This window comes from Nocardiopsis synnemataformans (assembly GCF_965343085.1).
GTDB lineage: Bacteria > Actinomycetota > Actinomycetes > Streptosporangiales > Streptosporangiaceae > Nocardiopsis > Nocardiopsis alborubida.
Genome location: NZ_CBDRFA010000062.1, coordinates 1 through 51361 on the forward strand (window position 1 = coordinate 1; position 51361 = coordinate 51361).

Consider the following 51361-nt stretch of genomic DNA (forward strand, 5'->3'; position numbering starts at 1 on the left):
TTCCTCGGGCACGGCCGCCGCGAAGAAGGAAGCTCTGGAAGCGGTCGGCGTCAAGGTCGGCAAGACTCCCAGCGAGACCGCTCAGCTGGCGCGCGCGCTGTTCTGACGCGTTCCGGTACCGACAACGGCTCCGCCCCGCCGCTCAGCGGTGAGGCGGAGCCGTTGTCGTGTACGCCCCGCGCCAGCCGACCGCAGGTCAGGCGGAGCGGTGGCGGTGCCGGGCCACACCCACGACGACATGGGGGACGATCATCACGGCGAGGAAGATCCCCCAGCCGGCGAGGGCCTCGGTGCTTCCGTTCAGGACGGCGGGCAGGCCCCAGAACAGGAAGACGAAGCCGACCCAGGGCAGCACGCCCCACCAGGGCGCGGAGCGGCTCCCGGTGTCCGCGCAGCCCGAGCTGGCGGCCGGTGCGGCCTTCCCGTCCTCTCGACGGGGTTCGGGAACCGGTGCGCGCCCGTACTCGCGCCCCTGGCCGCTTCCGTGTCCGGAACCGGGGGCGCGTGTGTCCGTCGCGGGCAGGTCGTCGAAGAGGGGGACCAGGTCCGAGGAGGTGACGGCGCGCACCGCCAGGGAGACGCGCTCCTCGTGCTCGTCGATGTCCAGGCGCCCCTCCTCGAGGGCGGTGCGCAGTCTGACCAGGGCGTCGTCGCGTTCGGTGTCGGAGAGGCGGTAGGGGCGCTGGTACTCGGGGCCTGCCATACGGGACCGATCCGTTCGGGCTGGGGGGAGGAGCCTCATTCCCAGGATAGGACGGCCGGACCGCGGATCCGGTTCCGTCCTTCCGGGCACGACACGCGCGGCCGGGATACCACGGAGCATTCCGGTCCCTGGCAGCATAAGTCGGGTGAGTACGCCAGGATCTCCCCCCGACCGCGGCCGCCCCTCCCAGCGCACACGGTCCAGCGGTGCGGCGGAGCCCGACGCGGCCGTCGCGCCCCGACCCGTCTACGCGACCGGCGGGATCGCCGCGGCCACCGCCGCGGCGTTGGGGCTGGCCGTGATCGTCACCCTCACCATCATCGGGTGGGTGGCCGCGCCGCATGACACCTTCGGCGAGGACATCGTCGACATCCTCCAGGGTGCGGTGCTGGCCTGGCTGGTGGGCCACCACGTGTCGTTCTCGGTGCCCGACGGCCAGATCGCCCTGCTGCCGTTGGGGCTGGTGTTGTTGCCGGGGCTGCTGTTGTACCGGTCGGGACGGTGGCTGGCGCGCTCCTGCGACATCCCCCGCCTGCGGTACGTGTACCGGGCGGCGCTGGCGATCGCCGGGCCGTACGCGGCGATCGCGGGCACCCTGGCCCTGCTGGCGCGTACCGAGGCGGTCGAGCCGAGCATGCCGCGCGCACTGGTCATGGGGTTCGTCATCGCCTTCCTGGCCGGAGGGCTGGGGGTGCTGCGCCAGCTGATGCGCGACAAGGAGGTACCCGCCCGGGACCTGCTGCGGCTGATGCCCGCCCGGTCGCGCTCCCTACTGGTGGGGATGCTCGCCTCCACGGGAACGCTCCTGCTGGGCGGGCTGCTGTTGTTCCTGGTGGCTCTGGGGATGAGTCTGTCCGAGGTCGTCGAGACGACCCGGGTGCTCGGTCCCGGCCTGGTGGGCGGTGCGCTGCTGGTCGTCGTCCAGCTGGCCTACCTGCCCAACGCGGTGGTGTTCGCGGTCTGCTACGCGCTGGGCCCGGGGTTCGCGGTGGGGGCGGGGACCGTCGTCGCGCCGACGGGGGTTTCGGTGGGGGCCCTGCCGATGCTTCCGATGCTGGCCGCGCTGCCGTCGAACGGGGCCGCACCGGTGGCCTCGCTGCTGGCGTTGGCGGTGCCGTTCGTGGCGGGGGCGGTGGGTGGTGCCCTCACCCAGCGCAGTGCTCCGGACGTGGTCAGTGAGGCCGCTCCACTGTGGGGGTTCGTGTGCGGGGTGACCACGGGGTTGCTGTGCGCGGCGCTGGCCGTGATGGCGGGTGGGCCGCTCGGCGGTGAGAGGCTGAGCGAGGTCGGGCCGTCGGCGTGGCAGGTGGGCCTGGTCGCCGCCCTGGAGGTGGGCGTGGCCGCCGCCGTCGTGGCGTGGGTGGCCAACTGGTGGTACACGCGCGGGCGGCGTCCGTCGGCGCGCAGGGCTTCGCGTTCGGCGACCGAGCGTGAGCGGGGCCCCGCGAAGGACGCGGCGCCTTCCGCGAAGGACGAGACGCCCGCCAAGAGGGACACGGCGCGCCCTGTCAAGGCCGTGACGCGCCCAGCCGAGGAGGGACCGCGGGCCCGGCCGGAAGTGGAGCTGCCCCCGGACGTGCCGGTCGGTGAGGGCCTGGCCACGGTCACGCCGCTGCGCCGCCGTGAGGAGGAGGCACGGCCGGACCCCGACCGGGACGCTCCACGGGACGAGGTCCCCGAGGACGAGGGGCCGGACTCGGGCCGGGCTGATCGGGCAGCCGAACGTGCGGAGCGCAAACGTGAGCGCCGGGAGCTGCGCAGGCAGCGGCGTGAGGAGCGCAGGGCCGGGCGGGCCGGAGGCGGGCGCTGGTGGCGTCGCGGGTCCGCCGAGGACGAGGAGTCCGAGGAGATGTACGGAATCACCTACGAGGCCGAGCCCGACGAGGTCGACACCCCACAGCGGTGAGACCGCGGGGCCGGGGCGGGGCGTGGAGGGCCAGAAGCGGCGGGTCCGTCACCGCACGGAAGGGAGCGCCTCCGGCTGACGGGGTCGTAGCCGTAGGGCTGCGGGGCCGAACGCGACCGTGCGTGGGCCGCCCCGGCGTTTCCGGTGCGGCCCACGGTGTCGCTGGGCGGTGTTCGTGGATCTGTGCCCCGGCCCGCGCCCGGACGCCCTCACGTCGGGAACCCGTTCGCGGCAGGTCCTAGGCGTTCTCCTTGGGCGCGGTCTTCCTCTTCTGCGGTTCGAAGATGGAGTTGACCAGGTCGGTGCACCACTTGAGCAGTTCCAGGTCCCGCAGCGGCCTGCCGCCCAGGCCGCCGGACTTGGGCACCGGCACCAGCAGGGTCCGGGTCGCCTCCTTGCGGATCGACTTGGGGTGCAGGCGCCGCAGTCGCAGCTCCTGCGACTCGCGCAGCTCCACCGGGGCGAAGCGGATCTGGTTGCCCTGCATCACCACGTCCGAGAGACCCGCGGACTTGGCCAGAACCCGGAACCGGGCCACCGCCATGAGGTTGTCCACCTGCTCGGGCGGGGTGCCGTAGCGGTCGGTGAGCTCCTCGTAGGCGGCGAGGATGTCCTCCTCGCTGGTGACGCTGGCGATGCGCTTGTAGGACTGCAACCGCAGCCGCTCACCCGGCACGTAGTCGTGCGGGATGTAGGCGTTGATGGGCAGCTCGACCTTGGTCTCGATCTCCTTGACCGCGTCCGGGTCGCCCTTGAGTTCGGCCACGGCCTCGCCGACCATGCGCACGTACAGGTCGAAGCCCACACCCGCGATGGTCCCGGACTGCTCCGCGCCCAGGATGTTGCCCGCGCCCCGGATCTCCAGGTCCTTCATGGCCACGTACATGCCCGCGCCGGTCTCGGTGTGCTGGGCCACGGTGGCCAGCCGCTCGTAGGCGGTCTCGGTCAGCGGCCTCTCCGGCGGGTAGAGGAAGTAGGCGTAGGCGCGCTCGCGCCCGCGGCCCACCCGGCCGCGCAGCTGGTGCAGCTGCGACAGGCCGTAGGTGTCGGCGCGGTCGATGATGAGGGTGTTGGCGTTGGGCACGTCCAGGCCGGACTCGACGATGGTGGTGGAGACCAGCACGTCGAAGTTCTTCTCCCAGAAGTCGACCATCACCTTCTCGAGCTGCTGCTCGTTCATCTGGCCGTGCGCGTACGCCACCCGGGCCTCGGGGACCAGGCGCTGGATGCTCGCCGCCATCTTGTCGATGGACGCCACCCGGTTGTGCACGAAGAACACCTGTCCCTCGCGCATCAGCTCGCGGCGGATGGCCGCGGTGATCTGTTTGTCCTCGTAGGGCCCCACGAAGGTGAGCACCGGGTGACGCTCCTCGGGCGGGGTGAGGATCGTGGTCATCTCGCGGATGCCGGTCAGGCCCATCTCCAGGGTGCGCGGGATGGGGGTGGCCGACATCGCCAGCACGTCCACCTGGGTGCGCAGCCGCTTGAGCGCCTCCTTGTGCTCCACACCGAAGCGCTGCTCCTCGTCGATGATGACCAGGCCCAGGTCCTTGAAGCGGGTCTCCGAGGACAGCAGCCGGTGCGTGCCGATGACCACGTCCACCTCGCCAGAGCGCAGCCCCTCGCGGGTGACCTCCACCTCGCCGTCGGTCTGGAACCGCGACATCGGCTTGACGGTGACCGGGAAGGAGGCGTACCGCTCGGTGAACGTGGACAGGTGCTGCTGCACCAGCAGCGTGGTGGGCACCAGCAGGGCGACCTGCTTGCCGTCCTGCACGGCCTTGAAGGCTGCGCGCACCGCCACCTCGGTCTTGCCGTAGCCGACGTCGCCGCAGATCAGCCGGTCCATCGGGACCGACCTGGACATGTCCTTCTTGACCTCGTCGATGGCGGCGAGCTGGTCGGGCGTCTCCACGTAGGGGAACGCGTCCTCCAGTTCGCGCTGCCACGGGGTGTCGGCGCCGAAGGCGTGTCCGGGGGAGGCCTGGCGCGCCGAGTACAGCCGGATGAGGTCGCCGGCGATCTCCCGGACCACCTTGCGGGCCCGGCTCTTGGCCTTGCTCCACTCGGCGCCGCCCATCTTGGACAGCGTGGGCGCCTCACCGCCCACGTACCGGGTGACCTCGCCCAGCTGCTCGGTGGGCACGAACAGGCGGTCGCCCGGCTGACCGCGCTTGGAGGGCGCGTACTCGATGAGCAGGTACTCGCGGGTGGCGCCCTGCACCTGGCGGCTGACCATCTCCAGGTAGCGGCCCACACCGTGCTGCTCGTGCACGACGTGGTCGCCGGGCTTGAGTTGGAGCGGGTCGACGGTGCCGCGCCGCCTGCTCGGCATGCGCCGCATGTCCCGGGTGGAGGACCTCTGCCCGGCCAGGTCGGTCTCGGTGAGCACCACCGTGTGCACCGACCGCAGCAGGAACCCGTGGTCGACCAGGCCGGTGGTGACGGTGGCGACCGCCTGTCTGGGCTGCTCGGTCAGGTCCGCGGCCAGGGAGGCGCCCAGCCCGGCGTCGCGCAGCATCGCCACCAGGCGCTCGGCTGGGCCGTGCCCCTGGGTGACCAGGACGACGCTCCAGTTGTCGTGCAGCCACCCCTTGATGTCGGCCAGTGCGCGCTCGGTGTCGCCCCGGTAGGACTCGGAGGGCACCGCGCCGACGACGACGGCGTCGTCCTCCTCGGCCGCGCCGCCCGTCTCGTCCGCGGCGAACGGGGTCAGCCCCCACCAGGGCAGGCCCAGCTCGGTGGCGGTGGAGCGCAGTTCGGAGATGGACATGTAGGCGGATCCGCCCAGGTCGATGGGCGCCTCTCCGCCGGAGGCGGCGTTGATCCACGACGCGTCCAGGAACTCGGCGCTGGTGGCCTCCAGCTCCACCGCGCGGGTGCGGATGCGCTCGGGGTCGCAGCCCACCACCATCGCGCCCTCGGGCAGGTGGGCCAGGAACGGCTCCATGCGCTCGGCGAGCACCGGCGCGAAGGCCTCCATGCCCTCCACCGCGACGCCGTCGGCGATCTTGTGCAGGATCTCGGCGAGGGAGGGGTGCTCCTCGGCCAGTGCCCGCGCGCGCCCGCGCACGGTGTCGGTGAGCAGCAGTTCGCGGCACGGTGGCGCGAACAGCCCGGAGGAGGCGCTGGTGCGCAGGGCCCCGCCGCCCTCGGAGGACTCGATGGAGCGCTGGTCGGCGACCTGGAAGTAGCGGATGTCCTCGACGGTGTCGCCCCAGAACTCCAGCCGCAGCGGGTGCTCCTCGGTGGGCGGGAACACGTCCAGGATGCCGCCGCGCACCGCCATGTCGCCGCGCTTCTCGACCAAGTCCACACGGGCGTAGCCGGTGTTGGCCAGGGCCTGGACGACCTCCTCCAGGGGCGCCTCGTCGCCGGGGCGGATGCGCACCGGCTCCAGGTCGCCCAGCCCGGACACCAGCGGTTGCAGGACGCTGCGCACGGGGGCCACGACCACGCGCAGCGGGGTGGTCAGCGGGTCGGAGGGATCGGGGTGGGCCAGGCGGCGCAGGACGGCCAGCCGCTGGCCGACGGTGTCCGAGCGCGGGGAGAGCCGCTCGTGCGGCAGCGTCTCCCACGCGGGGAAGAGGGCCACCGAGTCCTCGGGCAGCAGGCAGCCCAGGGCGTCGGCCAGGTCGGAGGCCTCGCGCTCGGTGGCGGTGACGGCGAGCACGGGCCGCTGCGCGCCCACGGGGGCGTCGGCGGCCAGCGCCCCCACCATGAAGGGGCGCAGCGCCGCCGGGGCGACGAGGTCGAGATGGGGATCGCGGCCGCCTCGGGCGGCCTCGATCGCGCTGTGCAGTGCCGGGTCCCTGGAGACGTCGGCGAGAAGTCCAATGAGGCTCATAGCACCAGAAAGTGGAAGTGGTCCGGATCAGGCGGTGGTGGTCGCGGCCTGCACGGGAAGAAGGCGGCTGCGTGAGTGGACGCCCGGCACCTTTCAGACTATCGAGTCCGGCGGTCCGGCGCGGGCGGGGTGTGGACAACCGGCGACACGGGGTTGCCCCGTGCCGCCCGCGTCCCCGGCCTGGTGGCGCGGGCGGCGGCGCACCGGGTAGAACCGTCTCCGAACTGCTTCTATTCCGTCCGACACGGTGCGCGGGCGGGTCGTCCCGTGCCCGCGGCATACGCTGGGTGCGTTTGCCGGACCGCCCGAGGAGAGGAAGCGCGTGGTGAGTGCCAACAGGCGTGGGAGTGCGCCGCAGGGCAGCGTGGGGAGCCCGGACGCCCCCGTCTTCGCCCCAGGTCCGGACGGGCTCGCCCACCTGGAGCTGATCCTCAACGGCGCCTACCCGCTGCCCGGTTTCATGACGCGGGACGAGGCGGGGTCGGTGGAGCGGGACGGCCGCCTGCCCGACGGGCGTCCCTGGCCGGTTCCGGTCACGCTGGAGGTGCCCGAGGAGCTCTCCGGAGCCGACCACCTGACCCTCTCCGACCCGGAGGGGGCGCCGCTGGCCGGGCTCGACGTCACCGAGCACTGGCGGGACGCCGGGGGCCGTCACCTCCTGGCCGGTTCCGTGACCCTGCTGCGCCCGCCCACCTACGGCGTGCTGCGCGAGCTGCGGCCCTCGCCCGCGGAGGTGCGGGCCCAGCGCGAGCTGGAGCCCTCCGAGCGCCCCCTGCTGGCCGTGGTCACCGACCGTCCGCTGCACCACCGCGCCCTGCACCAGGTCCGGGCCGAGGCCGACGCGCTGGGCCTGGTCCACGGCGAGGGCGGCCGCGCCGACGTGCTGGTGATCGTCGACACCGGCCTGGAGGACGAGGGCATGGCCACGGCGGTGCTGGCCGCCGGGCCCCTGCTGCCCGCGCGCACCTCCTTCGTGGTGTGCACGCTGCCCAGGAGCACCGACCGCTCCCGGGGCCTGTTCGGCGGGCCGTGGGGGGCGCGTGAGGTGGGTCTGGCCGCGCACGTGGCCGCGTCCTACGGCGCCACCCACATGCTGGCGGTGACCGGCGGGGACGGCCCCGACGTCGAGCGGGTGATGGCGCTGCGCCCGCCCCTGACCGTGCTGGACCCCGAACCGTGGCGCTACCACTCCTCCGACGGGCTGTGGCTGCCCGTGACCCGGATCGACCCGGCGTCCGCGCGGTCCGAGCTGACCGACGAGCAGGTGGAGACCGAGTTGGCGCACGGGCGCGAGCTGCCCTCCTGGTTCACCCCGGCCCGGGTGGGCGCGGCGCTGGCGCGGCTGCGCCCGGCCCGCACCGCGAGGGGGCTGACCGTGCTGTTCACCGGCCTGTCGGGCTCGGGCAAGTCCACGATCGCCCGGGGGGTGTGCGACGGAATCCGCAGGTCGGGGCGCCCGGTGACCCTGCTGGACGGCGACGTGGTGCGGCGCATGCTCTCCAGCGGGTTGACCTTCTCCCGCGAGGACCGGGAGCTCAACATCCGCCGGATCGGCTACGTGGCCTCGGAGATCACCCGGCACGGCGGGGTCACGGTGTGCGCGCCGATCGCCCCCTACGCCAAGGGCCGGGCGGAGGTGCGCGCGATGGTGGAGGAGTTCGGCGACTTCTTCCTGGTGCACGTGGCGACCCCGCTGGAGGTGTGCGAGGCCCGCGACCGCAAGGGCCTGTACGCCAAGGCGCGGGCGGGGGGGATCCCCGAGTTCACCGGGATCTCCGACCCCTACGAGGAGCCGGACGACGCCGACCTGGTGGTGGACACCGAGGACGTGGACCCGGCCGAGTCCGTGGCCCGGGTGATGTCGGCCCTGCGCGCGGGCGGCTGGCTGCCCGAGCACGACGGCTGAACGGCGGCGCGAACAGTGGAGGACGAGTGTTGAACGATCCCCGAGACCCCCAGGACGTGCGGGACGGACGGAGCGGGAGGGGCGGCGCCCCGCCGGTCGGGCACCGGGTGCTGCGCCTGGTCGAGGTGATGGACACCCTGCGCCGGGAGTGCCCGTGGGACCGCGACCAGACCCACGGGTCGCTGGCCAAGTACCTCATCCAGGAGGCCTACGAGGCCCTGGAGACGATCGAGGAGGGCGACTTCGCGCTGCTGCGCGAGGAGTTGGGCGACGTGCTGCTCCAGGTGGTCTTCCACGCGGCGGTCGCCGCCGAGCGGCCCGAGGGGGATCCGGCGCGGTTCACGGTGGACGACGTCGCCGACGCCATCATCGACAAGATGACCCGCCGCCACCCGCACGTGTTCGGCGGGGTCGAGGTGTCGGATGCCGACGAGGTGGGGTCCAACTGGGAGGCCATCAAGGCCGCCGAGCGGGCGGAGAAGGCCCGGGCGGTGGGCGGCGACGGGCGCAACTCGGTCCTGGACGGGGTCCCGTTCGCCCAGCCCGCGGTACTGCTGGCCGACGAGTTGCAGAGGAGGGCGGTGCGCAACGGCTTCCCCGCCGACCTGGTCGGCGACGACGGGGCCGAGGGCGGGGAGCTGTTCGCGGCGGTGGCGGCCGAGCGCGGTCGGGGCCGTGACGCCGAGACCGACCTGAGGGCGGCGGCCCGCCGGTTCGACGCCCGTGTGCGCGCAGCCGAGGACGCCGCCCGCGCGGACGGCAGGGAGCCCCGCGAGCTGTCCGGGCAGGAATGGCGGACCTACTGGGACAAGGCGGGCGAGGCCTGACGGGCGGGTCCGCCGGGCACCGGTCCGCGTCAGGCCCCGGCGGGTGCGGGGGCGTCCAGCTCCAGGGCCTCCGACGCCCGTGACAGCCGGTTGTCGAAGCTTCCGAGGGAGGACAGCAGCGGGGCCAGCCGGAGCAGGAGGTCGCGCGCCAGCAGCGCCGGTCGGGTGCGCGGGAGCAGGAACGCCTGGCCCCGGTCGGCGATGTCCTGGTTGGCCGCCACGAACGGCCTCATCCGGGCCTCGTAGGCGGCCAGCGCGGCGCCGTGGCCGTCGTTGCGGGCGAGTTCCTGGGCCAGGACGTAGGCGCCGACCATGGCCAGGCTGCTGCCCTGCCCCGACATGGGGGTGGGGCAGTACCCGGCGTCCCCGAGCAGGGTCACGCGCCCGGCCGACCAGCGGTCCATGCGGATCTGGGCCACGGAGTCGAAGTAGAAGTCCGGGGCCCGCTCCATCGCGCCCAGGACGCGGTCGGCCTCCCACCCGTGCCCGGCGAAGGTCCGGCGCAGGAACTCCCTCTGCTCCTCGGGCGGCCTGCGGTCGACACCGTTCTCCTCGGGCACGGACAGCGCCAGCATGGCCTTGGCCCCCTCCGCTCGGGGCGTGTGGTACATGGCCACGAGCCGCCCCGGGGTGTTGAACAGCACGGCCTCGCGGTCCAGTCCCGGGTGGTTGGGCACGGTGAAGATGCTGATGTAGCTGCCCAGGAAGCGGCGGTGGGAGGCCTCCGGGCCGAACGCGAGCCGCCGGGTCGTGGAGTGCAGGCCGTCCGCGCCCACGACGAGGTCGAACACGCGCGGCCCGGCCCGCTCGAAGGTCACGCGGACTCCGTCCCCCTCCTGCTCGAACGCGGTGACGGAGTCCCCGTACAGGTACTCGGTGTACGCGGTGGTCGGTGCGTGGACCAGGCGGACCAGGTCGCCGCGCAGCAGCTCCGCGGAGCGGTCGTCGGCGGTGAGCGCGCTCGCCTCGAAGCCGCCCCTGCGCCTGCCGCGGGCGTCCACGGTCGTGGCTGTGGACATCTCGGTGGCCGAGGCCCGGATGCCGTCGAGCACCCCCATGCGCTCGGCGACGTCGAGGGCCGTGCCGCGCACGTCGATGGCGTAGCCGCCCGTGCGGGGCGCGGGGGCGCGTTCGACGACGGTGGCCTCGATGCCGTGGTGGTGGAGCCAGTGGGCGAGGGTCGGCCCGGCGATGCTCGCGCCGGAGATCAGGACGTTGCGTACGGCGGTCATGGCGTTCTTGCTCCTTCGGGTGCCGTTGTCCCCACGCTAGAACGCTACTTACCGTGCGTCAAGTAACTTACCGATCGACAAGTAAACTACCGGCCGGAAGGTCGCCGTTAGACTCGTCCGACCAGGTGGCGAGGGAACGGAAGTGACACGGGTGCCCAGAGCGCAGAACGACACCAAGGCGGAGATCCGGGCGGTGGCCCTGGAGCTGTTCGCCCGGAAGGGATTCGAGAAGACCAGCCTGCGCGAGATCGCCGAGCGCCTGAACATCACCAAGGCCGCGCTGTACTACCACTTCCCCTCCAAGAACGACCTGCTCACATCGCTGGTCAGGCCCCTGGGCGAGGACATGGAGGCGCTCTTCGCCAGGTACGGGGACCGCGGCGGGGCCGCCGACCCGCGCGCGCTGCTGGGCGACTACTTCGACGTCTGCGTGCGCCACAGCGCCCTGCTGCTCGCCGTCCTCAACGACCTGGGCGCACTGGCCGACGTCGGCCTGGTCGAGTCCGTCATCTCCTGGCGCCGACGCCTGGACACCCTGCTCGTGGGGCCCGAGGGCGGCGTGCCCGCCCGGATGGGCGCCGTGATCGCCCTCGGCGGCATCCAGGACCTCTCGGTCATGTTCTCCGCCGAGGAGGCCGCCGACCACCGCGAACGCGCCATCGACATCGCCATGGCCGCCCTGGAGTCGGGCATGTCCGATATGGACTAGACCAATTCCGCCGGGTGCACGCTCCTTTCCCGGTGCGGGGTCGCTAGTCTCGTGTCGGGTCCTGAACCAGTGGTCCGAGAAACCCCAAGAGACGGAGAGAGACCGTGGCGTCCATCGAGGCAGTACAGGCGCGGGAGATCCTTGACTCCCGGGGCAACCCGACAGTCGAGGTCGAGGTTCTGCTCGACGACGGAACCATCGCGCGCGCGGGCGTCCCCAGCGGCGCCTCCACCGGCCAGTTCGAGGCGGTCGAGCTGCGCGACGGCGGCGACCGCTACGGCGGCAAGGGTGTGACCAAGGCCGTCACGGCCGTCAACGACGAGATCGCCGACGAGCTGCTCGGCCACGCCCCCGACGAACAGCGCATCATCGACCGCGCGCTCATCGACCTGGACGGCACCCCGGACAAGTCCCGGATCGGCGCCAACGCCATCCTGGGCGCCTCCCTGGCCGTGGCCAGGGCCGCCGCGGCCGAGGCCGGGCTGCCCCTGTTCCGCTACATCGGCGGCCCCAACGCGCACGTGCTGCCGGTGCCGATGATGAACATCCTCAACGGCGGCGCGCACGCCGACAGCAACGTCGACATCCAGGAGTTCATGGTCGCGCCGATCGGCGCCCCGACCTTCTCCGAGGCCGTCCGCTGGGGCGCCGAGGTCTACCACGCCCTCAAGTCGGTCCTCAAGGCCCACGGCCTGGCCACCGGCGTGGGCGACGAGGGCGGCTTCGCCCCCAACCTGGACAGCAACCGCGCCGCCCTCGACCTGATCGTGGAGGCCATCGAGAAGGCGGGCTACACCCCGGGCACCGACATCGCGCTCGCCCTGGACGTGGCCGCCAGCGAGTTCTTCAGCGACGGCGTGTACACCTTCGAGGGCAAGGCCCGCTCCTCGGAGGAGATGGCCGCCTACTACGCCGAGCTGGTGGAGGCCTACCCGCTCGTCTCGATCGAGGACCCCCTCGACGAGGAGGACTGGGAGGGGTGGAAGAAGCTCACCGCCCAGCTGGGCGACAAGGTCCAGCTCGTGGGCGACGACCTGTTCGTCACCAACCCCGAGCGGCTCCAGCGCGGCATCCTGGCCGACACCGCCAACTCGCTGCTGGTGAAGGTCAACCAGATCGGCACCCTCACCGAGACGCTGGACGCGGTCTCCCTCGCCCAGCGCAGCGGTTACACGGCCATGATCAGCCACCGCTCCGGCGAGACCGAGGACACCACCATCGCCGACATCGCGGTGGCCACCAACGCCGGGCAGATCAAGACCGGCGCCCCGGCGCGCAGCGAGCGGGTCGCCAAGTACAACCAGCTGCTGCGCATCGAGGAGGAACTCGACGACGCCGCCGTGTACGCGGGCGTGTCGGCCTTCCCGCGCTTCGCCGCGCGCGGCTAGTCTGCCCCAGTGTCCCGCGAATCCGAGCAGCAGCGTCCAAAGGCCAAGAAGGCGGCCAAAGCCGACAGGCCCGAGCGCCGTACTGCCCGGAAGACGGGACCCTCCGGCACGGGCACGGGCCGCACCCCCCGGGTGCGGCCCATGCTCACCAGCCGAGCGGCCATCCTCGCGCTCGTGATGTGCGTGATCGCGCTCAGCCTGGCCTACCCGCTGCGCGAGTACATCGCCCAGCGCGCCCAGCTCGCCGAACTCCGGGAGGAGCGCGCGCGCATGGAGCAGAGCGTGCGGGACCTGCGCCAGCGCGAGGAGGAGATGACCCAGGACTCCTACGTGGAGCGCGAGGCCCGCGTCCGGCTGCACTACCAGTACCCCGGCGAGACCGCCTACATCGTCATCCCGCCCGACTCCGAGGACGAGGACGAGGCCGACACCGGTCCCAGCGAGCCCTGGTTCACCGCCCTGTGGCGCTCGGTGGAGGAGGCCGACAGCCCGCCGTCCGACGACGGGCTCTGAGCCCTCCGTGTGCCCTCAGAGCAGGGCGCCCGCGGCCCACGCCCCCGCCGCCAGCGCGACCAGCGCGCAGCCCCCGGTCAGGGCCGCGTAGCCGCCGGCGGCCAGAGCGCGCCCCTCCCGGACGAGGGAGAGGACCTCGTGGGAGAACGTCGAGTACGTGGTCAGCGCGCCGCAGAACCCGACGGAGAGCAGGGCCCACAGCCGGGGGGAGACGGTCGCCGCCCCCGCGGCGCCGACCAGCAGGCCCAGCAGCAGTGTGCCCGCGACGTTCACGGTGAACGTGCCCCAGGGCAGCCCCGCGCCGACCGCGCGGGAGACGGCCCGGTCCACCAGGTAGCGCAGGGCCGCGCCCGCGCCGCCGCCCAGGCCGACGAGCCACACCTCCCAGTTCACGACCGCCTCCCACGTCCCAGGGCGCGGACCGCGCGCCCCGTGGCCCACGCGCCCAGGGCGGTTCCGGCCACCGCCCCGACCAGCGTGAGCGCCATGTAGGCCGCGGCCTCGGCGACCCGCCCGGACGCCGCCAGCGTCCCCGTGTCCAGGACGTGGGCCGAGTAGGTGGTGAACCCGCCCAGGAAGCCGGTGCCGAGCAGCTGCCTGACCCAGGGCGGCGCGGGCCGGGGACCGGCGACGGCCGTGACCAGGACACCGATGAGCACCGAACCCGCGAGGTTGACGGCCAGGGTGGCCAGCGGCAGCCCGCCGTCGGGGGTCGGCCAGGCCTGCGCCACCAGGTGGCGGGCCACCGCCCCCGCGGCCCCGCCGCAGGCGGCGATCCCGGCCATGGCGGCCACGTCCCGCGCACGGAGGGGGACAGGTCCGGGCGGGGTACTCACGTCGACGTCTCCCCTCGGCGGCTCCGGCGCGCGGGAACCGGTGTGGTGGTGTGCGCTGACGGCCCGCGCCCGCCTGTCCGCGGCGAGGACCCGCGCGCGGACCGCCGGTGGACCGTCCGCGCCCGCGGGTGCGCGTGCGGCCCTATGCTGGGTGCGCCATGACTTCCGCAGATCAGCCCGCGCCCGGGCACGCCGCCGGGCGCCCCGCCCCGGTCGCCGGGCGCGACACCGCCGCCGTCGAACTCCAACTGGGCCGCCCGCCGCGCGGCGTACGCGCGATCGCGCACCGCTGCCCCTGCGGCCTGCCCGACGTGGTGCGCACCGCGCCCCGGCTGGAGAGCGGCGAGCCCTTTCCGACCCTGTACTACCTGACCTGCCCGCGCGCCGCCTCGGCCATCGGCCGGATGGAGAACGAGGGCCGCATGCGCCGCATGCAGGAGCGCCTGGGCGAGGACCCCGAGCTCCGGGCCGCCTACACCCGGGCGCACGAATCCTACCTGGCCGAGCGCGCCGAGCAGGCGCGGCTGGACGGCGTCGAGCCGCTGCCCGAGGGCATGCAGAGCACCGGTGGCATGCCCACCCGGGTCAAGTGCCTGCACGCGCTGGTCGCCCACGAGCTGGCCGAGCCGGGGACCAACCCCTTCGGCGCCGAGGCGCTGGAGGAACTGCCGCACTGGTGGGACAGGGGCCCGTGCGTGTGTGTCGACGAGGACGCCCCCGGGGGCGACGAAGGGAGCATGCCATGAGCGGTGTCGCGGCCATCGACTGCGGAACCAACTCCGTCCGACTGCTGATCGCCGACGTCGTCCACGTGGGCGACGACGAGGTGCAGGTGGTCGACGTCGACCGGCGCATGGAGATCGTGCGCCTGGGCGAGGGCGTGGACGAGACCGGGGCGTTCGCGCCCCAGGCGCTGGAGCGCACCTTCGAGGCGCTGCGCGGGTACGCCGAGGCCATCGAGGCGCACGGCATCGCCCTGGGCCCGGACGCGGTGCGCATGGTCGCCACCAGCGCCACCCGGGACGCGAGCAACCGCCAGGTCTTCGTCGACGGCGTGCGCGACATCCTCGGCGTGGAGCCCGAGGTGGTCACCGGCCTGGACGAGGCCGAGCTGTCCTTCGTGGGCGCCACCGCCGAGCTGGAGGCCGAGGGCCCGGGCGAGGACCTGGCCCCGCCGTTCCTGGTCGTGGACATCGGCGGCGGCTCCACCGAGTTCGTCCTGGGCGGCGCCCTGTCCGGGGACGACGGCGGCGAGCTGGTCCGCGCGTCGCTGTCGGTGGACATCGGCTGCGTGCGCATGACCGAGCGCCACCTGCGCGGCGACCCTCCCACGGCGGAGGAGGTCGCGGCGGCGACCGCCGACATCGAGGCCGCGCTGGACGAGGTCGAGCGGGTGGTCCCGCTGCGCGAGGCCGCCTCGGTCGTGTGCGTCGCGGGCACCGCGACCACGGTCGCCGGTATCGCCCTGGACCTGTCCGAGTACGACCCCGAGCGCATCCACCACACCCGCGTGGGCGTCGCCGACCTGGAGCGCATCACCGGGGAGCTGCTCAAGGCCACCTCGCGGGAGCGGTCGCTGATCGGCGTCATGCACCCGGGCCGGGTGGACGTCATCGGCGCGGGCGCGCTCGTGCTGTCCCGGGTGCTCGCCCGCACGGGAGCCGACTCCTTCACGGCCAGCGAGCACGACATCCTCGACGGCGTGGCCTGGAGCCTGGTCGTGTGACACCGCCTCCGGGAGGCGCCCCGCGGGGCGCCTCCCGGAGCGCGTGCAAGGGCTCCCCGGGTGAGACGTGTCACCTCCCAGGGGCCTTGTGAATGCTTTCACAACTGCTTTGACCTGCGAAAACGCCGGTAAGGTGAAGCGGGAAGTGGTCGGAAGGTGAGCCGGTGTGAACCTTCTCTGTCGGCGGGGGCTTGTGAAAGAATGCACAAGCGGAGGGACGAAGCACCTCGTTCCGACCCGGGCGGCACCCCGCCGCGACCGCGGCGCGGGCGACCGAAGACCGTGACGACCTCGCGGCCCCTGGGAAGGGGCACCACACAGAAGAACCGTTAGGGCGGAAATGCGATGACCGAGAGCAGGAACTACCGGCTGGTACACGGCGGAGGGGACGACGCGGAGATCCCGCACATCCTCATCGTCGGTGGCGGTTACCTCGGGATGTACACCGCGAGGCGGCTGGAGAAGAAGCTCGGGGCGGGCGAGGCGCGGATCACCGTCATCGACCCGAACTCCTACATGACCTACCAGCCCTTCCTGCCCGAGACCGCGTCCGGCAGCATCTCGCCCCGACACGTGGTCGTCCCGCTGCGCAAGGTCTTCAAGCGGGTCCGCGTCCTGGGCGGCAGGGTCGTGCGCATCGACCACGCCGACCGCACGGTCCGCTACGAGCCCAACGTCGGCGAGGCCGAGACCCTCGCCTACGACTACCTCGTCATGGCCGCCGGAGCGGTCTCGCGCACCCTGCCCATCCCCGGCCTGGCCGAGTGGGGCATCGGGATCAAGACGGTCGAGGAGGCCGCCTTCCTGCGCAACCACGTCCTGGACCAGCTCTCCATCGCCGACTCCACCGACGACGAGGCCATCCGTCGCAAGGCGCTGAACTTCGTCTTCGTCGGCGGCGGCTTCGCCGGGGCCGAGGCCATCGCCGAGCTGGAGGACATGGTCCGCGACGCCGTGCGCCACCACCCCTCGATCGGCCTGGAGGACGTGCAGTTCTACCTCATCGAGGCGGCTGACAAGATCCTTCCCGAGGTCGGCCCCGAGGTCGGCGGCAAGGCGCTCAACCAGCTGCGCCGCCGCGGCATCGACGTCCGGCTCAAGACCTTCCTGGAGTCGGCGGCCGACCAGCACATCAAGCTGAGCGACGGCACCGAGTTCGACTCGGGCACACTGGTGTGGACCGCGGGCGTCAAGCCCAGCCCGGTCGTGGCCGCCAGCGACCTGCCGCTCGGCCCCAAGGGCCACCTGGACACCAGCGAGTACCTGGCCGTCAACGGCGTGGAGAACGCCTTCGCGGGCGGCGACAACGCGCAGGTGCCCGACGGCAACGGCGGCTACTACCCGCCCAACGCCCAGAACGCGGTCCGCCAGGCCCCGGTCCTGGCCGACAACGTGATCGCCGCCCTGCGCGGCACCGAGCCCAAGGCCTACCGCCACAAGAACCTGGGCGCGGTCGCCGGGCTCGGCGTCCACAAGGGCGCCGCCCAGCTGTTCGGCAAGATCAAGCTCAACGGCCGCCTGGCCTGGTACGCGCACCGGTCCTACCACCTGTTCGCGGTCCCGACCTTCAACCGCAAGATGCGCGTGCTCTCGGACTGGACGCTCGCCCTCTTCCTGCGCCGCGACTACGCCGCGCTTCCGGAGATGGCCGAGCCCCGCCAGGCCTTCGAGGAGGCCAGCCACCCGCAGATCGAGGACGGTCGCCTCCGCAGGGTCAGCTGACCGGACGGGACGCGCCGGCGGGCGCGACCTCCGCGACAGGCGCGCGAAACGACCGGCTTCCCGGAGGGGAGCCGGTCGTTTCCTGTCCCAATGCGGCCAAGCCAAGTCAAAGTGGGCAATCAGCCCGCCCGGTATGATGGGCCACGCCCTCGTAGCCCAATGGAAGAGGCAGGCCCCCTAAAAGGGTCACAAGTGTCGGTTCGAGTCCGACCGGGGGTACCCACGGCACCAGTCCCGACGACGCCTGCTCACCGAGCGGGCGTCGTGTGTTTTCCGAGGTGGACGCCGCCCCGTGGTGCTCCCGCCGCCCCGGCCACACCGCTCTGGGCCCCTGCCGCCCTGTGCCCCCGTTGGCCTGTGCTTCTGTTGCCCAGGGGCCCGCAGCCCCGTGCGCCCCTCGGGTGGCGGCGGGCCCTCAGGGCGTCGGTCCCTGCTGCGGTCCCTGCTGCTCCATCAACAGCTGCAACTGCGTGAACAGGCGCTCGCCGGGATCCCCCAGGTCGATCCCGCTCACCGACGCCGCCCGGCGCACCCGGTACCGCAGCGTGTTCGGGTGGATGTGCAGCCGCTCCGCCGCCGCCCGCGCGTCCCCGAACGCCTCCAGGTAGGCCAGCAGGGAGTGCACCAGGTCGGCGCCGCCCGCACGGTCGTGCTCGATCAGCCGGCTCACCCGCGGGTCCCGCAGCGACGGGTCCTCGCGCAGCCGCGCCAGCGTCTCGCTGACCAGCACCCGAGAGCGCACGTCGGAGATGGTCGCCACGTCCCAGCCCGGACTCCGGTCCGGGGAGCGGTCCATCGCGTCCAGGACCCGGTCCGCCTCCGCACGCGAGTCCGGTACGTCCCCCAGCCGCTCCACCAGCGACCCCACCGCCGCGTGCACCTCCAGTCCCAGCGCCGCGCGCGCCGCCGCCACCGTCTTGCGGGTCAGCGCCAGCACCGACTGCTCCACCCCGCGCCGCCCCTCCCGGGCGCGCGCCAGATCCGGCAGCAGCACGTAGACCCGCCCGCCCAGCGCGGTCACCAGGGCGCTGCGCCGGTAGGCCGCGGTGTGCACCGACACCAGATCGATCAGCTGGCGGCGGCGCAGCTCGCGCTCGGGCCGGTCGGGGCGCTCCTCCGCCGCGCCCACCGACCCTCCGACCAGAGCGAACGCCACCACCAGCGCACCCCGGTCGGTGCGCACCTCCACGGTGTCGGCCAGCGCGCTGGCGTCGATCCGCCCCTCCAGAAGGCTCGACAGCAGGTCCTCGCGCAGCCGCAGTCCCGCGCTGGCCTGCGTGCGCTGGCGGATCATCTGCAGCGCGGTGGTGCGCGCCGCGCCCAGCAGGGCCTCCTCCGCGTGCTCGGCCAGCGGCCGGTCCCCCTCCTGCACCCAGATCGCGCCCAGCGGCTGGCGCCCCGCGTGGATGCCCACGGCCAACCGGCGCCTGATGCCCAGGTCGGGGTGTTCGTCCACCCGCACCACCTCCTCGCCCGCGCGCAGCTTGGCGAACACCCCCCACTCGCGCAGCAGCGCCAGGTACGACTCCGGGCCGCGCCGCCCCAGCACCGACAGCCGCCGCAGCTCGTCCACCTCGGCACCGCTGGAGTAGGCCAGCACCCGGCTCGCCGCGTCCTCGATGCTCACCAGCCCGCCCGTGAGCCGGGCGATGGTCTGCGCCATGGAGAACAGGTCGCCGCCGGACTCGCTCAGGTCCTCCGAGGCGGTCAGGCGGGCGTCGTCCAGGATGGACCGGCACACCGACTGCAACTGGTCCCAGCGCACCTCGGGGCGCACGGCGAGCAGCGCGATCCCCGCCTCCTGTGCCTCGGTGCGCAGCGCACGTGCCTCGTCGCCGCCCCCGGGCCGGGGGCGGCCGGGCCGCGTCCCCGCGGGCGGCGGCAGCACCTCCTCCGGCGCCGCGTGCGCGCTGGTCTTGACGGCGACGGCCGTGGCGCCCTGCTCGGCCAGCGTCCTGACCAGGCGCCGCGCGGAGGCGCCCCGCGCCCCGATCAGCAGCACCAGGTCCCCCTCGCGCGCCTCCGTGCGGTCCTCCGGGTCGAGGATGACGACGTTGTCCACCTGGACATCGAGTCCGTCCGGGGCTGCGGCCACGTCCACGACGGGATCGCCGAGGGCCAGCAGTAGCCCGCGCAGGGGCAGGCCTGTGGTCCTGTCATCGGCTGAACCAGCCTGAACAGGCGGAACCTCCGGCCTCGGTGTCGGTCGGGGTGCCCCGCCACCGGATGCGGGGGGCGGGTCTGATGCTGGGCGGTCATTACTCATGTGTGTCCCATTTTGTCCTGGAGAACAAATAAGGCGGGCAAAGAGTGGCCTGGTCCACAAGGTTCGCACGCCCTGGTTCTGGGAGCGTTGAGTCAGCCAACCCTGCTTGTTTCAGGGACATTCTTCACCGGGAAGGTGCCCATGGACGCCGTGACCAACGTCCCTCTGCCGCAGAACGAGCCGGTTCTGTCCTACGCGCCCGGCAGCGCCGAGCGCGAGGAGCTCGTGGCCAAGCTGGAGGAGCTCGGCAGCCGGAGCATCGACCTGCCGATGCGCATCGGCGGCGAGAGCCGCATGGGCGGCGGCGAGCCCATCGACGTCGTACAGCCGCACCGCCACGCCGCGGTCCTGGGCACCATGCGCAACGCCACCCGTGAGGACGCCCGCGACGCCGTCGCCGCCGCCAAGGCCGCCGCCCCCGCCTGGCGCGCGATGTCCTTCGACGACCGCGCCGCCATCCTCCTGCGCGCCGCCGAACTGCTCTCCGGCCCCTGGCGCGCCACCATCAACGCCGCCACCATGCTCGGCCAGTCCAAGACCGTGCAGCAGGCGGAGATCGACTCGGCCTGCGAGCTGATCGACTTCTGGCGCTTCAACGTCTCCTACGCCCGCGACCTGATCGCCCAGCAGCCGCTGAGCGTCAAGGGCGTGTGGAACCGCATGGAGCAGCGCCCCCTGGAGGGGTTCGTCTACGCGATCACCCCCTTCAACTTCACCGCCATCGCGGGCAACCTGCCCACCGCCCCGGCCCTGATGGGCAACGTGGTCGTGTGGAAGCCGTCCCCGACCCAGCAGTTCGCCGCCGAGCTGACCATGCGCCTGCTGGAGGAGGCGGGCATGCCCCCCGGCGTCATCAACATGGTCACCGGTGACGGCCTCGCCGTCTCCGACGTCGCCCTCAACGACCCGGAGCTGGCCGGTGTGCACTTCACCGGTTCGACCAGGACCTTCCAGCACCTGTGGAAGAGCGTGGGCGAGAACATCGCCAACTACCGCTCCTACCCGCGCATCGTCGGCGAGACCGGCGGCAAGGACTTCATCGTCGCCCACTCCTCGGCCGACCCCGAGGTCCTGCGCACCGCCATCGTGCGCGGCGCCTTCGAGTACCAGGGCCAGAAGTGCTCGGCCGCCTCGCGGGCCTTCGTCGCCCGCTCGGTGTGGGAGCAGGTCCGCGACGACCTCGTCGCCGAGACCGAGGCCCTGACCATGGGCGACGTCACCGACCTGTCCAACTTCGTCGGTGCCGTCATCGACCGCCGCGCCTTCGACAAGCTGGCCAAGGTCCTGGAGGACGCCAAGTCCGACCCGACCCTGACCGTCCTGGCGGGCGGCACCGCCGACGACTCCGTCGGCTACTTCGTGCGCCCCACCATCATCGAGGGCACCGACCCGTCCCACGACGTGTTCCGCACCGAGTACTTCGGACCGGTCGTCGCCGTCCACGTCTACGAGGACGAGAAGTTCGACGAGGTCCTCAAGGTCGTCGACGAGGGCTCGGCCTACGCCCTGACCGGCGCCGTCCTGGCCCGGGACCGCGCCGCCGTGGCCAAGGCCAGCGAGGCCCTGCGCTTCGCCGCGGGCAACTTCTACGTCAACGACCGCCCGACCGGCTCCATCGTGGGCCAGCAGCCCTTCGGCGGCGGGCGCGCCTCCGGCACCAACGACAAGGCCGGTTCGGCGCAGAACCTGTCCCGCTGGTCCAGCCCGCGCGCCATCAAGGAGACCTTCGTCGCGCCGACGGTCTCCTCCTACCCCCACCAGGGCTGACGGCGGTTCCCGGGCCCCCTCCCGTCCTGAGGGGGCCCGGAGCCCGCCCGCATCCACCGGCGCGGCCGGAACGAACCCGCCGCGCCCCGTCCGCGCCAGCCCACCGGCTCGCGCACGTCCTTCCCGAGGTCACCATGCTTCGCAAACCCCTGCTGCTCGCCGCCAGGTCCCAGACCTGCCGCACCATCGTCGAGCGCACTCCCGTCACCCGGGCCATGGTCAAGCGGTTCGTCGCGGGCTCCACCCAGGAGGAAGCGCTCCCCGTGGTCGGGGAGCTGGCCCGGGACCGCCACGTCACCCTGGACTTCCTGGGCGAGGACACCACCGACACGGCCCAGGCCGAGGCGACGGTGACCGCCTACCGGGACCTGCTGGCCGCGCTGGGCGAGGCGGGTCTGGCCGAGCGCGCCGAGGTCTCGGTCAAGCTCTCGGCCGTGGGCCAGTTCCTCAACAGCGACGGCGAGAAGATCGCCCTGGACAACGCCCGCCAGATCGCCGAGGCGGCCCGGGCGGTCGGCACCACGGTGACCCTGGACATGGAGGACCACACCACCACCGACTCCACGCTGGGCATCCTGCGCGAACTGCGCCAGGACTTCCCCTTCGTGGGCGCGGTGCTCCAGGCCTACCTGCGCCGCACCGAGGCCGACTGCCGTGACCTGAGCGGGGCCGGTTCGCGCGTGCGCCTGTGCAAGGGCGCCTACGACGAGCCCGAGTCGGTGGCCTTCCGAGACAAGGCCGAGGTGGACAAGGCCTACGTGCGCGCGCTGCGCGTGCTGATGGAGGGCGAGGGCTACCCGATGGTGGCCTCGCACGACCCGCGCATGATCGCCATCGCCGGTGCGCTGGCCGCCGCCAACGGCCGCGGCGAGGACGGGTTCGAGTACCAGATGCTCTACGGCATCCGCGACGCCGAGCAGGTCCGGCTGGCCGCCGAGGGCAACCGGATGCGGGTCTACGTGCCCTACGGCGACGAGTGGTACGGCTACTACATGCGCCGTCTGGCGGAGCGTCCGGCGAACATGCTCTTCTTCGCCCGGTCCCTGGTCACGCGCGGTTGACACGGTCGGCGCGGCCCCGCCGCGCCGTGTCTGAACAGTGACCTTGCCCGTGGAACTCCGGATGAGGCGCGTACGTTACCTTGTGGGCAGCAATCCACGCGTGAAAGGGTCTTGACTAGACATGCGGATGCGGAGTTCCAACCCCGTCCTCAAGCGGGCGCTCCAGCAGGCCGGTCCTGCCGGGAACGCCCAGCGGGGGCTCAACGGCCAGCCGGGTTACGGCTACGGTCAGCAGCAGGGCTATGGCCAGTCGGGGTACGGACAACCGTACCCGCAGCAGGGCTATGGCCAGCCCTACCCCCAGCAGGGTTACGCTCAGCCGTACCCCCAGCAGGGCTACCCCGGCGGCCCGGTGCAGAGCGCCGACAGCCAGCCGATGACCATCGACGACGTGGTCGTGCGCACCGGTATGACGCTCGGTGTGGTCGCGGCCTTCGCCGTCGTCAACTACTTCCTCTTCAGCTCGGCTCCGGGCATCGCCGTGGCGCTCACCCTCGTGGGCGCGCTCGGCGGCCTGGTGCTGGGCCTGGTGATCTCCTTCAAGCAGATCACCAACCCCGTCGCCATCCTGAGCTACGCCGCCCTGGAGGGCCTGCTCGTCGGCGGCATCTCCGCGATCCTGGCCACCAGCCTGACGGCCACCACCGGTGACGCCGGTGCGGGCGGCACGCTCGTGACCCAGGCGGTACTGGGCACCGTCGTGGTGTTCGCCGTGATGCTCGCCCTGTACAAGTTCCGCATCATCAAGGTGACCGACGGCTTCGTCAAGGTCGTCACGTACGCGGTGCTCGGCGCCGCGGCCCTGATGCTGGTCAACTTCGTGGCCAGCTTCTTCATCGCGGGCGGCATCGGCCTGCGCGAGCCCAGCCCGCTGGGCCTGCTCATCGGCCTGGTGTTCGTGGTCCTGGCCGCGCTGACCCTGGCCGTGGAGTTCCGCGGCATCGAGGAGGGCCTCAACGCCGGCATCCCCAACAAGTTCGCCTGGCAGTTCGCCTTCGGCCTGACCGTCTCCCTGGTCTGGCTCTACATCGAGATCCTGCGCCTGCTCTGGATCATCAAGTCGATCTTCGCGGAGTAGTCCCCGGCCGACGCGCGGAGGTCTCCTGCGGTCGCCCACGGCGTCCGCACACCCACGCGAGGGGCCGCCACCCGGATATCCGTCCGGGCGGCGGCCCCTTCGCCGTGGTCGGCGAGCCCGCGGCGCGCTCAGGCCTTCCCGCGCCGGGGCGCGGGGATGGAGCGGTTCCTGCGGCGGCGGTCGTACTCCGTCACGAGGGCCTGCGCGTACCACTGGGGCAACTCGTACTCGTCGGCGAGCCAGTTCGACCGGTCCTGGCAGCGCACCAGGCCCGGCCCCCCGTCGAGGGCGTCGAACCACTCGTGGAGTTCCCGGCCGGTGACGACCGGGATGCGTTCGATGAGCTTGGCGTGGATCTCCGGCGAGTGGGTTACCGACATGGGCACCTCCGGCAGCGCGTTGGCGTGTGGCACTTACCTGCGACCCTGCATCAGGATCACGTTGTGGACAAGCCCCGGTCACCAGCTTTTACCTTGCCGGTGTGAGAACGTTCGTCTTGAGGGGCTTCCCAGACGAACCCTTCTGTGGCAGACGGGTTTCCGCGCGTGTTCCGTCGACGGAAGGGCCGCCCTGCGGCTGTGCGACAAAGCGTCCGGAACGCGGTCGCCAGAGGCGGCGCGGGCCTGTCGCGGTGTGGACCGGCCGAGAGGGGCCGGACACGGCGAGGGGCCCGGAAGCACCACTGGAACCCCAGCGGCGCGTTCCGGGCCCGGGACCGCGAGGGGGCGTCAGCTCAGGCGCTCGAAGACGGCGGCCATGCCCTGGCCGCCGCCGACGCACATGGTCTCCAGACCGAAGGTCCGGTCGTGGAAGCGCAGGCCGTTGATCAGCGTGCCGGTGATGCGGGCGCCGGTGCTGCCGAACGGGTGGCCGATCGCGATGGCGCCGCCGTTGACGTTGAGCTGGGAGTCGATGTCGATGCCCAGCTGGTCGGCGGAGGGCAGCACCTGCGCGGCGAAGGCCTCGTTGATCTCGACCAGGTCGATGTCGCCCATGGCCATGTTGGCGCGGGCCAGCGCCTGCCGGGAGGCCTCCACCGGGCCCAGGCCCATGATCTCCGGGCTCAGACCGGTCACGCCGGTGGACACGATGCGGGCCAGCGGGGTGATGCCCAGCTGGGCGGCCTTGGTGTCGCTCATGACGACCACGGCCGAGGCGCCGTCGTTGAGCGGGCAGGCGTTGCCCGCGGTGACGGTGCCGTCGGGGCGGAACACCGGCTTGAGCTCGGAGACCTTCTCGTAGGTGGTGCCGCGGCGGATGCCGTCGTCGGTGCTGACCACGGTGCCGTCGGGCAGGGTCACCGGGGTGATCTCGCGCTCCCAGAAGCCGTTGTCCAGGGACTTCTCGGCGAGGTTCTGCGAGCGCACCGCGAACTCGTCCTGGCGCTGGCGCGAGACGCCGGTGGTCTGGGCGACGTTCTCGGCGGTCTGGCCCATCGCGATGTAGGCGTCGGGAAGGTTGCCGTCCTCGCGCGGGTCGGTCCAGGCCCCGGCGCCGCCCTCGGCGCGCTTGGCGGTGCGGGCCTTGGCGTCGTCGAAGAGCGGGTTCTCGTTGGCGCCGTCGTCGCTGCTGCCGTTGACGAACCGGCTGACGGTCTCCACGCCCGCGGAGACGAAGACGTCGCCCTCGCCCGCCTTGATGGCGTGGTAGGCCATCCGGGTGGTCTGGAGGGAGGAGGAGCAGTAGCGGGTGACCGTGGTGCCCGGGACGGTGTCCAGTCCCAGCTGGACGGCCACGACGCGGGCCATGTTGAAGCCCTGCTCGCCACCGGGCAGGCCGCAGCCGAGCATCAGGTCGTCGATGCTCCGGGGGTCCAGCTCGGGGACCTTGTCCAGCGCCGCGCGGACGATCTGGGTGGTCAGGTCGTCCGGCCGGATGTCCTTGAGCGAGCCCTTGAAGGCGCGGCCGATGGGGGAGCGGGCGGTTGCGACGATGACTGCTTCGGGCATGGCTGCGTCCCTAACGGTTGAGGTGCTGCGTGTGGAGCTGTGGATCCGCAGGGCCGGGCGACCTGCTCCGGCCTCGGTTGTTACTGCCCAGTAAACCCGGCCGGGGCCCCCGCACGCCACCCGGGGTCGGCGTTCAGCCGCCCTCCCCGGAACGGTCGGCGTTCTCGGCCGTGCCCACCTCGGCCGCCCCGTCCGGATGCCCGCGGGCGCCCCGGAGGTGGAACGGGCCCCGGACGAGCGCGGCCCAGCGCCCGCGCGTACCGGGTGTGTTCCCGCTGACCTGGGTGTCCACGCGGGAGACCTCCGTTCCGGGGGTCTGGGCGGCGATCACGGCCGCGCGGTCCACCGGAAGGACGCCGCTGCTGCGCTCGGCGTCGTCCAGCTCGGGCAGCAGTCCCAGGGCGGCGCAGGCCGAGGGCAGGACGGCGAAGGCGGCCTGCGAGTACCCGAGAGCTGACGGATGAAAACGGTCAGGTCCGAACATGGAGCCAGGATCTGTCCGAAAATCGTCGGCCAGGACGTCGCTCATGGAGACCGCGCGGCCTCCGGCCTCGGTGACCGCGATGACCTGGGCGGCGGCGAGCTGGCGGGAGGCGAGGCGGGCCACCGAACGCAGCGGCCAGCCGATGGGCCGGACGGTGCCCAGGTCGGGGCAGGTGCCCACCACCACCTGCGTGCCGTGGCCGACCAGCTGGCGGACGGTCTCGCGGAGCTGGCCGACGGCGTCGTTGGGGCGCACGCGGCGGATGACGTCGTTGGCGCCGACGAAGATGACCGCGAGGTCGTAGCGGGCGGCCTCCCCCAGGGCGCGGGAGCGCTCGATCTGGGCGGCCAGGTTGGCCGAGGTGGTGCCGGGGGAGGCGGTGCAGCGCAGGCGCACGGGGCGCTCGGCCGCCGCCGCGAGCCCCGAGGCCAGGAGGACGCCGGGGGTCTGGTCGGCCCGCTCGACCGCGAACCCGGCGGCGGTGGAGTCGCCCATCATCAGCATGCGGATCGGGGGCCCGGAACCCTCGCCGTAGACGCCGTTGACCACGGGCCTGTCCCAGCGGGGGGAGCCGACCGCGCGCCGGGCCAGCCTGGCCTGGAGGTAGAGGAGCGCGACGGTGCCGCCGCCGACGAGCGTGAGCCCGCCGCCGCCGAACGCGGTGGCAGCGGCGATCCGTCTTGCGCGTGCGGCTCGCAGCATCGGACACCCCCGAGGCTCGGACCCGCCTGCCCTGGGCGGGACGGATACGAGCGAGGTTACCGGTGGGGAACCCCGGAATCACGTACCTGCGCGGTACACAATCCGCGCCCCGGGGTGAGGGGACCGGCATGGGCGGGACAGGGGCGGACGGTGGCTCGACCAGGTCACCGTCGGTGCCCGGCGGGGCAGGCCGTACCGGACGACCCCTCCGGCGGTCCCGCCGCGGGCGGCCCGGCCGCGGTCCTAGCCGACCACGCCGGTCAGCTCGTAGCCCGCCTCCTCGACGGCGGTCCGCACCTCGGCGATGCCGATCTCCCTCTCACTGGTCACCGTGACCCGGTCGCCTTCGACGTCCACCACCACGGCGGTGACGCCCTCGACGCGCTCCAGTTCCTCGGTGACGAAGCCCTCGCAGTGCCCGCAGGCCATGCCGGTGACGGTGTAGGTGCGCGTGGTCACGCCGACACCTCCCGCGCGCCGGACGCCGAGTCGTCCGCCCTCCCGGAGGCGGCCCGGTCCTCCATCCGGGTGAGCATGGTGGCCTCGCGCATCCTGCCGTCGGGGGCGAACCGGCCGAAGAAGTACACGTCGATGACCAGGTCCTTCCGGCCCCGCTGGACGTACAGGGTGTAGCGGGCGGCGAGTCGGTCGCCGTCCGCCATCGCCTCGTGCACCTCCATCCGGGACGTGCCCGGCCTCTTACGCGAGGGGCGCGCGTGGGCGATGAGCCTGTCCCGGTCCATCCGGTGCCCGTCGGCGACCTGCACGACGTCCGGGGTGTGGTAGCGGTCGACGACCGCCGCCAGGTCCTCCTCTCCGTACGCGACCTCCTCCCCGAAGCCGGTGAAGAAGTCGGTGATGAACCGCTGGGGGTCGGTGCCGTCGAACGGAATCACGGTGCTCCCTGTCATGTCGCACGCCTCCGATGCAAGTCTTACAGTCTGTACGATATGCATCGTTCGCCAACTTTGACAAGGCGTAAGAATTGTCTTCCTCTTCCCACCGCCGAGCCGACGCCCGCCGCAGCAGGGCCGCGATCCTGGACGCGGCGGTCCGCCTGCTCGACGAACGCCCCGACGCCAGCGTCGAGAACGTCGCCGCCGCGGCGGGCGTGACCCGCCAGACCGTCTACGCCCACTTCCCGTCCCGGGCGCGGCTGCTGGGGGCGGCCCTGGACCGGGTCACCGAGGAGGCCGTGGCCGCGATGGACGCCGCCGACCTCGACTCCGGGTCCGCCGCGGACGCCCTGCTGCGGCTGGCCGAGGCCAGCTCCCGGGCCGCCGACCGGTATCCACGGCTCATGCGCGCCGTCGGTTCGCACCCGGCGGACCCGGAGGCCGACGCCGAGCGCCACGCGCCGGTCGCCGACCGGCTGGGACGGGTGGTCCGGCGCGGTCAGGGGAGCGGGGAGTTCGACTCCCGGCTCCCCGCCGACTGGCTGGTCGCGGTCGTCGTCGCCCTCGGGCACGCCGCGGCCGCCGAGGCGGACGCGGGGCGGCTGTCCCGGGAGGAGGCGGCCGAAGCGCTCCGCCCCACCCTGCTGCGGGCGCTCGGCCACCGCCCGGCCCAGCCGTCCTCCGAGGGGGACCACCGGTTTCCTGAGGCCGCAGAACCCGCTGGTGGAGACCATTAGAGTCTGAACTGAGACGGGCCGGACCGGCCCAGGGCCCCGGACTCGCCACCGGGGCGAGGACATGGCGGGCCGAAACCCGGTCGCCAAGACGCAGAGGGAGCGCAAGTGCGGGTATACGACTCACTGATCGATCTGGTCGGGGACACTCCGCTCGTCCGTTTGAACAAGGTCACCCAGGTCCTCGGCCCGAACGCCCCGACGGTCCTCGCCAAGGTCGAGTACTTCAACCCGGGCGGCTCGGTCAAGGACCGTATCGCGCTGCGCATGGTCGAGGCCGCCGAGAAGAGCGGCGAGCTCAGGCCGGGCGGCACCATCGTCGAGCCGACCTCGGGCAACACCGGCATCGGCCTGGCCATCGTGGCCCAGGAGAAGGGCTACCGCTGCGTCTTCGTCTGCCCGGACAAGGTCGGCCCGGACAAGCTCTCGGTCCTGCGCGCCTACGGGGCCGAGGTCGTGGTCTGCCCGACCACCGTCGCCCCCGACCACCCCGAGTCCTACTACTCCGTCTCCGACCGGTTGGCCACCGAGATCCCCGGCGCCTGGAAGCCCAACCAGTACGAGAACACGAACAACCCGGAGTCGCACTACCACAGCACCGGTCCCGAGATCTGGGAGCAGACCGAGGGCCGCATCACCCACTTCGTGGCGGGCATCGGCACCGGCGGAACCATCAGCGGCACCGGCCGCTACCTCAAGGAGGTCTCCGGCGGCTCGGTGCGCGTCGTCGGCGCCGACCCCGAGGGCTCGGTCTACTCCGGCGGTTCGGGCCGCCCGTACCTGGTCGAGGGCGTGGGCGAGGACATCTGGCCCGGCACCTACGACACCTCGGTGTGCGACGACATCGTGGCGGTCAGCGACAAGGACTCCTTCCTCATGACCCGGCGCCTGGCCCGTGAGGAGGCCCTGCTGGTCGGCGGCTCCTGCGGCCTGGCCGTCGAGGCGGCCCTGCGCGTGGCCCGGGACGCCGGTCCCGACGACGTCATCGTCGTGCTGCTGCCCGACGGCGGCCGCGGCTACCTCGGCAAGATCTTCAACGACGAGTGGATGGCCGACTACGGCTTCCTGTCCGCCGAGACCGAGGAGGCCACGGCGGGCCAGGTGCTGGCCGCCAAGGGCGGCGAGATGCCCGACTTCGTGCACGCCCATCCGGACGAGACCGTCGGCACGGCCGTGGCCATCATGCGCGAGTACGGCGTCTCCCAGCTGCCGGTGATGAAGGAGGAGCCCCCGGTCATGGCCGCCGAGGTGGTCGGCTCCATCGCCGAGCGCGACCTTCTCGACGCCCTCTTCGACGGCCGCGCCGAGCTGGAGGACCTGGTGGAGACCCACATGGGCAGGCCGCTGGCCACCGTGGGCACCGGCACGCCGGTGAGCGACTGCGTCCGCCTGCTGCGCGGGTCCGGCGCCCTGGTGGTGCTGCGCGACGGCAAGCCGGTGGGCATCCTCACCCGCCAGGACCTGCTGGCCCACCTGTCCGGCTGATCCCGTCCGCGGGAGCCCCCGCGGGGCCGCCACGGGGCCCGGACTGCGCTCGAACCGAGCGCGGTTCGGGCCCCGCTGTGTACCGACCGGACATGTCAGCGCATACTCGAACACTGCTAATGTTCGCGACAGTTACTGGTAGGTAATAAATGGGGGCACGCGTGTCGCGGCTGTTGTCCTGGATTCTCCGCTCCGTCTGGTCGTACGCCCGTACCAAGGCCGAAATCCGTGCCGACTCCAGGGCGGCCCGCAGGTTCGCGCGCTTCGGCACGGGCTCGGCGATCGCCTTCCCCACGGCCACCCTCTACGGCGAGCCCTGGATCGAGATCGGCGTGCACACCGTCCTGGGCGGGGACATGACCCTCGCCGCCGGAATGGGACCCGACTACGACCTGGGCCCCGGGACGGTCGTGCGGATCGGCTCGGGCTGCGCCATCGGGCGCGGCTCGCACATCGTCGCCCACAGGTCCGTCGACATCGGCGACCACGTGTACACCGGCCCCTACGTCTACATCACCGACCAGAACCACGCCTACGGCAACACCGAGATCCCCGTCGGCCTCCAGTGGCCGGTGGACGACCCCGTCAGCATCGGCGACGGCACCTGGATCGGCGCGAACGCGGTGATCCTGCCCGGCGTGCACCTGGGCCGCAACTCGGTCGTGGCCGCAGGCACCGTGGTCCGGCCGGGCACCTACCCCGACCACGCCGTCATCGCGGGCGTGCCCGGGAAGGTCGTGCGCACCCACGACCCCGAACTGGGCTGGGATCCGCCGCTGCGCGAGACCGGCACCCCCACCCGGGTGCCCACCCCCGTCACGGGTCTGCCGCCGGAGGTGCCCGCCGAGCCGCCCCGGCCCGGGTCCTCCACCCGCTTCCCGCCCGCCTAGGGCCGCGCTCCGGTGACCTTCGCGGAAGCGGACCAGGGCGTCCTCCGGCAGCGGGGGCTGCGTGCGGGCCGAAGCGGGGACACCGGAACCCACCCCCGAGGCCGGTCCTCAGGGCCTGCCGTGTGCCCGGAGCCCGCGGGTGCGGCGCACGAACGCCTCGGGAACCCCGCACACGGCCATGCTCCGGCGCAGGAGTTCGAGATCGGCGCCGTGTGCGCCGAGGTGAGCCAGTATCGGGCGGTACCGGTCGGGGCGGTCGCGGAGGAACTCGGTGACCAGACGCAGTTCCAACCGCACGCAGTCGACGCGGTGACCTTCGAGGTCCACGGTGACGTGGTGCCGCCAGGGGCCGGGGCCCTTGCACTCCCACCCGTACTCGTCGCAGGGCTGCTCGACCGTGCTGAAGCTGAACCCGACGCCGTCCAGGCTGTAGCAGGCGAAGTACTGCCGGGACGGTTCGGTCCATCTCGGCGCGGCCACGCACGCCAGACCCGCCAGCGCTTCGGCGACGGCGTCGACGTCCTCGCGCCGGGAGAGGAGGAGGTCGACGTCCCCTACCGACAGGTCGACTCCCTGGAGGCACGCCGCCGCGGTGCCGACAAGCCGGTGGCGCAGTGCGGGGACGACGGGTCTGATCAGGTCGAATCCTGTGCGCAGCACCGCTTCCAGGTCTCGGAGATCGCGCAGTGGTCGGGTTCGGTTCGCGTCCATGCTCGACAGGATGGCCGAAGGGTCCGACATCGCACACCTTCGCCGTCGAGCCGTCCGGTCCGAGGGAGCGGCGGCGTACAGCCCTTCCGGGTGCGCCGGTCGCCTGACCGCCGACCCGGACGGACACGCACCGCGCGGTGCGGACCCGGTCCGCGGCACCGCGGACACCGCCTGTGGAAAACGCGATCGGTGAGGTCAGCGGGCACTAAGGTGGCCCTATGAAGTTCGACGGGTTTGAAACGCTGGCCATCCACGCGGGGCAGGAGCCGGACGCCGGGACCGGGTCCGTGGTGGTGCCGATCTACCAGACGAGCACCTACGCCCAGGACGGCGTGGGCGGTCTGCGCCAGGGCTACGAGTACTCGCGCACCGGCAACCCCACGCGCGCCGCCCTGGAGGAGTGCCTGGCCGCCCTGGAGTCCGGGGTGCGTGGCCTGGCCTTCGCCTCCGGCATGGCCGCCGAGGACACCCTGCTGCGCACGGTCCTCTCGCCCGGCGACCACCTGATCATCCCCGGCGACGCCTACGGGGGTACCTTCCGCCTGGTCTCCAAGGTGGTCGAGCGGTGGGGCGTGCAGTGGGACGCGGTCGACCAGTCCGACCCCGAGGCCGTGCGCGCGGCCGTGCGGCCCAACACCAGGGTGGTGTGGACCGAGACCCCCACCAACCCCCTGCTCAACATCACCGACATCGAGGCCGTCGCGCAGATCGCGCACGACGCCGGCGCCCTGCACGTGGTCGACAACACCTTCGCCTCGTCCTACCTCCAGCAGCCGCTGACGCTGGGCGCGGACGTGGTCGTGCACTCCACCACCAAGTACCTGGGCGGGCACTCCGACGTGGTCGGGGGAGCGCTGGTGGTCTCCGACGCCGAACTGGGCGAGCGGCTGGCCTTCCACCAGAACACCATGGGCGCCATCCCGGGGCCGTTCGACTCCTGGCTGACCCTGCGCGGGGTGAAGACCCTGGGCGTGCGCATGGACCGCCACAGCGCCAACGCCGAGAAGGTCGTGGCCGCGCTGGAGGGCCACCCCGCGGTGCGCCGGGTGTTCTACCCCGGGTTGGACGGTCACCCGGGGCACAAGACCGCCGAAAGGCAGATGAGAGCCTTCGGCGGCATGGTCTCCTTCGCTCTGCGCGACGGGGAGAAGGCGGCGCTCGCTCTGTGCGAGCGCACCGAGGTCTTCACCCTCGGCGAGTCCCTGGGCGGGGTGGAGTCCCTGATCGAGCACCCGGGGCGGATGACGCACGCGTCCACCGCGGGTTCTCCCCTGGAGGTCCCGGCCGACCTGGTGCGGATCTCCGTGGGCATCGAGTCCGCCGACGACCTCGTGGCGGACCTGCTCCAGGCCCTGGAGGGCTAGGAGGGGGCGTCGTGCGGATCGGCTCGCGCCGGTCCGCGTCGGCGGTCTCGGTCGCCTCGGCTCCGTGGTCGGGGAGGGGGAGTCAGGGTTCTCGGGGGACGGGGGTGCCGGGACGGTCCGCGCCGCGGCTCCGTCGCCGCGGCGTTCGTCTCACCGTTCCCCGTTCAGACCGCGGTGGGCGTGCGGTCCGTGGAGGGAGCGGCGGCCGGGTGCTCCCCGTCGCGGAAGCGCAGCCCCACCACGAGGCTCCCGGTACGGGAGAGGGGGGTGCCCCCGTCGTCCCTGCGCAGGGAGCGGTAGGTGCCCCGGCGGTCCTGTCGGCGGATGCCGATGGAGACGGCGAGGAAGAACCCCGCGGCCAGGCCCAGGAGTACGACTCCGACGAGGGCGATAACGATGTGGATCATGGTGTTCTCCTCGGGGGGAAGTTCCTATCTGTCTCCTGCGTGCCCTCCTCCGGAGAGGGGGGACGCCGAGCGGTGTCTCACCGTCGTGTCTTCCTTTGCGGTGTCGCGGGGGTCAGGCGCCTGGGTCGAAGGTGGGGGCCGTCGATTCTCGCCCTCGGGGGTGTCCTTTCGGCGGCGGTGCCGTGTACTGAGGGTGGCCTTCGCTTAAGATGGGTTCATGTTGACCGGATGGACCTGATCTCCTGGTGTTCCGATCATCTTGTTGGTACAAGCTAGGTTGTTGGTTTCATACCCCGGCTAGGACTGATATATGCGGGCCGAAAGCAGATATCGACAGATCGCCCGAACCCTGCGGCGCGAGATCCAGGAGGGCTCCCTGCCCCGGGGCGGACAGCTGCCGTCGGAGAAGCAGCTGGAGGAGCGCTTCGAGGCGTCCCGCAACACGATCCGGCTGGCCCTGGGCATGCTGCGCAACCAGGGGCTGATCGTCAGCCGCCCCGGACGCGGGCACTACGTCCAGGACGTCGTCCCCGAGACCTTCCACGCCAACCGCGGCGGCCCCGAGGGCCTCAACGAGTCCGGTATGACCGGGCAGGTCCTGGAGGAGCTCCAGCTCCTCAGCGCCACCCCCGACATCGCCAGCCGCCTACGCGTCCCCGAGGGCGACATGACGGTCGTCCGCCGGATGTACCGGTTCTCCGGGGAGGTCTCGGCCTCCGTCAGCACCGCCTACTACCCCATGGACCTCGTCGAGGGCACCCCGCTCATGCTGCCCGAGGACGTGGAGAGCGCCCTGTCGGTGCTGGCCGAGTACGGACAGCGCCAGGCCGGGTTCGTCGACGAGCTGGAGACGCGCATGCCCACCCCGCAGGAGGCGGGTCAGCTCGAACTCCCGCCGGGGGTCCCGGTGCTGACCGTCCACCGGACCGACCTGTCCGAGGAGCGCCCCCTCCGGCTCGTGTACACCGTCTACGCGGGCCACAGCATCCGCTACCAGTACGAACACGGCAACTTGAACGCCTACCACCGGGACTGAGTACACGCATGAGCACGTCGAGGAAGACGGTCGTCGCCGACCACCTGCGCGAGGCGCTGGCCAGGGGCGACTACAAGCCGGGCGAGCGGCTGCCGGGGGAGGAGGAGATCGCCGAGCAGCTCGACGTCTCCCGCGCCACCGCCCGCTTGGGCATGCGCATCCTCCAGGACGAGGGGCGCGTCGCCATCCAGCCCGGACGGGGCGCCTTCGTCGCCGACCACCGGCCCATCGTCCACCTGGCCACCCCCGTCACGGGCGGCGGCGACTCCGAGCGTTTCGAGGCGGGCTACCAGCCCCACCTGCGCGAGGCCGGATACGACCAGGTCCAGGAGAAGATCAAGGTCAGCCTGGACACCATGCGACCCAAGGTGGCCAAGCGGCTGCGCAGCGACGGAGCCGAGAGCGGCCCGCACGGGGACCTGGTCGTCATCCGCGCCTCCGACCGGTTCGTCGACGGCGGCCTGTGGCAGTCCCAGGTGACCTACTTCCCGTACGGCATCGCCAGCAACACCCCGCTCATGTCCCCCGAACGCCTGGAGGAGGGCGTCACCGCCGTCCTGCGGTCGCTGGGGCACCGGGAGGAGTGGAACTGGGACATCGTCGGCGCCCGGATGCCCTCCCAGGACGAGGCGGTCTCCTTCGGACTGGGGCCGGGCATCCCGCTGCTGGTGCAGGAGCGGGTGGTCTACGAGGGCATGCGCCCGCTGCGGTTCACCGAGACGGTCATGCCCGCCAATCGGCACCAGTTGCTCTACTCCGGCGGCGGCGCCCCGGAGGAGCTGCTGGTGCTGGCCTCGGACGTCAGCATCTTCGAGCGCTGACCCGCTGACCCGTTTGCCCGCTGGCAGCCCGTGCGGAGCCCGAAGCCGACCGCGTCGGCTCTCCGGCCCGCCCGTGCCCGGATCAGCGCAGGTAGCGGTCCACCACCAGCGGCCCCAGCTCCCCGGCTCCGGCGTGCACCACCCGCGCCCCGCGCCGCCGCTCCACCAGCTCCTGGAAGGCGCGCAGCCGTGGATCGTCCGCCAGCAGGAAGAAGGTCACCTCCGCGCCCTCGCGCAGTACGGCGTCCAGTTCGGCGAAGGTCAGCTCCACCGTACGGGGCGCCGGAGGCCAGGAGAACCGGGTGTCGCCGTCCTCGCCCAGGTGCGCGGTGGGCTCTCCGTCGGTGACGACCAGCACCTGCGGGCGCAGGCCTCCGTGGCGCCGCAGGTGGGCGCGGGCCAGCCTCAGCGCGTGGTGCAGGTTCGTCCCGGGGACGCGGCGCCAGTCGTGCGCGACCAGCGCGGCGGGGGTGAGCTCGCGCGCCCGCTCCCCGAAGCCGACCAGGTGCAGCCGGTCCTGCGGGCGGCGCGTGGACACCAGTGTGTGCAGGGCCAGCGCGGTCCGGGTGGCGGCCTCGTGCAGCGACCGGGTCACCATCGAGTGGGACAGGTCCACCAGCAGGGACACGGCGGCGGTCTCCGAGGGCTCCGCCCCGGCCACCCGCACGTCCTCGGCCCGCAGCGCCACGCCGCGCTCTCCGGGGCGGGCCCGGCGCAGGGCCGCCTCGCGCACGGTCGCGACCGCGTCCAACGGCCGGTCGCCGTCCTCGTCGCGGGGCAGGGAGAGGCCCGTGGGCTCCCCGCCGGGCGCGGTGCCGCCCCGGTGCGCACCACCGGGCCCGCCGTGCCCGCGTCGGGAGGCCTCTACCTCGCGCAGCGCCACCTCGCCCAGGCGGCGCAGCTCGCGCGGGCTCAGACCGTGGTCGGCCCGGTCCAGGCGGTCCAGGGCCTGCCCGGCCTCCCCGCCCAGCAGGCCCAGCAGGCGGCCCAGGGCGGTGACGTCCGCATCGCCGAGGGCCGCGCGGTCGCCGTCGGCGTACCGGGACAGGACCTTCTCCAGGGCGGACAGCCGCCGCCGGTCCTCCTCGGCCAGAACCCCCGGATCGGTCGCGGATTCCTCCCCCAGGACCTCCGGGCCGGTCGCCGAATCCTCCGGGCCGGTCGCGGAACCCGCCTTGGGGCCCTCCGAGGAGGTGGCGGAATCCGCCTCCAGGGCCGAGGTGACCAGCACCAGCAGTTCACGCGCCGCCGCCACGGCCTCCTCGGGCGGCGGGTCGGGCTCGGCCAGCGGGTCGGGGCCGCCCATGTACGCCCGGTACCGGAACCTCACAGGCGTCCGCCTCCTTCTCGCCTCGCACACACGCGCCGCTCGCCTCGCACACACACCGCTCGCCTCGCACACACGCACCGGCTACCTTCCCGATTCGGGGACCGGCAGTCCTGTCCGGGCGCGCCGACCACCGAGCCTGTCCTGTCCACGGCGGGGAGCCGGTACGCGGGCGTCCCCGGAGACCACCGCCTAGAAGCGGTAGACCCCTCCGTCGGGAAGCGCGTCCTTGGACAGACGGCGCTCCAGGTACAGACCCTCCAACGCGAACTCCACCACCGCGGCGGCCAGCCCCGGGGTCGGCGGGCCGTCCTCGTCCTCGGGTGCCGCGTGTCCGATCATCGCCGCGAGCCCCGGCACCGTGCCCACCCGCCGCAGCAGCTCGGCGGCGCCCACCAGGTCCCCGGTCTCCACCGTGCCGCCGCCCGAGAAGCGGTCAGCGAGCCCGGACAGATCCGCCGTTCCCAGGCGTTCGCGGAACACCTCCGCCACCGCCCGGCGTAGCAGCGCGTGCAGGATCTCCGCCTCGCGACCCTCGGAGCCCATCTCGAACTCGACCTTGCCGAGCAGCGGCTCCACCGCGGCGGGCAGGTCGCACACCCGGGCCACCGGGACCTCCTCGCCGGTCAGGGCCGCCCGGCGCAGCGCCGACGCCGCCACCGTCTCGGCCGCCGACACCGAGAAGCGCACCGACACCCCCGAGCGGGCGTCCACCTTCTTGGAGGCGCGGACCAGCCGGGTGAAACGCGCCACGGCCTCCAACAGGTGCGAGGGCACCGTCGTGCCCTCGGGCAGCGCCGCCTCCTGCCGGACGAGCGCCAGCTCGTCCGGCAGGGTCAACGGGTAGTGGGTGCGCACCTGCGCGCCGAAGCGGTCCTTGAGCGGGGTGACGATCCGCCCCCGGCTCGTGTAGTCCTCCGGGTTCGCGCTCGCCACCAGCAGCAGGTCCAACGGCAGCCGCAGACTGTAGCCGCGCACCTGGAGGTCGCGCTCCTCCAACACGTTGAACAGCGCCACCTGGGCGCGTGCGGGCAGGTCGGGCAGCTCGTTGACGCAGAACACACCCCGGTTGGCGCGCGGCACCAGGCCGTAGTGGATGGTCTCGGGGTCGCCGAGGGAGCGCCCCTGCGCCAGCCGCGCCGGGTCCACGTCGCCGACCAGCTCGCCCACCCCGGTGTCGGGTGTGCCCAGCTTCTCGCCGTAGCGCTCCCCGCGGTGTCGCCACACGACCGGCAGGCCGTCGCCCTCCTCCGTCGAACGGCGCACACAGGTCGGACAGACCGGCGCGTAGGGGTGGTCGTTGACCGGGCACCCGGCCACCGCCGGCGACCACTCGTCCAGCAGGGTCGCCAGGGTGCGGATCAGCCGGGTCTTGCCCTGGCCGCGCTCGCCCAGCAGGACGATGTCGTGCCCGGCCAGCAGGGCCCGCTCCACCTGCGGCAGCACGGTGGCGTCGAACCCGCGCACCCCGGGGAACCGGGGCTGTCCCGAGCCCATCCGCCGCAGCAGGTTCTCCCGCACCTCGGCGGCGACCGGCCGGTGGACGTGCCCGGACTCGCGCAGGTCCGCGCGGGTGCGCGGGAGCGGGGGCGGAACGGGGAAGGGGGGTTCGGGAAGGGCGCTCACCCCACGAACTTATCCACAGCCGTCAAGGAGCGCCTGGTTTCCGGGATTGGCGTGCTGTTTCCTGGATAAAGGGGGCCCAGGGACTCCGACCGCATCGTGCTGCCCGCACACCGCGCCGCTGTCGGAGTCCGTGTTCGTTCACCGGAAAACCTCCTGTTCGACGCCGAGGTGGAAGAATGGGACGTGACGGTGGAGTCCTGTGTCCGGCCGCGACGGCCGGCGAAACCGGGGGTGGCAGCTGGTGGCACGGTTCGGCGATGCACTGACGACGGGGGCGGACCTCGTGAACGCGGCCGAGCGCGCCGTACTGAGCGCCCTGGAACAGGTGGACGGGCCCACCGACCTGGTGTGCTTCTTCGTCTGCGGCGCCGATCCCGAGGAGGTCACCCTCGCGGGCAAGCGTGTCATGGAGCTGGCAGGCGACGCGGCCACCCTCGGATGCAGTTCCACCGGGGTCATCGGCGGCGGCCGCAGCGTCGAGGGCCAGGGCTCGGTCAGCGTGTGGTGCGCCGGACTGCCCGGCGTGGAGATCACCCCGTTCCGGCTGGACACCGTGGTCGAGGACGACCACCTGGCCGTCGTCGGCATGCAGGAGCCCGGTCCACGCGACAGCGTGGCCATCCTGCTCACCAACCCCTACGAGTTCCCCACCCAGGCCTTCGTCCGCGAGTCCACCGAGGCCCTCGGCGGTCTGCCCCTCGTCGGCGGCATGGCCGACGGCATGCGCGGCGAGGAGTCCGTGCGGCTCTTCTGCGACGGCGAGGTGGCCGAGCACGGCGCCATCGGCGTCCTCATCGGCGGCGAGAACGTCCTCGGCACCGTCGTGAGCCAGGGCTGCCGCCCCATCGGCTCGCCCATGACCGTCACCAAGGCCGAGGGCAACCTCCTGCTCGAACTCGCGGGCACCAACGCCTACGAGAAGCTGGAGGAGCTGGTCGAGTCCCTCTCCGAGGAGGACCGCGAGCTCGCCGAGCACGGCCTGCACATCGGCATCGCCATGGACGAGTACGTCGACCGCCACGAACAGGGCGACTTCCTCGTCCGCACCCTGGCCGGAGCCGACCCCGAGCTCGGCGCCCTCACCATCGACGACATGGTCGAGGTCGGCCAGACCGTCCGCTTCCAGGTACGCGACGCCGGTACCGCAGACGAGGACCTGGCCCGCCGCCTCAGCGACTTCGGCGCCGAGCACCCCGTCGGCGCCGGTCTGCTCTTCTCCTGCAACGGCCGCGGATCCTCCCTCTTCCCGCAGTCCGACCACGACGTCCTGGCCGTCCACCGCGTCCTCGGCGTCGACGCCGTCGCCGGGTTCTTCGCCGCGGGGGAGATCGGTCCGGTCGGCGGGGTCAACCACGTGCACGGGTTCACCGCCTGCCTGCTGGCCTTCGCCTAGAACGCCGCTCCCCGCACCCGTCACGGGGCGGGTGCGGGGGCCTGCCGGGTCCGTGTCCGCCGCCACCGGAGTCGGGCCGCGCCCACCTCCGGAGCAGACTCCGCCGTGCTCCCAAGTCGGACTTCTTCCGCCATAACCCCGACACCCGACACGGGCTGCTTGAGTGCGTTCGCGTCAGGTTGCTTACTGGGAGTGTCCATCCTGGTGACTCCACGTGTTTGGCAGGGCGGGAATGTCCCACACAAGGCGCGGGCGCGCCACCAGCACCGCGAAGACCCTGGCGTCCCTGGGTGCTCTCGTCCTCCTCACGCCCCTGACCCCGGCTCCGGCGCTCGCGGAGGACGGTTGGCTGCGACAGGAGCCGGGCTCCGCCGACCGGATCGGCCTGGTCCTGGAGTCCGGAACGCTGCGCCTGGACGGCGACGCGGGCCACGGGCCCGGCATCGTGGCCCGGTGGGGGACGGCGCCCCGGCGCAGCGGCCTGGCGGTCTTTCCCCCGCAGCCGCTGGACGCCCCGGCCGACACCGTGGACGTGCGGGTGCGGACGGACGGCGGCCCCGGTGAGGTGGACACCGAGCTGCGCGGTGGCCGGACCGGCGGGGCGTGGACCGAGTGGCACCCCGTCGGAGGCGGGCGGGTGACGCTGCCGCACGAGGTCGCGCGGGTGCAGCTGCGGGTGCGGGTCAGCGGGGAGGAGACCGAACTCACGGACCTGCGGATCCGCCCGCTGGAGGAGGACGGGGAGCCGCCGCAGGACGGCGGTGCCGGCGAGCCCGACGACCACGTCGACCACACCGAACCGTTCTCGGCCACCCTCTTCGCCACCCGTATCGGCCTGGTCGGCAACACCACCGCCAACGGCCACAGGATCCGCGAGAACGACCACTTCGCCGCCCTGCCCTCGCGCCGGGGCCTGGCGGTCCGGGGCGGTGGCGAGTACACCGTTCGGGTGTGCACCACCGGCGCCCTGGGACCCGAGGGGCGGGGCGACACCGAGAACCACCGGCCGCGCTGCGCCTACCTGCCGGTGTGGGACGTGGGGCCCTGGAACACCAGGGACGACCACTGGAACGCCGAACGCGAGTCCTGGCCCGACCTGGCACGCGGGCGCCCGCAGGCGCAGGCGGCCTACACGCTGGGGCACAACGGCGGTCTCGACGGGTTCGGGCACCGGGTGCGCAACCCGGCGGGTATCGACCTGGCCGACGGAGCGTTCCGGCAGGGGCTGGAACTGCCCACCAACGGATGGGTGCGGGTCGACTACCTGTGGACCGGCGAGTACCGGAGGCGCGCGCGGATCACCGCGGCCGACCAGCGGCACCCCGTGGTCGTGCGCGGAGGTCCGGGGCTGGAGCACGAGCCGGTGGGCCTGGCCGCGCACAGCGCCGACGTCGACGTGGCCTGCCAGGCCGTCGGCGACGTGGTGGCGGGGACGTTCGGGACGAGTCGCGCCTGGTACCGGATCGGGGAGGGCGACTACGTCCCGGCCGTGTTCGCCGACGGCGGGACAGGCGCCCCGGCCTGCGCGGAACCGTGAGGCGGGGGTGTGGGGCGCGGGACGGAGCGTCGGCGGTGTGCGGGCAGCACGAGACGGGCGGGGTGGGGACCCCCCCTTTACCACGCTAGGCTGCGGCGGACCCGCGTCGGAAGGGGGAGTTCCCGTCTGTGGACAACCCGGTGGCGGACGGCTCAGGTGCGGATGACCACGGTCCCGGCGACCCGGTCGTGCAGGGCGCGGCTCTCGTCGCCGAGCGCCGCCATGGACTCGGCCAGCGTGAAGATGTGGCCCACGACCGGCAGGGACTGCGGGAGGCCGAAGAACGCGGAGCGGCCCATCGCCTGCCCCTGGCTGAGCCTGCCGCCGTCGGCGGCGCTGACCACCTTGATCCCGAGCATCATCTTGCCGAGCGTGCGCCCCCAGGTGACCAGGTACAGCCAGTCGTAGAAGAACAGCAGCAGACCCCACCCGAACACGAACAGCAGGGCCCACAGCGCGCCCTCGGCGTCGGTGGCCTGCTCGCTGCCGGTCAGGATCACCGTCACGATGGCCATGAGGACGAAGAACACGAACGCGGCGATCACCACGAGGACGTAGTCGATGACGCGGGCGGTCAGGCGGCGGCCGAACGTGGCCTTCTCCTGTACCGGACCCGGCACCGGTCCCGGGAACACGCCCGGTCCCGGGAACACGCCCTGTCCCGGTCCTCCCCGCCCCGGCACGCCCTGAGCGGGCAGGCCCTGCCCCGGCATGCCCCATCCGGCACCGGGAGGGGGAGCGCCCTGGCCGGGCGCGGGGCCGCTGGGACCCCATCCTCCACTCGGGGGCGGGTACGCACCGGGACGGGGTTCCTGGGGATTCCAGTAGGGCGAGGACATGTCGGCAGGGGATCCCTCGGTTCGTCGGATCGGCGGCCTGGGGAAGCCGCCGCGGGAGTGTGCTTCGAGGTTACGACGTGGGGGACCCTCCGGAGGATCCCTCGTCGGGATCCCCGATCCGGGCGCGGGCGCGCGGGTCTCCCCGGCCCCGACCCGGGCGCCAGGATCCCGGTCCGGGCGCGGAGGCGGCCAACGTCCGCCCCGCACACGGAGGGGGCGCCCCGGTGAGGGGCGCCCCCAAAGCGGCGGGGGCGGTCGGACACCGCCCCCGTGATCGCCGAACCGCTGCTACATGCCGGTGTAGGGCACGGCGTCGATGATCTCGACCCCCAGGCTCTTGCCGTTGGGCAGCGTGTAGCTGACGTTCTCCCCCACGCGCTTGCCGTTGATGGCGGAGCCCAGCGGCGACTTCGGGGAGTACACGTCGATGGGAGAGCCGCTCTCCTCGCGGGATGCGAGCAGGAAGGTGACCTCGTCGTCGTCCCCGTCGAACTTGACGGTGACGGTCATGCCGGGGCCGACCACGCCCTCGGTGTGGGGCGCTTCGCCGACCCGCGCGGTGCGCAGGATCTCGGTGAGCTGAAGGATGCGGGCCTCCATCTTGCCCTGCTCCTCCTTGGCGGCGTGGTAGCCGCCGTTCTCCTTGAGGTCGCCCTCTTCCCGGGCTGACTCGATCTTCTCCGCGATCTCGATGCGCCCACTCCCCGACAGGTGGTCCAGCTCGGACTTGAGCCGGTCGTACGCCTCCTGGGTGAGCCAGGTGACGTTGTCATCGCGGGTCTGGGTCACGGGAACTCCTTGTGTACTAGTAGCAAAGGCCACCAGGCGGCCAGAGCTGAACTTACGAGAATATCACCGTGCGTCGTGACACACGGGCTCCCGTGGTTCGGCGGTGCCTCCGGAGCCGGGCTAAGGGGCTCGGTGGATCAGTCCTGCGAACCTTGTTCCCTGCACGAGGCCACTTCTACCGTGGCGGCCTGACGAACCGTCTCAACGGTCGTGGTGACCATCCGGTTCCCGGCCTCGGCCTCGGAACGCGTCTGGCCCACCTCGACGAGCCGTTCGTCCAGCGCCACGATCAGGCACTCGGCGCCGTTCCTGCTGTTCACCTCATAGCTGATGGTGGCCTCCTCGGGCGTGGGCGCCGAGAACGTGACCACCTGGTGGTACACGCCACCGCCCAGACCGCTGAAGCTCATCACGGAATAGCCCCAGCCGACCGCGCACACCACCGCGAAGAGGGTGGCGATGACGAAGAAGACGGGTCCGTTCCCGTGGCGCTTGCGCAGCGCGGGAGCGGTACTGGCCGAGGTGTCGGCCGCTGTGTCGGCCGTGGTGTCGGCGCTCTTCACGGCGTCTTCCTTCGGGGTCGGCTGCATCGGGAATCTCCGAACAAGGGGACGGTGTTGTCTAAGATATCCCCGACCTGACAGCCTCCCCACGCGCCCCGCGCGGAAGTCGTCCGAGCCTGTGTACGGGGGGAGCCGGACGGCCGCGCCCCCGCGTCCGTCCACCTAGTCAAGGAGACCCTTCGTTGTCCGAGCGCCTGCGGCTCATGGCCGTTCATGCCCACCCCGATGACGAGTCCAGCAAGGGCGCGGCCACCATGGCCCGCTACGTGGAGGAGGGCGTCGACGTGCTCGTTGTCACCATGACAGGTGGCGAGCGCGGCGACATCCTCAACCCCGCGATGGAGCGTCCCGACATCCGCGAGAACATCGCGCAGGTGCGCCGAGAGGAGATGGAACGGGCCAGGGAGATCCTCGGCGTCCAGCAGGAGTTCGCCGGGTTCGTCGACTCCGGCCTGCCCGAGGGCGACCCGCTGCCGCCCCTTCCCGAGGGCTGTTTCGCCACCCTTCCGGTGGAGGAGGGCGCCGCACCCCTCGTGGAGTCCATCCGCAGGTTCCGGCCGCACGTCATCCTCACCTACGACGAGAACGGCGGTTACCCGCACCCCGACCACATCATGACCCACAAGGTGTCGATGCACGCCTTCGACACCGCGGGCGACCCCGACGCCTACCCGGACGCGGGTGACCCCTGGCAGCCGCTCAAGCTGTACTACTTCGTCTCCTTCCCGCCCGAGCGGTTCGAGGCCCTGGCCGACGTGCTGGCCGCGCGCGGCCTGGAGAACCCCTTCGAGGAGTGGATGAAGCGGATCGGGGACCGCGACCGCCCCCGCTGGGAGATCACCACGCGCGTGCATTGCAGCGAGTACTTCGACGTCGCCGACGAGGCGCTCAAGGCGCACGCCACCCAGGTGGACCCCAACGGGTTCTGGTTCGCCGTGCCCAACGAGGTCGTCGCGGAGGCCTGGCCGAGTGAGGACTACCACCTGGTGCGCTCGCTGGTGGACACCGAGGTCCCTGAGAAGGACCTCTTCGCGGGTGTCCGAGAAGCAGTGAGAGTATGAGCGGTATGAACACCCTTCTCACGTCCGCGACGGTGCTGGCGAGCGACTTCGAGCTCGACAGGGACACCGTGACGCCCGGTGTGCTCGGCTTCCTCGTCATCTTCGTCATCGGCGTCGGGCTGTACTTCCTCATGCGCAGTCTCATGGGCAAGCTCCGCGCCCTGCCCAAGGACGACGACTTCGGTGCGAGGACCGAGGCCTCCGACGACGGGTCGGCCGAAGCGGCGCGGGTCTCCTCCGACCACTCCGGGCCGGCAGACGCGGAGCGGGTCTCCGCCGAGGACGCCGCACCGCGGACCTGAGGGACCGTTCCCGCCCTGACCCCGCGGGACGGCAGCCCGACCTCCTCCCGGGCGGTGGACCCCGCCCCGCTCCGGCGGGTGCGCGGCGTCCCACCGCCCCGGATGGCAGAGTTGGGGCATGTCCAACCGCCTGAGCGAAGCGACCAGCCCCTACCTGTTGCAGCACGCCGACAACCCCGTGGAGTGGTGGCCCTGGGGTGAGGAGGCCCTCGCCGAGGCGCGTCGGCGCGACGTGCCCCTCCTCGTCTCCGTCGGCTACGCCGCCTGCCACTGGTGCCACGTGATGGCCCACGAGTCCTTCGAGGACGAGGCGACCGCGGCCCTGATGAACAGCCTGTTCGTCAACGTCAAGGTGGATCGCGAGGAGCGCCCCGACGTCGACGCCGTGTACATGGAGGCGACCCAGGCCATGACCGGCCAGGGCGGCTGGCCCATGACCGTGTTCGCCACCCCCGACGGAGCCCCGTTCTACTGCGGCACCTACTTCCCGCGCGAGCACTTCCAGCGCCTGCTGCGGGGGGTGGCCGACGCCTGGCGGGACCAGCGCACCGAACTGGTCGACCAGGGCGCGCGCGTGGTGGAGGCGCTCAGCGGCCCGCGCACCCTGGCCGCCGCGCCGCCGCCCTCCGCGGACCGGCTCGACCTGGCCGTCCGCGCGCTGGTGCGCGACTACGACAGCGCCCACGGCGGTTTCGGCACCGCGCCCAAGTTCCCGCCGTCGATGCTGCTCTCCTTCCTCACCGCGCAGGACGAGCGCACCCGGTCCCTACAGAGCGCGGACGAGTCCACGCCCGCCTGGCTCATGGCCAGCGGCACCGCCCTGGCGATGGCGCAGGGCGGCATGTACGACCAGCTCGGCGGCGGTTTCGCCCGCTACTCCGTGGACCGCGAGTGGACCGTGCCGCACTTCGAGAAGATGCTGTACGACAACGCGCTGCTGCTGCGCGCCTACACCCGGATGGGCCGCCGCCCTTCGGGGCAGGGGGTCTCCGACGCCGCCACACACGCCCTGCTGCGCCGGATCGCCGGGGAGACCGCCGACTGGATGCTGCGCGACCTGCGCACTCCCGAGGGTGGGTTCGCCTCCGCGCTGGACGCCGACAGCGAGGGCGAGGAGGGCACCTACTACGTGTGGACGCCCGCCCAGCTGCGGGAGGTCCTGGGCGAGGAGGACGCCGCCTTCGCCGCCGAGGTGTTCGGCGTGACCGAGGAGGGCACCTTCGAACGCGGCGCGTCCGTGCTCCAGCTGCCCGTCCCGCCCGCCGACGCCTGGCGCTACCAGCGGGTCCGCGAGGCCCTGCTGGCGGCCCGCGCCGAGCGGGTCGCCCCCGCGCGCGACGACAAGGTGGTGGCCGCCTGGAACGGTCTGGCGATCGCCGGGCTGGCCGAGGCCGGGGTGCTGCTGGAGCGGTCCGACCTGGTGGAGGCCGCCCGCGCGACCGCGGACCTGCTGCTGCGCGCGCACCTGCGGGACGGGCGTCTGGCCCGCACCTCCCGGGACGGGCGCGCGGGCACCAGCGCCGGGGTGCTGGAGGACTACGCCGACGTCGCCGAGGGGCTGCTCGCCCTGCACGGTGTGACCGGGGAGGCCCGCTACGCGCACGAGGCCGGGCGCCTGCTGGACACCGTCCTGGAGCACTTCGGCGACGGCTCCGGCGGGTTCTACGACACCGCCGACGATGCCGAGCGCCTCTTCAACCGTCCCCAGGACCCCACCGACAACGTCACGCCGTCCGGCCGGTCGGCGGCGGCCTCCGCGCTGCTCTCCTACGCCGCGCTGACCGGCTCCGAGCGCCACCGCACGGCCGCCGAGGAGGCGCTGTCCCCGGTGGCGCTGCTGGCGGAGAAGGCCGCCCGGTTCGCCGGATGGGGCCTGGCCACCGGTGAGGCCCTCCTGACCGGGCCGCGCGCCGTCGCGGTGGTGGGCGACCCCGACGACCCCAGGACCGCGGAGCTGGTGCGGGCCGCGCTGGTCTGGGCGCCGCTGGGCACCGTGCTCTCGCGCGGCGACGGCCGCGACGACGGCGGGGTGCCGCTGCTGCGCGACCGCGCGCCGGTGGGCGGGCGACCGACCGCCTACGTGTGCGAGGGCTTCGTCTGCAAGCTCCCGGTCACCTCGCCCGAGGACCTGCGGGAGCAGCTGCTGGCCTGACGGGTGCCCTACCCCAGGTGCGTGCCGGCGATGATCTGGTCCACCAGGTCGGGCCGGTAGCTCGGCTGGCGGATCTCCATGTACACGGTCGTGGGCTCGCCCGGCTCGTGCACGGCGGCGCTGCTCAGCGACCCGTTGCCGTGGCACTCGGGCCAGTCCCACACCGTGCCCTCCCAGGCCCCGGTGTCCAGCGGCCGCTCCTCGGGAGGGTTGCCGCACGGGTCGGCGCCGGCGATCCCGTTCAGGTCGGCGGCGCCCCGCACCACCGTCGCGTACACCCCGTAGGCCGCCGCCCCGGTGGAGTCCCAGTCCTCGGCGTCGGTCGCCACCAGCAGCCCCGGCCCCGCACCGGCCTCGGCCGCCGCCGGGCGGGCCTCCTGTGCGGTGTGGATCTCGCGGGCCCACACCGACGGCACCTCCAGGTGGACCCCCTGCGCGGCGTCGTACACGGTGGTCAGGGACATCCCCGGCCTGCCGAGGGACCCGGAGAGGGTGGCGCCCATCAGCGCCAGTGCCGCCGCCAGGGCCGTCGCCCGCCGCCACGGCATGCGCAGCCGCTGCCACCACGGCACGGCCGCCTTGGGCAGGTCGGGCGCCATGCGGATGGTTCTGACCCGGTCGGTGAAGGTTTTGGCGTCCGCCGGACGGCTTTCCCGGTCCACCGAAAGTGCCGACAGAATGAGTTCGTCGAGCGCCGGGGGCAGACCTGGCCGGATCTGGCCAGGAGCCACCTTCACCGGCGGACGCGAGGGCGGACGGCCGGTGATGAGCTCGTAGGCCACCGCGCCCAGCGAGTACACGTCCGACCGGACGTCCAGGTCACCGCCGGGAATGCTCTGCTCGGGGGACATGTAGCCGGGGGTCCCGGCCGCCGCGGTGAACCCCGACGCCTCGTCGATCGACTTGGCGAACCCCAGGTCCGCCACCAGCACCCGCTGCCCCACGGGTGACGACTGGAGCAGCACGTTCGACGGCTTGATGTCGCGGTGGATCGTGCCGTGGTTGTGCAGCACCGTGATCCCCTGGCCGATCTCGGTCAGCAGCCGCAGGGCCTCGTCCAGGGGCAGTGTGCCCCGGTGGACGAGGTCGGCGACGCTGCCCTGGTCGGCGTAGGTCATCACCATGTAGGGCCGACCGTCGGGGAGCACGTCCACGTCGTGCACCGCCACCAGCCACGTGGAGTCGGTCTGGCGCAGGATGCGCGCCTCCTCCAGGAAGCGGTGCTGGATGTCCATCTGGTGCGCCCAGTTCTCGGCGAGTACCTTGATGGCCACCGAGTAGTTCAGCAGGTCGTCCTGCGCCAACCAGACCGTGGCGAAGGAACCCGACCCAAGGCGCCGGATGACGCGGTAGCGCCCGAAGGCCTCAGGTTGGCTCATCTCCGCCTCGGTCTGTCAGGGGTGAACACGCGGTCGTTGCCCACTAATACACCATCTGTACCTTCACGTTGCCTCCCGCCGATATGATCCCCTCTCCGGGTGGCGCCGATGCCCTCGGGCCGTGGAGACTGGAGGGGGCCCGACGGGCTCCGCGCCGTGCGCGGCGGCGAGAGAGCGACGATTTTTCGCGAGTGCGGATCCGGACCGGGGCCGTAGACGTCCCAGTGACGTGTGACCCTCGAACGCAAGGGGCGCACCCGCGTCCGCAGCGGACGGCCGGATGTCTGCCGTCAGTCAGGGAGAGACCAGCCATGCGCAGTAGTGACCACGCAGACCACGAGGAGAGCCCCGCGCCGCGGCGCCGGGTGGCGAGCAACGTCGACGAGGAGTTGGAGGACCTCGCGCGCAGGGCCAAGGCCGGAGACGCCATGGCCCTGGACGACCTGCTCCGGCGGATCCAGCCCGAGGTGCTGCGCCGCTGCTCCCGCTTCCTGCCCTACCGGCAGGACGCCGAGGAGGCGTGCCAGGACGCGCTGCTGCGCGTGGCGCGCAAGATCGACAGCTTCAAGGGCGACTCCCTGTTCACCACCTGGCTGTACACCGTGGTGTCCAACTCCGCCCGGCAGACCTACCGCTCGATGAAGCGGCGCTCGGCGGAGTTCCCCACCGAGGCCGAGCGCATGCCCCACCAGAGCGATCCCCGCACCACCAGCGTCATCGCCGGTTCCCGCATCGACCTGCTGGAGGCCCTCGACCAGCTGGAGAAGGACCGCCCCAACCTGGTGGCCCCCCTGGTCCTGCGCGACCTGTGCCAGATGGACTACAACGAGATCGCCTCCGAGCTCAACCTGGCCCTGGGCACCGTCAAGTCCCGCATCCACCAGGGGCGCAAGCACGTGCGCAAGTCCCTGGCCGTGACGTAGCCCCCCGCGGGCGAACTACGCTGGAGACATCCCCGTCGGCACATCCTTTCCAGTGGTGTGCTGTTCCAGATCCAGCTCTGAGAGGTTTCGCCAATGGGGCTTCGTGACCCCCTGTACTGGCTCTACGAGCGGCGCCTGGAGCGTCGGCTGACCAGTCAGGAGATCCCCCGCCACGTCGGTGTCGCCATGGACGGCAACCGCCGCTGGGCCAAGGTCAGCGGGCTCGGCGCGGCCGAACAGGGCCACCAGGCGGGCGCGAACAAGATCTTCGAACTGCTGCGCTGGTGCGACGAGGTCGGCGTGCAGGTGGTCACGCTCTGGATGCTGTCCACCGACAACCTCACCCGGGACGAGTCCGAGCTGGGCCCGCTGGTGCGCATCATCGAGCAGACCATCGCCCGACTGCGCGAGGAGGGGTGGAACACGCGGCCGGTCGGAGCCCTCGACATCCTGCCCGCCTCCACCGCCCAGGCGCTCAAGGAGGCGGAGACGGCCACATCCGGCAACCCCGGACTGGTTGTCAACGTCGCCGTCGGGTATGGAGGTAGACGTGAGATCGCTGATGCGGTTCGGTCCCTCCTCCAGGCGGAGGCGGCCAAGGGCACCGGTATCCAGGAGCTTGCCGAGCGCCTGGACATCGAGGACATCGCACGGCATCTCTACACGCGCGGTCAGCCTGACCCCGACCTGCTCATCCGCACGTCGGGGGAGCAGCGCCTGTCCGGCTTCATGCTGTGGCAGAGCGTGCACTCGGAGTTCTACTTCTGCGAGGTCTACTGGCCTGCCTTCCGCAGGGTGGACTTCCTGCGTGCACTGCGCTCGTACGGCGCGCGCAACCGCCGCTACGGATCCTGACCCCTCGAAGCCCTACCCCTTAACGCGGAGTTCACCGCGCGGAGGGAGAGGTCCCTTGGAAACGGGATCACGGACGCGTAGCGTCGGAAGTAGCGGGTGGCGTTCGTCCACCCGTTCGGGAGGCCCCGTCTCATTGATCTCCTCCGCCATCGCGGAACGTCAACGAGGAGGGCCGGACCCGGCCCTCGCGGGCCAGGTCCCGGTCCTCCATGATCCCGTGACAGTAGGGCGCCCCAGTGGTGCCCAAGGGGAGAACGAGTGGCTAGTTCCTCGACCGATCGCCGCGACACCCAGTCCCCCGACCCCCGTACGGAGGTAGGCCAGGACGGACGCGTCTACGTGCTCGACACCAGTGTCCTGCTCGCCGACCCGGCCGCCATGAGCCGGTTCGCCGAACACGAGGTCGTCATCCCCGTGGTGGTGATCACCGAGCTGGAGAGCAAGCGTCACCACCCGGAGCTCGGGTACTTCGCTCGTCACGCGCTGCGCCGCCTGGACGACCTGCGGGTCGCCCACGGCCGTCTGGACGTCCCGGTACCGGTGAACGACCTCGGCGGCACGCTGCGGGTGGAGCTCAACCACAGCGATCCGCGGATCCTGCCGGCGGGCTTCCGGCTCGGCGACAACGACACCCGGATCCTCACGGTGGCCCGCAACCTCCAGGAGGAGGGCGGGGACGTCGTGCTGGTGAGCAAGGACCTCCCGATGCGGATCAAGGCGTCCTCCATCGGGTTGGTCGCCGACGAGTACCGGGCCGAACTGGCCATCGAGCACGGCTGGACGGGCATGGCCGAGCTGGACGTGCCCGCGCACCAGATCGGCGAGCTGTTCACCAGCGGTGAGAGCGACATCGAGGAGGCCCGCGAGCTCCCCTGCCACACCGGGCTGGTGCTGGTCTCCGAGCGCGGCAAGGCGCTCGGCCGGGTCCAGCCCGACAAGTCGGTGAAGCTGGTGCGCGGCGACCGCGACGTGTTCGGCCTGCACGGCCGCAGCGCCGAGCAGCGCGTGGCCCTGGACCTGCTCACCGACCCCGAGGTGGGCATCGTCTCCCTGGGCGGGCGCGCGGGCACCGGCAAGTCGGCGCTGGCGCTGTGCGCCGGTCTGGAGGCCGTCCTGGAGCGCCGCCAGCACCGCAAGGTGATGGTGTTCCGGCCGCTGTACGCGGTCGGCGGCCAGGAGCTGGGCTACCTGCCCGGGAGCGAGAACGACAAGATGACCCCGTGGGGTCAGGCGGTGCACGACACCCTGTCCGCGGTGACCAGCGAGGAGGTCATCGAGGAGATCGTGGACCGGGGGATGCTGGAGGTCCTCCCGCTCACCCACATCCGCGGCCGCTCGCTGCACGACGCGTTCGTGATCGTGGACGAGGCGCAGTCCCTGGAGCGCAACGTCCTGCTCACCGTGCTCTCCCGCCTCGGCCAGAACTCGCGGGTGGTGCTCACCCACGACATCGCCCAGCGCGACAACCTGCGCGTGGGCCGCCACGACGGCGTGGTCGCGGTGATCGAGAAGCTCAAGGGCCACCCCCTGTTCGCGCACGTCACCCTGACCCGGTCCGAGCGGTCGCCGATCGCCGCCCTGGTCACGGAGATGCTGGAGAACTGACGCGGTACCGGGGGGGGGGGGGGGGGGGGGGGGGGGGGGGGGGG

45 protein-coding genes, 1 tRNA gene and 1 pseudogene are annotated in these 51361 nt (G+C 72.5%); 28 read left to right on the plus strand and 19 right to left on the minus strand.

What is annotated here, in order from left to right:
- A pseudogene (locus tag ACSIH6_RS28430) lies at positions 1–106 on the plus strand (succinate--CoA ligase subunit alpha); the annotation flags it as partial.
- Between the two features lie 90 nt (positions 107–196).
- On the opposite strand, the gene ACSIH6_RS28435 reads toward ACSIH6_RS28430, so the two are convergent.
- Positions 197–703, minus strand: coding sequence for a DUF1707 domain-containing protein (locus ACSIH6_RS28435; protein ID WP_435111413.1), 507 nt, complete (start codon positions 701–703; stop codon positions 197–199).
- Positions 704–848: 145 nt separating this feature from the next.
- On the opposite strand from ACSIH6_RS28435, the gene ACSIH6_RS28440 reads away from it, so the two are divergent.
- Positions 849–2609 (plus strand): cell division protein PerM, encoded by a 1761-nt coding sequence (locus ACSIH6_RS28440; RefSeq protein WP_435111414.1) that lies wholly within the window; start codon positions 849–851, stop codon positions 2607–2609.
- 238 nt (positions 2610–2847) lie between these two features.
- Here ACSIH6_RS28440 and mfd read toward each other — a convergent pair whose 3' ends face one another.
- Entirely contained in the window at positions 2848–6456 is a 3609-nt protein-coding gene (gene mfd, locus ACSIH6_RS28445; protein ID WP_435111415.1) for a transcription-repair coupling factor, read from the minus strand.
- A gap of 322 nt (positions 6457–6778) precedes the next feature.
- On the opposite strand from mfd, the gene cysC reads away from it, so the two are divergent.
- Positions 6779–8362, plus strand: coding sequence for an adenylyl-sulfate kinase (gene cysC / locus ACSIH6_RS28450; RefSeq protein ID WP_435111416.1), 1584 nt, complete (start codon positions 6779–6781; stop codon positions 8360–8362).
- A 128-nt stretch (positions 8363–8490) separates the two neighbouring features.
- Positions 8491–9189, plus strand: coding sequence for a MazG family protein (locus ACSIH6_RS28455; protein ID WP_435111449.1), 699 nt, complete (start codon positions 8491–8493; stop codon positions 9187–9189).
- Between the two features lie 29 nt (positions 9190–9218).
- On the opposite strand, the gene ACSIH6_RS28460 is transcribed toward ACSIH6_RS28455, so the two are convergent.
- A complete protein-coding gene (locus ACSIH6_RS28460; RefSeq protein ID WP_435111417.1) occupies positions 9219–10421 on the minus strand; it encodes an FAD-dependent monooxygenase in 1203 nt (400 codons plus the stop codon).
- Between the two features lie 151 nt (positions 10422–10572).
- Between ACSIH6_RS28460 and ACSIH6_RS28465 the strand changes: the two genes are divergently transcribed.
- The 3 genes from ACSIH6_RS28465 to ACSIH6_RS28475 all read left to right on the plus strand — a co-directional run bounded on the left by ACSIH6_RS28465 (position 10573) and on the right by ACSIH6_RS28475 (position 13031).
- Positions 10573–11130 (plus strand): TetR/AcrR family transcriptional regulator, encoded by a 558-nt coding sequence (locus tag ACSIH6_RS28465; RefSeq protein ID WP_435111418.1) that lies wholly within the window; start codon positions 10573–10575, stop codon positions 11128–11130.
- A gap of 104 nt (positions 11131–11234) precedes the next feature.
- Positions 11235–12518 (plus strand): phosphopyruvate hydratase, encoded by a 1284-nt coding sequence (gene eno / locus ACSIH6_RS28470; RefSeq protein ID WP_248773543.1) that lies wholly within the window; start codon positions 11235–11237, stop codon positions 12516–12518.
- 141 nt (positions 12519–12659) lie between these two features.
- Positions 12660–13031: an FtsB family cell division protein gene (locus ACSIH6_RS28475; protein ID WP_435111450.1), complete on the plus strand. Its 372-nt coding sequence runs from the start codon at positions 12660–12662 to the stop codon at positions 13029–13031.
- Positions 13032–13046: 15 nt separating this feature from the next.
- Here the strand turns inward: ACSIH6_RS28475 and crcB (ACSIH6_RS28480) are convergent, their stop codons facing one another.
- The gene (gene crcB / locus ACSIH6_RS28480; RefSeq protein WP_435111419.1) at positions 13047–13424 is read right to left on the minus strand and encodes a fluoride efflux transporter CrcB; all 378 of its coding nucleotides are present in this window, start codon (positions 13422–13424) and stop codon (positions 13047–13049) included.
- Positions 13421–13867, minus strand: a complete 447-nt coding sequence (crcB, locus tag ACSIH6_RS28485) for a fluoride efflux transporter CrcB (RefSeq protein WP_435111420.1) — start codon at positions 13865–13867, stop codon at positions 13421–13423. The genes crcB (ACSIH6_RS28480) and crcB (ACSIH6_RS28485) overlap by 4 nt, the downstream gene beginning before the upstream one ends.
- Positions 13868–14025: 158 nt before the next feature.
- On the opposite strand from crcB (ACSIH6_RS28485), the gene ACSIH6_RS28490 reads away from it, so the two are divergent.
- The 4 genes from ACSIH6_RS28490 (at position 14026) to ACSIH6_RS28505 (ending at position 17534) form a co-directional block, all read left to right on the plus strand.
- Complete coding sequence (locus ACSIH6_RS28490; RefSeq protein WP_435111421.1) at positions 14026–14613, plus strand: DUF501 domain-containing protein; 588 nt, start codon at positions 14026–14028, stop codon at positions 14611–14613.
- Complete coding sequence (locus ACSIH6_RS28495) at positions 14610–15593, plus strand: Ppx/GppA phosphatase family protein (RefSeq protein WP_435111422.1); 984 nt, start codon at positions 14610–14612, stop codon at positions 15591–15593. The genes ACSIH6_RS28490 and ACSIH6_RS28495 overlap by 4 nt, the downstream gene beginning before the upstream one ends.
- Before the next feature lie 345 nt (positions 15594–15938).
- Entirely contained in the window at positions 15939–17315 is a 1377-nt protein-coding gene (locus ACSIH6_RS28500) for an NAD(P)/FAD-dependent oxidoreductase (protein WP_435111423.1), read from the plus strand.
- Positions 17316–17460: 145 nt separating this feature from the next.
- Positions 17461–17534: transfer RNA gene (locus ACSIH6_RS28505), tRNA-Leu, on the plus strand.
- Positions 17535–17730: 196 nt separating this feature from the next.
- On the opposite strand, the gene ACSIH6_RS28510 is transcribed toward ACSIH6_RS28505, so the two are convergent.
- On the minus strand, positions 17731–19581 hold the full coding sequence (locus ACSIH6_RS28510) for a helix-turn-helix domain-containing protein (protein ID WP_435111424.1): 1851 nt from the start codon (positions 19579–19581) through the stop codon (positions 17731–17733).
- A gap of 141 nt (positions 19582–19722) precedes the next feature.
- On the opposite strand from ACSIH6_RS28510, the gene pruA reads away from it, so the two are divergent.
- The 3 genes from pruA (at position 19723) to ACSIH6_RS28525 (ending at position 23487) form a co-directional block, all read left to right on the plus strand.
- A complete protein-coding gene (pruA, locus tag ACSIH6_RS28515; protein WP_150252716.1) occupies positions 19723–21348 on the plus strand; it encodes an L-glutamate gamma-semialdehyde dehydrogenase in 1626 nt (541 codons plus the stop codon).
- A gap of 134 nt (positions 21349–21482) precedes the next feature.
- Complete coding sequence (locus ACSIH6_RS28520) at positions 21483–22409, plus strand: proline dehydrogenase family protein (protein WP_435111425.1); 927 nt, start codon at positions 21483–21485, stop codon at positions 22407–22409.
- Positions 22410–22530: 121 nt separating this feature from the next.
- The gene (locus ACSIH6_RS28525) at positions 22531–23487 is read left to right on the plus strand and encodes a Bax inhibitor-1/YccA family protein (RefSeq protein WP_435111426.1); all 957 of its coding nucleotides are present in this window, start codon (positions 22531–22533) and stop codon (positions 23485–23487) included.
- A 128-nt stretch (positions 23488–23615) separates the two neighbouring features.
- Here the strand turns inward: ACSIH6_RS28525 and ACSIH6_RS28530 are convergent, their stop codons facing one another.
- The 5 genes from ACSIH6_RS28530 to ACSIH6_RS28550 all read right to left on the minus strand — a co-directional run bounded on the left by ACSIH6_RS28530 (position 23616) and on the right by ACSIH6_RS28550 (position 27533).
- Entirely contained in the window at positions 23616–23867 is a 252-nt protein-coding gene (locus ACSIH6_RS28530) for a DUF4287 domain-containing protein (protein WP_435111427.1), read from the minus strand.
- Positions 23868–24215: 348 nt separating this feature from the next.
- Positions 24216–25436, minus strand: a complete 1221-nt coding sequence (locus tag ACSIH6_RS28535) for an acetyl-CoA C-acetyltransferase (RefSeq protein WP_435111428.1) — start codon at positions 25434–25436, stop codon at positions 24216–24218.
- 133 nt (positions 25437–25569) lie between these two features.
- Entirely contained in the window at positions 25570–26622 is a 1053-nt protein-coding gene (locus tag ACSIH6_RS28540; protein WP_435111429.1) for an SGNH/GDSL hydrolase family protein, read from the minus strand.
- Between the two features lie 243 nt (positions 26623–26865).
- A complete protein-coding gene (locus tag ACSIH6_RS28545) occupies positions 26866–27081 on the minus strand; it encodes a heavy-metal-associated domain-containing protein (protein WP_435111430.1) in 216 nt (71 codons plus the stop codon).
- Positions 27078–27533 (minus strand): nuclear transport factor 2 family protein, encoded by a 456-nt coding sequence (locus tag ACSIH6_RS28550; protein ID WP_435111431.1) that lies wholly within the window; start codon positions 27531–27533, stop codon positions 27078–27080. The genes ACSIH6_RS28545 and ACSIH6_RS28550 overlap by 4 nt, the downstream gene beginning before the upstream one ends.
- 74 nt (positions 27534–27607) lie before the next feature.
- Here ACSIH6_RS28550 and ACSIH6_RS28555 point away from each other — a divergent pair, with 74 nt between their 5' ends.
- From ACSIH6_RS28555 to ACSIH6_RS28565, 3 genes are all read left to right on the plus strand, one after another.
- A complete protein-coding gene (locus tag ACSIH6_RS28555) occupies positions 27608–28255 on the plus strand; it encodes a TetR/AcrR family transcriptional regulator (protein ID WP_435111432.1) in 648 nt (215 codons plus the stop codon).
- Between the two features lie 105 nt (positions 28256–28360).
- Positions 28361–29737: a cystathionine beta-synthase gene (locus ACSIH6_RS28560; RefSeq protein WP_435111433.1), complete on the plus strand. Its 1377-nt coding sequence runs from the start codon at positions 28361–28363 to the stop codon at positions 29735–29737.
- Between the two features lie 149 nt (positions 29738–29886).
- Entirely contained in the window at positions 29887–30627 is a 741-nt protein-coding gene (locus ACSIH6_RS28565; RefSeq protein ID WP_061081713.1) for an acyltransferase, read from the plus strand.
- 108 nt (positions 30628–30735) lie between these two features.
- Here ACSIH6_RS28565 and ACSIH6_RS28570 read toward each other — a convergent pair whose 3' ends face one another.
- Entirely contained in the window at positions 30736–31338 is a 603-nt protein-coding gene (locus tag ACSIH6_RS28570) for a hypothetical protein (RefSeq protein ID WP_435111434.1), read from the minus strand.
- A gap of 218 nt (positions 31339–31556) precedes the next feature.
- Here ACSIH6_RS28570 and ACSIH6_RS28575 point away from each other — a divergent pair, with 218 nt between their 5' ends.
- Positions 31557–32702 carry a cystathionine gamma-synthase gene (locus tag ACSIH6_RS28575; protein ID WP_435111435.1) on the plus strand — a complete coding sequence of 382 codons (1146 nt, stop codon included), beginning with the start codon at positions 31557–31559 and terminating at the stop codon, positions 32700–32702.
- A 164-nt stretch (positions 32703–32866) separates the two neighbouring features.
- Here ACSIH6_RS28575 and ACSIH6_RS28580 read toward each other — a convergent pair whose 3' ends face one another.
- Entirely contained in the window at positions 32867–33109 is a 243-nt protein-coding gene (locus ACSIH6_RS28580) for a hypothetical protein (protein ID WP_435111436.1), read from the minus strand.
- A gap of 310 nt (positions 33110–33419) precedes the next feature.
- Here ACSIH6_RS28580 and ACSIH6_RS28585 point away from each other — a divergent pair, with 310 nt between their 5' ends.
- Positions 33420–34145: a GntR family transcriptional regulator gene (locus tag ACSIH6_RS28585; protein WP_435111437.1), complete on the plus strand. Its 726-nt coding sequence runs from the start codon at positions 33420–33422 to the stop codon at positions 34143–34145.
- 8 nt (positions 34146–34153) lie between these two features.
- The gene (locus ACSIH6_RS28590) at positions 34154–34966 is read left to right on the plus strand and encodes a GntR family transcriptional regulator (protein ID WP_435111438.1); all 813 of its coding nucleotides are present in this window, start codon (positions 34154–34156) and stop codon (positions 34964–34966) included.
- 82 nt (positions 34967–35048) lie between these two features.
- Here the strand turns inward: ACSIH6_RS28590 and ACSIH6_RS28595 are convergent, their stop codons facing one another.
- Together ACSIH6_RS28595 and ACSIH6_RS28600 are read right to left on the minus strand one after the other, a co-directional pair.
- On the minus strand, positions 35049–36296 hold the full coding sequence (locus ACSIH6_RS28595; RefSeq protein ID WP_435111439.1) for a VWA domain-containing protein: 1248 nt from the start codon (positions 36294–36296) through the stop codon (positions 35049–35051).
- A gap of 189 nt (positions 36297–36485) precedes the next feature.
- The gene (locus tag ACSIH6_RS28600) at positions 36486–37919 is read right to left on the minus strand and encodes a sigma 54-interacting transcriptional regulator (RefSeq protein ID WP_435111440.1); all 1434 of its coding nucleotides are present in this window, start codon (positions 37917–37919) and stop codon (positions 36486–36488) included.
- Between the two features lie 241 nt (positions 37920–38160).
- Here ACSIH6_RS28600 and ACSIH6_RS28605 point away from each other — a divergent pair, with 241 nt between their 5' ends.
- Entirely contained in the window at positions 38161–39312 is a 1152-nt protein-coding gene (locus tag ACSIH6_RS28605) for an FIST signal transduction protein (protein WP_435111441.1), read from the plus strand.
- Positions 39313–39544: 232 nt separating this feature from the next.
- Entirely contained in the window at positions 39545–40849 is a 1305-nt protein-coding gene (locus ACSIH6_RS28610) for a DUF8814 domain-containing protein (RefSeq protein WP_435111442.1), read from the plus strand.
- Between the two features lie 152 nt (positions 40850–41001).
- Here ACSIH6_RS28610 and ACSIH6_RS28615 read toward each other — a convergent pair whose 3' ends face one another.
- From ACSIH6_RS28615 to ACSIH6_RS28625, 3 genes are all read right to left on the minus strand, one after another.
- Complete coding sequence (locus ACSIH6_RS28615) at positions 41002–41562, minus strand: RDD family protein (protein WP_435111443.1); 561 nt, start codon at positions 41560–41562, stop codon at positions 41002–41004.
- A gap of 414 nt (positions 41563–41976) precedes the next feature.
- Positions 41977–42477 (minus strand): transcription elongation factor GreA, encoded by a 501-nt coding sequence (gene greA, locus ACSIH6_RS28620; RefSeq protein ID WP_017568294.1) that lies wholly within the window; start codon positions 42475–42477, stop codon positions 41977–41979.
- A 137-nt stretch (positions 42478–42614) separates the two neighbouring features.
- Entirely contained in the window at positions 42615–43067 is a 453-nt protein-coding gene (locus ACSIH6_RS28625) for a DUF4307 domain-containing protein (protein ID WP_435111444.1), read from the minus strand.
- A gap of 155 nt (positions 43068–43222) precedes the next feature.
- Here ACSIH6_RS28625 and mca point away from each other — a divergent pair, with 155 nt between their 5' ends.
- From mca to ACSIH6_RS28640, 3 genes are all read left to right on the plus strand, one after another.
- Positions 43223–44101 carry a mycothiol conjugate amidase Mca gene (gene mca / locus ACSIH6_RS28630; protein WP_017568292.1) on the plus strand — a complete coding sequence of 293 codons (879 nt, stop codon included), beginning with the start codon at positions 43223–43225 and terminating at the stop codon, positions 44099–44101.
- A gap of 5 nt (positions 44102–44106) precedes the next feature.
- Positions 44107–44403, plus strand: coding sequence for a hypothetical protein (locus ACSIH6_RS28635; RefSeq protein ID WP_435111445.1), 297 nt, complete (start codon positions 44107–44109; stop codon positions 44401–44403).
- Between the two features lie 118 nt (positions 44404–44521).
- Entirely contained in the window at positions 44522–46555 is a 2034-nt protein-coding gene (locus ACSIH6_RS28640) for a thioredoxin domain-containing protein (RefSeq protein ID WP_435111446.1), read from the plus strand.
- 8 nt (positions 46556–46563) lie between these two features.
- On the opposite strand, the gene ACSIH6_RS28645 is transcribed toward ACSIH6_RS28640, so the two are convergent.
- The gene (locus ACSIH6_RS28645) at positions 46564–47934 is read right to left on the minus strand and encodes a serine/threonine-protein kinase (RefSeq protein ID WP_435111447.1); all 1371 of its coding nucleotides are present in this window, start codon (positions 47932–47934) and stop codon (positions 46564–46566) included.
- A 311-nt stretch (positions 47935–48245) separates the two neighbouring features.
- Here ACSIH6_RS28645 and ACSIH6_RS28650 point away from each other — a divergent pair, with 311 nt between their 5' ends.
- The 3 genes from ACSIH6_RS28650 to phoH2 all read left to right on the plus strand — a co-directional run bounded on the left by ACSIH6_RS28650 (position 48246) and on the right by phoH2 (position 51317).
- On the plus strand, positions 48246–48857 hold the full coding sequence (locus tag ACSIH6_RS28650; RefSeq protein ID WP_013151158.1) for an RNA polymerase sigma factor: 612 nt from the start codon (positions 48246–48248) through the stop codon (positions 48855–48857).
- Positions 48858–48950: 93 nt separating this feature from the next.
- The gene (locus ACSIH6_RS28655) at positions 48951–49712 is read left to right on the plus strand and encodes an isoprenyl transferase (protein ID WP_017568287.1); all 762 of its coding nucleotides are present in this window, start codon (positions 48951–48953) and stop codon (positions 49710–49712) included.
- A gap of 258 nt (positions 49713–49970) precedes the next feature.
- Positions 49971–51317 (plus strand): RNA 5'-3' helicase PhoH2, encoded by a 1347-nt coding sequence (gene phoH2 / locus ACSIH6_RS28660; protein ID WP_435111448.1) that lies wholly within the window; start codon positions 49971–49973, stop codon positions 51315–51317.
- The last annotated feature ends 44 nt before the right edge of the window (positions 51318–51361 follow it).

Bases quoted from the DNA above. Each gene is read 5' to 3' on its own strand.
- ACSIH6_RS28435 (WP_435111413.1), bottom strand. From the start codon at position 703: ATGGCAGGCCCCGAGTACCAGCGCCCCTACCGCCTCTCCGACACCGAA.
- mfd (WP_435111415.1), bottom strand. From the start codon at position 6,456: ATGAGCCTCATTGGACTTCTCGCCGACGTCTCCAGGGACCCGGCACTG.
- ACSIH6_RS28455 (WP_435111449.1), top strand. From the start codon at position 8,491: ATGGACACCCTGCGCCGGGAGTGCCCGTGGGACCGCGACCAGACCCAC.
- ACSIH6_RS28460 (WP_435111417.1), bottom strand. From the start codon at position 10,421: ATGACCGCCGTACGCAACGTCCTGATCTCCGGCGCGAGCATCGCCGGG.
- ACSIH6_RS28475 (WP_435111450.1), top strand. From the start codon at position 12,660: ATGCTCACCAGCCGAGCGGCCATCCTCGCGCTCGTGATGTGCGTGATC.
- ACSIH6_RS28490 (WP_435111421.1), top strand. From the start codon at position 14,026: ATGACTTCCGCAGATCAGCCCGCGCCCGGGCACGCCGCCGGGCGCCCC.
- ACSIH6_RS28495 (WP_435111422.1), top strand. From the start codon at position 14,610: ATGAGCGGTGTCGCGGCCATCGACTGCGGAACCAACTCCGTCCGACTG.
- ACSIH6_RS28500 (WP_435111423.1), top strand. From the start codon at position 15,939: ATGACCGAGAGCAGGAACTACCGGCTGGTACACGGCGGAGGGGACGAC.
- ACSIH6_RS28510 (WP_435111424.1), bottom strand. From the start codon at position 19,581: ATGAGTAATGACCGCCCAGCATCAGACCCGCCCCCCGCATCCGGTGGC.
- pruA (WP_150252716.1), top strand. From the start codon at position 19,723: ATGGACGCCGTGACCAACGTCCCTCTGCCGCAGAACGAGCCGGTTCTG.
- ACSIH6_RS28520 (WP_435111425.1), top strand. From the start codon at position 21,483: ATGCTTCGCAAACCCCTGCTGCTCGCCGCCAGGTCCCAGACCTGCCGC.
- ACSIH6_RS28525 (WP_435111426.1), top strand. From the start codon at position 22,531: ATGCGGATGCGGAGTTCCAACCCCGTCCTCAAGCGGGCGCTCCAGCAG.
- ACSIH6_RS28530 (WP_435111427.1), bottom strand. From the start codon at position 23,867: ATGTCGGTAACCCACTCGCCGGAGATCCACGCCAAGCTCATCGAACGC.
- ACSIH6_RS28535 (WP_435111428.1), bottom strand. From the start codon at position 25,436: ATGCCCGAAGCAGTCATCGTCGCAACCGCCCGCTCCCCCATCGGCCGC.
- ACSIH6_RS28540 (WP_435111429.1), bottom strand. From the start codon at position 26,622: ATGCTGCGAGCCGCACGCGCAAGACGGATCGCCGCTGCCACCGCGTTC.
- ACSIH6_RS28550 (WP_435111431.1), bottom strand. From the start codon at position 27,533: ATGACAGGGAGCACCGTGATTCCGTTCGACGGCACCGACCCCCAGCGG.
- ACSIH6_RS28565 (WP_061081713.1), top strand. From the start codon at position 29,887: ATGGGGGCACGCGTGTCGCGGCTGTTGTCCTGGATTCTCCGCTCCGTC.
- ACSIH6_RS28570 (WP_435111434.1), bottom strand. From the start codon at position 31,338: ATGGACGCGAACCGAACCCGACCACTGCGCGATCTCCGAGACCTGGAA.
- ACSIH6_RS28575 (WP_435111435.1), top strand. From the start codon at position 31,557: ATGAAGTTCGACGGGTTTGAAACGCTGGCCATCCACGCGGGGCAGGAG.
- ACSIH6_RS28580 (WP_435111436.1), bottom strand. From the start codon at position 33,109: ATGATCCACATCGTTATCGCCCTCGTCGGAGTCGTACTCCTGGGCCTG.
- ACSIH6_RS28585 (WP_435111437.1), top strand. From the start codon at position 33,420: ATGCGGGCCGAAAGCAGATATCGACAGATCGCCCGAACCCTGCGGCGC.
- ACSIH6_RS28590 (WP_435111438.1), top strand. From the start codon at position 34,154: ATGAGCACGTCGAGGAAGACGGTCGTCGCCGACCACCTGCGCGAGGCG.
- ACSIH6_RS28610 (WP_435111442.1), top strand. From the start codon at position 39,545: ATGTCCCACACAAGGCGCGGGCGCGCCACCAGCACCGCGAAGACCCTG.
- ACSIH6_RS28615 (WP_435111443.1), bottom strand. From the start codon at position 41,562: ATGCCGGGGCAGGGCCTGCCCGCTCAGGGCGTGCCGGGGCGGGGAGGA.
- ACSIH6_RS28625 (WP_435111444.1), bottom strand. From the start codon at position 43,067: ATGCAGCCGACCCCGAAGGAAGACGCCGTGAAGAGCGCCGACACCACG.
- ACSIH6_RS28635 (WP_435111445.1), top strand. From the start codon at position 44,107: ATGAACACCCTTCTCACGTCCGCGACGGTGCTGGCGAGCGACTTCGAG.
- ACSIH6_RS28640 (WP_435111446.1), top strand. From the start codon at position 44,522: ATGTCCAACCGCCTGAGCGAAGCGACCAGCCCCTACCTGTTGCAGCAC.
- ACSIH6_RS28645 (WP_435111447.1), bottom strand. From the start codon at position 47,934: ATGAGCCAACCTGAGGCCTTCGGGCGCTACCGCGTCATCCGGCGCCTT.
- ACSIH6_RS28650 (WP_013151158.1), top strand. From the start codon at position 48,246: ATGCGCAGTAGTGACCACGCAGACCACGAGGAGAGCCCCGCGCCGCGG.
- ACSIH6_RS28655 (WP_017568287.1), top strand. From the start codon at position 48,951: ATGGGGCTTCGTGACCCCCTGTACTGGCTCTACGAGCGGCGCCTGGAG.